45 protein-coding genes, 5 tRNA genes and 4 pseudogenes are annotated in these 49,723 nt (G+C 71.2%); 35 read left to right on the forward strand and 19 right to left on the reverse strand.

Translation table 11 applies throughout. The features are described from left to right. The 3 genes and pseudogenes from EAO76_RS32445 to EAO76_RS32455 all read left to right on the forward strand — a co-directional run. Positions 1 to 654: pseudogene (locus EAO76_RS32445) on the forward strand (acyl-CoA carboxylase subunit beta); the annotation flags it as partial. A gap of 34 nt (positions 655 to 688) precedes the next feature. After that, a pseudogene (locus EAO76_RS32450) lies at positions 689 to 1,018 on the forward strand (carboxyl transferase domain-containing protein); the annotation flags it as partial. A 67-nt stretch (positions 1,019 to 1,085) separates the two neighbouring features. Next, complete coding sequence (locus tag EAO76_RS32455) at positions 1,086 to 1,289, forward strand: acyl-CoA carboxylase subunit epsilon (RefSeq protein ID WP_148839502.1); 204 nt, start codon at positions 1,086 to 1,088, stop codon at positions 1,287 to 1,289. A gap of 180 nt (positions 1,290 to 1,469) precedes the next feature. On the opposite strand, the gene EAO76_RS32460 is transcribed toward EAO76_RS32455, so the two are convergent. From EAO76_RS32460 to EAO76_RS32495, 8 genes and pseudogenes are all read right to left on the reverse strand, one after another. Next, positions 1,470 to 2,051, reverse strand: coding sequence for an ATP/GTP-binding protein (locus tag EAO76_RS32460; protein ID WP_014048542.1), 582 nt, complete (start codon positions 2,049 to 2,051; stop codon positions 1,470 to 1,472). Next, positions 2,032 to 2,646: a DUF742 domain-containing protein gene (locus tag EAO76_RS32465; protein ID WP_148839504.1), complete on the reverse strand. Its 615-nt coding sequence runs from the start codon at positions 2,644 to 2,646 to the stop codon at positions 2,032 to 2,034. The genes EAO76_RS32460 and EAO76_RS32465 overlap by 20 nt, the downstream gene beginning before the upstream one ends. An 89-nt stretch (positions 2,647 to 2,735) precedes the next feature. Then, complete coding sequence (locus tag EAO76_RS32470) at positions 2,736 to 3,149, reverse strand: roadblock/LC7 domain-containing protein (protein ID WP_006127847.1); 414 nt, start codon at positions 3,147 to 3,149, stop codon at positions 2,736 to 2,738. 10 nt (positions 3,150 to 3,159) lie between these two features. Next, complete coding sequence (locus tag EAO76_RS32475) at positions 3,160 to 6,399, reverse strand: nitrate- and nitrite sensing domain-containing protein (protein ID WP_148839505.1); 3,240 nt, start codon at positions 6,397 to 6,399, stop codon at positions 3,160 to 3,162. 347 nt (positions 6,400 to 6,746) lie between these two features. Continuing rightward, on the reverse strand, positions 6,747 to 7,328 hold the full coding sequence (locus EAO76_RS32480; RefSeq protein ID WP_072487286.1) for an ATP/GTP-binding protein: 582 nt from the start codon (positions 7,326 to 7,328) through the stop codon (positions 6,747 to 6,749). Further along, on the reverse strand, positions 7,309 to 7,716 hold the full coding sequence (locus EAO76_RS32485) for a DUF742 domain-containing protein (protein ID WP_148839506.1): 408 nt from the start codon (positions 7,714 to 7,716) through the stop codon (positions 7,309 to 7,311). Before EAO76_RS32485 ends, EAO76_RS32480 begins: the two co-directional genes overlap by 20 nt. Positions 7,717 to 7,846: 130 nt before the next feature. Continuing rightward, the gene (locus EAO76_RS32490) at positions 7,847 to 8,260 is read right to left on the reverse strand and encodes a roadblock/LC7 domain-containing protein (RefSeq protein WP_006127850.1); all 414 of its coding nucleotides are present in this window, start codon (positions 8,258 to 8,260) and stop codon (positions 7,847 to 7,849) included. Between the two features lie 9 nt (positions 8,261 to 8,269). Then, positions 8,270 to 12,140: pseudogene (locus EAO76_RS32495) on the reverse strand (nitrate- and nitrite sensing domain-containing protein). A 579-nt stretch (positions 12,141 to 12,719) separates the two neighbouring features. On the opposite strand from EAO76_RS32495, the gene EAO76_RS32500 reads away from it, so the two are divergent. From EAO76_RS32500 to EAO76_RS32540, 9 genes are all read left to right on the forward strand, one after another. After that, positions 12,720 to 12,908: a hypothetical protein gene (locus EAO76_RS32500; RefSeq protein WP_148839508.1), complete on the forward strand. Its 189-nt coding sequence runs from the start codon at positions 12,720 to 12,722 to the stop codon at positions 12,906 to 12,908. 260 nt (positions 12,909 to 13,168) lie between these two features. After that, a complete protein-coding gene (locus tag EAO76_RS32505; RefSeq protein ID WP_148839510.1) occupies positions 13,169 to 13,945 on the forward strand; it encodes a fumarylacetoacetate hydrolase family protein in 777 nt (258 codons plus the stop codon). Further along, complete coding sequence (gltX, locus tag EAO76_RS32510; RefSeq protein WP_148839512.1) at positions 13,938 to 15,410, forward strand: glutamate--tRNA ligase; 1,473 nt, start codon at positions 13,938 to 13,940, stop codon at positions 15,408 to 15,410. Before EAO76_RS32505 ends, gltX begins: the two co-directional genes overlap by 8 nt. 118 nt (positions 15,411 to 15,528) lie before the next feature. Beyond that, positions 15,529 to 16,248 carry an HAD family hydrolase gene (locus tag EAO76_RS32515; protein WP_148839514.1) on the forward strand — a complete coding sequence of 240 codons (720 nt, stop codon included), beginning with the start codon at positions 15,529 to 15,531 and terminating at the stop codon, positions 16,246 to 16,248. Between the two features lie 87 nt (positions 16,249 to 16,335). After that, a tRNA-Gln gene (locus EAO76_RS32520) sits at positions 16,336 to 16,407 on the forward strand. A gap of 25 nt (positions 16,408 to 16,432) precedes the next feature. Beyond that, positions 16,433 to 16,505: transfer RNA gene (locus EAO76_RS32525), tRNA-Glu, on the forward strand. 60 nt (positions 16,506 to 16,565) lie between these two features. Further along, positions 16,566 to 16,638, forward strand: a tRNA-Glu gene (locus tag EAO76_RS32530). A gap of 12 nt (positions 16,639 to 16,650) precedes the next feature. After that, positions 16,651 to 16,722, forward strand: a tRNA-Gln gene (locus EAO76_RS32535). Positions 16,723 to 16,747: 25 nt separating this feature from the next. After that, a tRNA-Glu gene (locus tag EAO76_RS32540) sits at positions 16,748 to 16,820 on the forward strand. Positions 16,821 to 16,876: 56 nt separating this feature from the next. On the opposite strand, the gene EAO76_RS32545 is transcribed toward EAO76_RS32540, so the two are convergent. Continuing rightward, positions 16,877 to 17,518 carry a MerR family transcriptional regulator gene (locus tag EAO76_RS32545; protein WP_148839516.1) on the reverse strand — a complete coding sequence of 214 codons (642 nt, stop codon included), beginning with the start codon at positions 17,516 to 17,518 and terminating at the stop codon, positions 16,877 to 16,879. A 92-nt stretch (positions 17,519 to 17,610) separates the two neighbouring features. Here EAO76_RS32545 and EAO76_RS32550 point away from each other — a divergent pair, with 92 nt between their 5' ends. Continuing rightward, on the forward strand, positions 17,611 to 18,108 hold the full coding sequence (locus EAO76_RS32550) for a DUF4188 domain-containing protein (RefSeq protein WP_148840435.1): 498 nt from the start codon (positions 17,611 to 17,613) through the stop codon (positions 18,106 to 18,108). 54 nt (positions 18,109 to 18,162) lie between these two features. Here EAO76_RS32550 and ndgR read toward each other — a convergent pair whose 3' ends face one another. Next, the gene (ndgR, locus tag EAO76_RS32555; RefSeq protein WP_030928691.1) at positions 18,163 to 18,879 is read right to left on the reverse strand and encodes an IclR family transcriptional regulator NdgR; all 717 of its coding nucleotides are present in this window, start codon (positions 18,877 to 18,879) and stop codon (positions 18,163 to 18,165) included. Between the two features lie 174 nt (positions 18,880 to 19,053). On the opposite strand from ndgR, the gene leuC reads away from it, so the two are divergent. The 4 genes from leuC (at position 19,054) to EAO76_RS32575 (ending at position 22,221) form a co-directional block, all read left to right on the forward strand. Further along, positions 19,054 to 20,478 carry a 3-isopropylmalate dehydratase large subunit gene (gene leuC, locus EAO76_RS32560; protein WP_148839518.1) on the forward strand — a complete coding sequence of 475 codons (1,425 nt, stop codon included), beginning with the start codon at positions 19,054 to 19,056 and terminating at the stop codon, positions 20,476 to 20,478. 5 nt (positions 20,479 to 20,483) lie between these two features. Continuing rightward, complete coding sequence (gene leuD, locus EAO76_RS32565) at positions 20,484 to 21,077, forward strand: 3-isopropylmalate dehydratase small subunit (protein ID WP_148839520.1); 594 nt, start codon at positions 20,484 to 20,486, stop codon at positions 21,075 to 21,077. Positions 21,078 to 21,181: 104 nt separating this feature from the next. Beyond that, on the forward strand, positions 21,182 to 21,409 hold the full coding sequence (locus tag EAO76_RS32570; RefSeq protein ID WP_148839522.1) for a hypothetical protein: 228 nt from the start codon (positions 21,182 to 21,184) through the stop codon (positions 21,407 to 21,409). Positions 21,410 to 21,552: 143 nt separating this feature from the next. Then, positions 21,553 to 22,221, forward strand: a complete 669-nt coding sequence (locus EAO76_RS32575) for an HU family DNA-binding protein (RefSeq protein ID WP_148839524.1) — start codon at positions 21,553 to 21,555, stop codon at positions 22,219 to 22,221. 93 nt (positions 22,222 to 22,314) lie between these two features. Here the strand turns inward: EAO76_RS32575 and EAO76_RS32580 are convergent, their stop codons facing one another. Together EAO76_RS32580 and cofC are read right to left on the reverse strand one after the other, a co-directional pair. Next, complete coding sequence (locus EAO76_RS32580; RefSeq protein WP_148839526.1) at positions 22,315 to 22,518, reverse strand: hypothetical protein; 204 nt, start codon at positions 22,516 to 22,518, stop codon at positions 22,315 to 22,317. 111 nt (positions 22,519 to 22,629) lie between these two features. Continuing rightward, complete coding sequence (gene cofC, locus EAO76_RS32585) at positions 22,630 to 23,313, reverse strand: 2-phospho-L-lactate guanylyltransferase (RefSeq protein WP_148839528.1); 684 nt, start codon at positions 23,311 to 23,313, stop codon at positions 22,630 to 22,632. Between the two features lie 167 nt (positions 23,314 to 23,480). Between cofC and EAO76_RS32590 the strand changes: the two genes are divergently transcribed. The 3 genes from EAO76_RS32590 (at position 23,481) to EAO76_RS32600 (ending at position 26,552) form a co-directional block, all read left to right on the forward strand. Continuing rightward, the gene (locus EAO76_RS32590; RefSeq protein ID WP_148839530.1) at positions 23,481 to 24,233 is read left to right on the forward strand and encodes a 1-acyl-sn-glycerol-3-phosphate acyltransferase; all 753 of its coding nucleotides are present in this window, start codon (positions 23,481 to 23,483) and stop codon (positions 24,231 to 24,233) included. Further along, complete coding sequence (locus EAO76_RS32595) at positions 24,230 to 25,240, forward strand: NAD(P)H-dependent glycerol-3-phosphate dehydrogenase (protein WP_148839532.1); 1,011 nt, start codon at positions 24,230 to 24,232, stop codon at positions 25,238 to 25,240. The genes EAO76_RS32590 and EAO76_RS32595 overlap by 4 nt, the downstream gene beginning before the upstream one ends. Positions 25,241 to 25,394: 154 nt before the next feature. After that, complete coding sequence (locus EAO76_RS32600; RefSeq protein WP_148839533.1) at positions 25,395 to 26,552, forward strand: D-alanine--D-alanine ligase family protein; 1,158 nt, start codon at positions 25,395 to 25,397, stop codon at positions 26,550 to 26,552. 49 nt (positions 26,553 to 26,601) lie between these two features. On the opposite strand, the gene EAO76_RS32605 is transcribed toward EAO76_RS32600, so the two are convergent. After that, positions 26,602 to 27,084, reverse strand: coding sequence for a DUF3515 domain-containing protein (locus tag EAO76_RS32605; RefSeq protein ID WP_376042464.1), 483 nt, complete (start codon positions 27,082 to 27,084; stop codon positions 26,602 to 26,604). 20 nt (positions 27,085 to 27,104) lie between these two features. Continuing rightward, a complete protein-coding gene (locus EAO76_RS32610) occupies positions 27,105 to 27,338 on the reverse strand; it encodes an Lrp/AsnC family transcriptional regulator (protein WP_148839534.1) in 234 nt (77 codons plus the stop codon). A gap of 323 nt (positions 27,339 to 27,661) precedes the next feature. On the opposite strand from EAO76_RS32610, the gene EAO76_RS32615 reads away from it, so the two are divergent. Both EAO76_RS32615 and thiD read left to right on the forward strand, forming a co-directional pair. Further along, positions 27,662 to 28,633: a thiamine-phosphate kinase gene (locus EAO76_RS32615; RefSeq protein ID WP_148839535.1), complete on the forward strand. Its 972-nt coding sequence runs from the start codon at positions 27,662 to 27,664 to the stop codon at positions 28,631 to 28,633. A 10-nt stretch (positions 28,634 to 28,643) separates the two neighbouring features. Continuing rightward, positions 28,644 to 29,450, forward strand: a complete 807-nt coding sequence (thiD, locus tag EAO76_RS32620) for a bifunctional hydroxymethylpyrimidine kinase/phosphomethylpyrimidine kinase (protein WP_148839537.1) — start codon at positions 28,644 to 28,646, stop codon at positions 29,448 to 29,450. 123 nt (positions 29,451 to 29,573) lie between these two features. Here the strand turns inward: thiD and rpmB are convergent, their stop codons facing one another. Next, positions 29,574 to 29,759, reverse strand: a complete 186-nt coding sequence (rpmB, locus tag EAO76_RS32625) for a 50S ribosomal protein L28 (RefSeq protein ID WP_030928661.1) — start codon at positions 29,757 to 29,759, stop codon at positions 29,574 to 29,576. A gap of 257 nt (positions 29,760 to 30,016) precedes the next feature. Here rpmB and EAO76_RS32630 point away from each other — a divergent pair, with 257 nt between their 5' ends. From EAO76_RS32630 to mutM, 9 genes are all read left to right on the forward strand, one after another. Continuing rightward, complete coding sequence (locus EAO76_RS32630) at positions 30,017 to 31,639, forward strand: DAK2 domain-containing protein (RefSeq protein ID WP_148839539.1); 1,623 nt, start codon at positions 30,017 to 30,019, stop codon at positions 31,637 to 31,639. A 51-nt stretch (positions 31,640 to 31,690) separates the two neighbouring features. Continuing rightward, a complete protein-coding gene (gene recG, locus EAO76_RS32635) occupies positions 31,691 to 33,958 on the forward strand; it encodes an ATP-dependent DNA helicase RecG (RefSeq protein ID WP_148839540.1) in 2,268 nt (755 codons plus the stop codon). Between the two features lie 116 nt (positions 33,959 to 34,074). Next, positions 34,075 to 34,659, forward strand: coding sequence for a 16S rRNA (guanine(966)-N(2))-methyltransferase RsmD (gene rsmD / locus EAO76_RS32640; protein ID WP_148839542.1), 585 nt, complete (start codon positions 34,075 to 34,077; stop codon positions 34,657 to 34,659). Between the two features lie 26 nt (positions 34,660 to 34,685). Further along, on the forward strand, positions 34,686 to 35,168 hold the full coding sequence (gene coaD, locus EAO76_RS32645) for a pantetheine-phosphate adenylyltransferase (protein ID WP_187438913.1): 483 nt from the start codon (positions 34,686 to 34,688) through the stop codon (positions 35,166 to 35,168). Between the two features lie 95 nt (positions 35,169 to 35,263). Then, on the forward strand, positions 35,264 to 36,358 hold the full coding sequence (locus EAO76_RS32650) for a cell division initiation protein (RefSeq protein WP_148839545.1): 1,095 nt from the start codon (positions 35,264 to 35,266) through the stop codon (positions 36,356 to 36,358). Between the two features lie 185 nt (positions 36,359 to 36,543). Then, on the forward strand, positions 36,544 to 37,206 hold the full coding sequence (locus EAO76_RS32655; protein WP_148840437.1) for a DUF177 domain-containing protein: 663 nt from the start codon (positions 36,544 to 36,546) through the stop codon (positions 37,204 to 37,206). A gap of 2 nt (positions 37,207 to 37,208) precedes the next feature. Then, positions 37,209 to 37,382, forward strand: a complete 174-nt coding sequence (gene rpmF, locus EAO76_RS32660) for a 50S ribosomal protein L32 (RefSeq protein WP_003965982.1) — start codon at positions 37,209 to 37,211, stop codon at positions 37,380 to 37,382. A gap of 19 nt (positions 37,383 to 37,401) precedes the next feature. Then, entirely contained in the window at positions 37,402 to 38,226 is an 825-nt protein-coding gene (gene rnc, locus EAO76_RS32665; RefSeq protein ID WP_148839547.1) for a ribonuclease III, read from the forward strand. A 133-nt stretch (positions 38,227 to 38,359) separates the two neighbouring features. Beyond that, on the forward strand, positions 38,360 to 39,217 hold the full coding sequence (gene mutM, locus EAO76_RS32670; protein ID WP_148839549.1) for a bifunctional DNA-formamidopyrimidine glycosylase/DNA-(apurinic or apyrimidinic site) lyase: 858 nt from the start codon (positions 38,360 to 38,362) through the stop codon (positions 39,215 to 39,217). A gap of 6 nt (positions 39,218 to 39,223) precedes the next feature. Here mutM and EAO76_RS32675 read toward each other — a convergent pair whose 3' ends face one another. After that, positions 39,224 to 39,619, reverse strand: coding sequence for a helix-turn-helix domain-containing protein (locus tag EAO76_RS32675; RefSeq protein WP_148839551.1), 396 nt, complete (start codon positions 39,617 to 39,619; stop codon positions 39,224 to 39,226). Between the two features lie 124 nt (positions 39,620 to 39,743). Further along, positions 39,744 to 40,667, reverse strand: coding sequence for a CAP domain-containing protein (locus EAO76_RS32680; protein WP_148840438.1), 924 nt, complete (start codon positions 40,665 to 40,667; stop codon positions 39,744 to 39,746). Positions 40,668 to 40,812: 145 nt separating this feature from the next. Between EAO76_RS32680 and EAO76_RS32685 the strand changes: the two genes are divergently transcribed. The 4 genes from EAO76_RS32685 to EAO76_RS32705 all read left to right on the forward strand — a co-directional run bounded on the left by EAO76_RS32685 (position 40,813) and on the right by EAO76_RS32705 (position 47,399). Continuing rightward, positions 40,813 to 41,094, forward strand: a complete 282-nt coding sequence (locus EAO76_RS32685) for an acylphosphatase (protein ID WP_148839552.1) — start codon at positions 40,813 to 40,815, stop codon at positions 41,092 to 41,094. A 440-nt stretch (positions 41,095 to 41,534) separates the two neighbouring features. Next, positions 41,535 to 41,747 (forward strand): hypothetical protein, encoded by a 213-nt coding sequence (locus EAO76_RS32695; RefSeq protein WP_148839554.1) that lies wholly within the window; start codon positions 41,535 to 41,537, stop codon positions 41,745 to 41,747. A 359-nt stretch (positions 41,748 to 42,106) separates the two neighbouring features. Then, entirely contained in the window at positions 42,107 to 45,775 is a 3,669-nt protein-coding gene (locus EAO76_RS32700; RefSeq protein WP_148839556.1) for an AAA family ATPase, read from the forward strand. A 205-nt stretch (positions 45,776 to 45,980) separates the two neighbouring features. Continuing rightward, positions 45,981 to 47,399, forward strand: a complete 1,419-nt coding sequence (locus EAO76_RS32705) for a sugar porter family MFS transporter (RefSeq protein WP_148839558.1) — start codon at positions 45,981 to 45,983, stop codon at positions 47,397 to 47,399. Positions 47,400 to 47,530: 131 nt separating this feature from the next. Here EAO76_RS32705 and EAO76_RS32710 read toward each other — a convergent pair whose 3' ends face one another. Continuing rightward, complete coding sequence (locus EAO76_RS32710) at positions 47,531 to 48,496, reverse strand: LLM class flavin-dependent oxidoreductase (protein WP_148839560.1); 966 nt, start codon at positions 48,494 to 48,496, stop codon at positions 47,531 to 47,533. A gap of 58 nt (positions 48,497 to 48,554) precedes the next feature. Next, positions 48,555 to 49,723, reverse strand: a pseudogene (locus EAO76_RS32715) (purine-cytosine permease family protein); the annotation flags it as partial.

Genomic DNA, 49,723 nt, shown 5'->3' on the forward strand with positions numbered 1-49,723 from the left:
CCGCCCACCGTCCCCAGCGACGACCCCGCCGACCGACGAGGCGACACCCTCCTCGACCTGGTCCCGGCCGACGGCAACCGCCCCTACGACATGCACAAGGTCATCGAGGAACTCGTCGACGACGGCGACTACCTCGAGGTCCACGAGCGCTGGGCCCGCAACATCGTCTGCGCCCTGGCCCGGATGGACGGCCAGGTCGTCGGGATCGTGGCCAACCAGCCGCAGTCCCTGGCCGGTGTCCTGGACATCGAGGCGTCCGAGAAGGCCGCCCGCTTCGTCCAGATGTGTGACGCGTTCAATCTGCCGATCGTGACCCTGCTCGACGTGCCCGGCTTTCTGCCCGGCGTCGACCAGGAGCACGGCGGGATCATCCGGCACGGGGCGAAGCTGCTGTACGCGTACTGCAACGCGACCGTGCCGAGGATCTCGCTGATCCTGCGCAAGGCGTACGGAGGTGCGTACATCGTCATGGACAGCCAGTCCATCGGTGCGGACCTGACGTACGCCTGGCCGACCAACGAGATCGCGGTGATGGGCGCGGAGGGTGCGGCGAACGTCATCTTCCGTCGGCAGATCGCCGACGCCGAGGACCCGGAGGCCATGCGCCGGCGCATGGTCAAGGAGTACAAGGCCGAGCTGATGCACCCGTACTACGCGGCCGAACGTACATCGTCATGGACAGCCAGTCTACATCGTCATGGACAGCCAGTCCATCGGTGCGGACCTGACGTACGCCTGGCCGACCAACGAGATCGCGGTGATGGGCGCGGAGGGTGCGGCGAACGTCATCTTCCGTCGGCAGATCGCCGACGCCGAGGACCCGGAGGCCATGCGCCGGCGCATGGTCAAGGAGTACAAGGCCGAGCTGATGCACCCGTACTACGCGGCCGAACGCGGACTGGTCGACGACGTCATCGACCCCGCCGAGACCCGCGAGGTCCTGATCGCCTCGCTCGCCATGCTCCGCAACAAGCACGCCGACCTGCCGTCCCGCAAGCACGGCAACCCCCCGCAGTAGTCCGCAAGAGCACGCAGCACCGCTGCCGAGCCCGCGAAGACCTGCCGAGAAGACGGAGAAACAACCCATGAGCACTGCTGCCGAGTCCGTGCTGCGAGTCGAGAAGGGTCTCGCCGACCCCGAGGAGCTGGCCGCGATAACCGCGGTCCTGCTCGCCCGCGCAGCCGCCCAGCCCGCCGCGGCCCCCGCCCACCGGGGTCGCAGCACCGCCGGATGGCGCCGCCTGGAGCGCACGCCGGGCTTCCGCGCCCCGCACTCCTGGCAGGGCTGACAGGACGCTTCCACGCGTGAGGCCCCGCACTCCTCCGGGAGTGCGGGGCCTCACGCGTGCACGCGGTCCCCGGGACGTTCCGTGAAGTGCCCCCGAAACGGTTCCGTCCCCGGTCCGGGGCGGGCACGGGAGCGGGCCCGCCCCGGACCGGGGACGGCTTCGGGAGGTCCTGCCGACCGGCTAGCGGAGTCGTGCCATGAGGGCGTGCTCCACGAGCGTGATCAGCGCACTCTTGGCGTCCGCGCGGTGCCGCGCGTCCGTCGTCAGGATCGGCGTGTCGGGGCCGATCTGGAGTGCTTCGCGGACCTCGTCGGGGGTGTAGGGCTGGTGTCCGTCGAAGCCGTTGAGGGCGATGACGAAGGGGAGCCCGCTGTTCTCGAAGTAGTCGACGGCGGGGAAGCAGTCGGCGAGACGGCGGGTGTCGACGAGGACGACGGCGCCGATGGCGCCGCGGACCAGGTCGTCCCACATGAACCAGAAGCGGTCCTGTCCGGGCGTACCGAAGAGGTACAGGATCAGGTCCTGGTCCAGGGTGATGCGACCGAAGTCCATCGCCACCGTGGTGGTGGTCTTGTCCCCGGTGTGCGTCAGGTCGTCGATGCCCGCGGACGCGGACGTCATCACGGCTTCGGTGCGCAGCGGGTTGATCTCCGAGACGGCACCGACGAACGTGGTCTTACCCACGCCGAAGCCCCCTGCCACCACGATCTTCGCCGAGGTAGTGGAGCGGGCTGCTCCGCCGCTAGAGCTTGCGAAGTCCACTGAGCACCCTTTCGAGCAGTGTCACATCTGGCTGGCCGCCGGCGGACTCGTTGCCGCCGGGCTGATGGATAGCGACGAGTCCGGCCTCGGCCAGGTCGGCTACGAGGATCCGGGCAACGCCGAGCGGGATCGAGAGCAGTGCCGAAATCTCGGCGACCGACTTGATCTCGAAGCACAGCCGGCAGATCCGCTGGTGCTCGGGCAACTGCCCTTGCAGCCGGGACGGATCAGCCGTGGTACTGACCAACGCCTCAATGGCGAGTTGGTAGCGCGGTCGGGTCCGGCCGCCTGTCATGGCGTACGGACGGACCAGAGGATTGTGCGCGGCGGGCGTGGCCGGTTCGGGTGCCTGCCGCGGCTGCACGGGCTGAATACGGGGGGCCTGGGGCGCGTCGTAGCGGTGGGGGCGCTGCGAGGGCCACCCGGGGGCCTGCTGGGTTCCCTGCGGCGGCTGCTGGGGCTGCTGCGGCTGCCGGTAGGGCTGCTGGGCGCCCTGTCCGCTGGGTGCGGAGGGGAAGTTGAACCGGTTGTCCCCGTGCTCACCCGATACGTTCCGGCCACCGTCGTACTGACGTCCGCCTGGGGGTGTTGTCACGATTCCTCCTCCGCCTGCCGGTCCCGATCCCAGTGGGTCCGCGCCACCGCACTTTATGGTGCGGTGGCGCGAAACGCACTGTCTGTCTATTAGTTAAGAAGACTTCCTTGAAGTTCGGCGCGGAGGTCCGGGGTCAGGACGCTGCCCGCACGGTCGACGAGAAGGGCCATTTCGTACCCGACCAGGCCGATGTCGGCGTCCGGGTGGGCGAGGACGGCCAGCGAGGAACCGTCCGAGATGGACATGATGAAGAGAAATCCCCGCTCCATCTCCACGACCGTCTGATTCACGGCGCCGCCCTCGAAGATGCGGGAGGCGCCCGCGGTCAGCGAGGTCAGGCCGGAGGCGACGGCCGCCAGCTGGTCGGCGCGGTCGCGGGGGAATCCCTCGGACATGGCCAGCAGGAGTCCGTCGGCGGAGACCACCACCGTGTGGGACACCCCGGGGGTGTTGTCCACGAAGTTGGTGATCAACCAGTTCAGATTCTGCGCCGCCTGGCTCATCGGGCTCACACTAACGCTCCTGGTCGTAGGTATTACTGTCGTCCGAACCCGCGCTGCGTCCCCGGAGTACGCCCCGCCGCAGGTTGCTCAACCTGCCGCGGACGTCCTCGGGGGCGCGGGAAACCTGAGGGCCGCCCTGCTGGGTCTGCTCAGCCGTGCCCTCGACCAGATTGGCCTTGGGCACCCGCCGGGGGAGACCGGACGGGGTGACCCCGCCCGCCTTCGGATCCCGGAGCTTCTCGGCCCGCTCCCAGCGCTCGTCGTTCGCGGAGCGCCAGTCGTCGGCACCGTCACCGTTCTGCTGCGCGGGCGACGGCTGCGGCGGCAGTTCCTCCTGCTGTCGCGGCTGCCGCTGCGCGGCGGGCCGGCCGTTGCCGCGGCCGGTGGGCTGCCAGTGCTGCTGACCGCCCCGGCGCGGCAGACCGGCGTCGGTCAGCTCGTGGCCGGAGTTCGGGGTGGGCCCCGGACGGTCGAAGCCTACGCTCTGCGGCGGCTCGGCGGGGAGGCTCGGCGCAGATTCCGTTTCCACCTGGGCCGACGGGTCGTACGGGCCCTGGTGGGCACCCTGGTTCGACCAGTCCTCCTGGTGGGGCGGAGGAGCGAACTGCTCCCCGTGGGGCGGCTGGGTGGTTTCGCCGACGGCATATGCGGCTTCCGCATGACCGTCGGGCAGGCCCTGACCGGGCGGCTCGGCGAAGCCCGCGTCACCGCGGTAGGGGTCGTAGCCGCCCTCGTACGGAGCCTGGCCGTACTGGTCCTGCTGCTGGGCCCGGCCGTACTGATCCTGTTGCGGGGCCTGCTGCTCGTACCGCTCCTGCTCGTACCGCTGCTCCGGCTCGTACTGCTCCTGCCGGGACTCCTGGGCGTAGCCGTTCGCCGGGTACTGGCCCTCGGCGTACTGCCCCTGCGGGAACTGCGGGTGCTCGCCGGCCGTCTGCGCCCCCAGCGCCGCCCGGCGCTCCTCGCGCATCAGGGAACGGCCCACCGGGTCCAGCTGCGCCGCTCCCGCCGGGTGCTGCTCGTAGCGCGAGTCGTCGAAGCCGAGCTCCGCCGCCGTGCGCATCCCGGCCTGGGGCTGCTGCTCGAAGCCCTGCTGCTCCGGAATGATCGAGGAGACCGTGAAGTCGTCCGACGCGGGGTCCGGCTCGCCACCGCCGCCGTGGGTGATGGCGTCCGGCAGCATGACCAGCGACGTGGTCCCGGCCTGTTCGCCCGAGGGACGCAGCTGGACCCGGATGCCGTGCCGGTCGGCGAGCCGACCGACCACGAACAGACCCATCCGCTGGGACACCGCGGCGTCCACGGTCGGCGGGTTGGCCAGTTTGTGGTTGATGTCGGCGAAGTCCTCGCCGGTGAGACCGATGCCCTTGTCGTGGATCTCGATCATCACGCGGCCGTCGGGCAGCCGGGTGGCGGTGACCCGCACCTTGGTCTGCGGCGAGGAGAAGGTGGTGGCGTTCTCCAGCAGCTCGGCCAGCAGGTGCACGAGGTCGGTGACGGACTGGCCGTGGATCTCGGTCTCCGGTACCCCGGAGAGCTCGATGCGCTCGTACGACTCCACCTCGGACGAGGCGGCCCGCAACACGTCGACCAGCGGGACCGGCTGGTTCCAGCGGCGCCCCGGCTCCTCGCCGGCGAGGACGAGGAGGTTCTCGCCGTTGCGGCGCATGCGGGTGGCCAGGTGGTCCAGACGGAAGAGGTTCTCCAGCTGGTCCGGGTCGGCCTCGTTGTTCTCCAGGTCGGTGATGAGGGTCAGCTGGCCCTCGATCAGCGACTGGTTGCGGCGCGAGAGGTTGGTGAAGATCGCGTTGACGTTGCCCCGCAGCATGGCCTGCTCGGCGGCGAGCCGGACGGCCTCGCGGTGCACCTGGTCGAAGGCGCGGGCGACCTCGCCGATCTCGTCGTGGCTGTCGATCGGGATCGGCTGCACGCGGGTGTCCACCCGGCCCGGATCGGCCCGGGAGAGCTGGTCGACCAGGGCCGGCAGCCGCTGCTCGGCGATGCCGAAGGCGGCGGTGCGCAGCCGGCGCATCGAGCGGCTCATCTGCCGGGCCATGAGGCCGGCCAGGACGAAGGCGGCCAGCAGGGAGACGAGCACGACGGCGGCGTTCACGAAGGCGTCGGTCCTGGCGTCGGAGGAGATCTCCGCCGCCTCGGTCACGGCCTTGTCGACGAGCTCGTTCTCGACCGTGGCGTAGCCGTCGAACTTGGCCGTGGCGGCGGCCATCCAGGTCTCCGGCGTGATGCCCTTCTCGGCCAGCTTCTCGGGCGACTTGCCCTGGGAGATCTGCTCGGCCATGCCGTCGAAGACGGAACCGTCGATGCTGGGCGGGGCCACGAACGGCACACCGGTGGCGTCGGCCTGTTCCTTGGCCTTCTTCAGCTTCGCGTTGCCCTCGTCGGCCTTGGCGGCCAGCACCTGCTTCAGCTGGGAGGCGTCCTCCTCCTTGGCACCGGAGGTGAACTCGCCCAGGGCGACGTCCTCCAGGTAGTTGTACGAACCGAAGGCCTTGACCTGGGCGTCGAACGTGGCGCTCTTCTGGCTCGGCCGCACCAGAAGGTGCATGCCGATGGAGCGCTGAAGCGATTCTGCAGCCTTGGCGAGCTCCAGCGCGTAGACCGAACGGCCGTAGCTGGTGATGTTGCCGGTGCCCAGCCCCAGCTCGTTGCTGAACTCCATCAGCGAGTGCTGGACCTTGACGTAGCCCTCCTCCGTCTTCACCGGGTCCATGGCCTCGGCGAAGGCGGCCTTGCGCAGCTCGGGAAGGGTGGGCTCCTCCAGTCGGAAGAGCCTCAGCCGTCGCTCCAGGCCCTCCGTCCTCGGCATGCCCTTGACGGCCTCGTCGAACTTGACGGCAGCGTTGTCCGTGGTGGCCCGGGCCTCCGAGACGACGGCGGCGTCGCGCTTGTTCGACAGCAGCGGCTGGGCGGAGAGGTCCCGCTCGTCGAGCAGCGCCTGACCGTACTCGGCGGCGGCGCGCACGACCAGCGCGGTCTTCTCGGCGTCCTCGGCCTCGCGCCAGGTGTCGATCGAGCCCTTCACCTGGAAACCGCCCATGACCAGGCCGACCAGGACCGGAATCAGGAGAATGGCGTTCAGCCGGGTGGGCACACGCCAGTTGCGGGGCGCCAGACGGCTGGTGCTGCCGCCGGACACCGCCGCATCGGCGGACGGCGTCGCGGCGGGCGTCGGCGGAGTGAAATTGCCCCGCTCCTGCTGCGCCGTGGCGCCCTCGTTGCTTCGCCTCACTCGACCAACAACCTCTCGGCGTCGGCACCTACGCTGTGCCGTGTTTCGTTCAGGGTCGTACTACTCCGGAGTTCGACGAATTCCAGCACGGGGACCGGTCGCGTTCCAAACAGTCGGAACCTGTCATTCCGAGTGGCACAGACCTCGGATAAAACGGACATAAACAACGAGCCCCGTCAAAAGGCGGGGCTCATGTGAGCGCAGCGACACCACTCGGATGCGTCCGGTGTCGAACGCGGAGCAATTCTCTGTCGAAACGTTATGAATACGGGGGCGGATCGTGTCAAAGGACACAGTCCACCCCCGTTTGACTACGGCAACTGCCGTACGGAAATACCGACTTGCGCCTACTTGAGTCGTGCCATGAGGGCGTGCTCCACGAGCGTGATCAGACCGCTCTTGGCGTCCGCGCGGTGCCGGGCGTCCGTCGTGATGATCGGCGTGTCGGGGCCGATCTGGAGTGCTTCGCGGACCTCGTCGGGGGTGTAGGGCTGGTGTCCGTCGAAGCCGTTGAGGGCGATGACGAAGGGGAGCCCGCTGTTCTCGAAGTAGTCGACGGCGGGGAAGCAGTCGGCGAGACGGCGGGTGTCGACGAGGACGACGGCGCCGATGGCGCCGCGGACCAGGTCGTCCCACATGAACCAGAAGCGGTCCTGTCCGGGCGTACCGAAGAGGTACAGGATCAGGTCCTGGTCCAGGGTGATGCGACCGAAGTCCATCGCGACGGTCGTCGTCGTCTTGCCACCGGTGTGCGTCAGGTCGTCGATGCCCGCGGACGCGGACGTCATCACGGCCTCGGTGCGCAACGGGTTGATCTCCGAGACGGCACCGACGAACGTGGTCTTGCCCACGCCGAAGCCCCCGGCCACCACGATCTTCGCCGAGGTGGTGGCGCGGGCCGCACCGCCGCTAGAGCTTGCGAAGTCCACTGAGCACCCTTTCGAGCAGTGTCACGTCCGGCGCGCCGCCGGCCTCTCCGTTGCCCGGCTGGTGAATGGCCACCATGCCGGCTTCCGCCAGGTCCGCGACGAGGATCCGGGCCACCCCGAGCGGCATCGACAGCAGGGCCGAGACCTCGGCCACCGACTTGACCTCACGGCAGAGGTGGCAGATCCGCTGGTGCTCGGGGAGCAGCGTCCCCAGGTGCGCGGGGTCGGCCGTGGTGGATACCAGCGCCTCTATGGCGAGCTGGTAACGCGGCCGGGTCCGGCCACCGGTCATGGCGTACGGGCGGACCAGTGGCTGGTCGCCTTCACCGTCGTACGACGCATGGTTCAGCGCGCCGTACGGGTCGGGTGAGGCGGGTGGCGGGGTCATGAATCCTCCGGGCGTGACAGCAGTTCGTCTTGCCGTCTGAAGGGGCCGGTGGGGGGCTCTAAGCGGCCGGACGGGCGAGGGATGAGGGCATGGACTGGGTCGATCGAATCTGTCATCGGTCCGTGGCCGCCTAATGGAGCAGGCTGCCCTGGAGCTCGGCGCGGAGGTCGGGGGTGAGGACGGTGCCCGCGCGGTCGACCAGCAGGGCCATCTCGTACCCGACCAGGCCGATGTCGGCGTCCGGGTGGGCGAGGACGGCCAGCGAGGAACCGTCCGAGATGGACATGAGGAAGAGGAAGCCGCGCTCCATCTCCACCACGGTCTGACTGACGGCGCCGCCCTCGAAGATGCGGGAGGCGCCCGCGGTCAGCGAGGTCAGGCCGGAGGCGACGGCCGCCAGCTGGTCGGCGCGGTCGCGGGGGAATCCTTCGGACATGGCCAGCAGGAGTCCGTCGGCGGAGACCACCACCGTGTGGGACACCCCGGGGGTGTTGTCCACGAAGTTGGTGATCAGCCAGTTCAGATTCTGCGCGGCCTGACTCATCGGGCTCAACTAACGCTCCTGCTGGTGAGTGGGGCCGAGTGGGAAACTGCCGGTCGACTGGTTGTTGTTGTTGGCCTGTCGACCCTGCTGGATGCCCCGGCGGAGATTGGTCAACCGCCCGCGCACGTCGTCGGGCGCGCGTGAGACCTGGGGGCCGGACTGGTGGTTCTGCTGCTGGGCGGTACCCGGCACCAGGTTGGCGCGGGGCACACGGCGCGGAAGTCCGGAGGTGGTGACTCCGCCTGCCGCGGGCTTCTTGACCCGCTCCGCCTGCCGCACGAGTTCGTCGTTCGGCGAGGGACGCCAGGTGGTCGTGGCCCCGGTGTCCTCCGCGCCGGAGCGCGGCGCCTCGGGAGCGGACCGCTCCGGGGCCGGCCGCTGCGGGAGGGACGCGGACGCCTGCGGTTCGGGGGCCTGCTGCGGCTCGGGAGCCTGCTGCGGGCTGTGGAACCAGTTGGTCTCCAGGGTGTCGTACAGCGGTGTACGACCGTCCCCGGGATCGGCCGCCGGAGGCAGCGCCTCGGCCTGCGGCTGCGGCGGCAGGACCGGACGGTACTGCGTGTCGTCCGCGGACGGGCGCGGGGCGCCGAAGTCCGACTCGCCCTCGGGACCGCGCCGCAGCGGGGCGTCCAGGCCCTGCGGCTGGGCGGGCTGGGGCTGTCCGTAGCCGGGGCGGGCGAACTGTCCGGTGCTCGCCGGGTCCTGCGGGGTCTGGGCCGCGAAGTCGGGGCGGGCGAACTGCCCGGTACCGGTCGGGTCCTGCGGGGCCGGGGCGGAGAAGTCCGGACGGGCGAAYTGYSCGGTGCTCGCCGGGTCCTGCGGGGTCTGGGCCGCGAAGTCSGGGCGGGCGAACTGCCCGGTRCCSGTCGGGTCCTGCGGGGCCGGGGCGGAGAAGTCCGGACGGGCGAACTCGGCGGTGGAGCCGGGGCCCTCCCGGTCGTCCATGGTCGGCCGCGAGGGCAGCGGCGGGCTCATCGGCCGCTGGAACTGGCCGGTGGACTCGGGCTCCTCGTGGCCGCGCGGGGCGTCCGGCCGGCCGAGACGCGGCGCGGACGACTCCTCGGCACCCCAACTGGTGGTCTGCGGGCGCTGCGGGGCGGGGTTGCCGCCGGGCAGCTCGGCACGCGGACCGCCGGCCGGTCCGGGTGGCTTCCAGCGCCCCGGTGGCCAGGACGAGCCCGGTCTCCGGCTGCCCCCGGCCGGCGGTCCGCGTGCCGAGCTGCCCGGCGGCAACCCCGCCCCGCAGCGCCCGCAGACCACCAGTTGGGGTGCCGAGGAGTCGTCCGCGCCGCGTCTCGGCCGGCCGGACGCGGGCGGGGGCGTTGCGGTCCTGGCCCGGACCCTGGCGGTTCTGGCCGAACAGGTCGGGACGGCCCGACTCCGCGAGACCCGCGCCGTCGCCCTGGCCGCGGCCACCGGCCCTGGCGCCGCCGAAGGCACCGGCGAGGCCGCCGCCCTGACGCTGCGGCGGTTCCTGCCGGAAGACGTCCTGCGGACCGGTGCCGGGGGCCTGCCGCCCCTGCTGGCGGCCGCCGCCGACATCGCGAGAGGGCAGTGCGGCACGCGGCGTGGAGCCCGAACCGACCTGGCCGCGCGAGGCACCGGGCCCCGAGGGGGCACCGCCGATGCCGGGACGCGAACCGGCGTTCGCCCCCGGGGCGCCGCCGCCGAGCAGACCGGCGGGAGCGCCGGACTGCTGCCCGGGGCCCTGCTTGGGAAGCGGCTGCTTGCCGCCGTGCGCGACGTCGACCGGCAGCATGACCAGCGCGGTCGTCCCACCGGAGTCGGAGGGCCGCAGCTGGATCCGGATGCCGTGACGCAGGGACAGCCGGCCGACCACGAACAGACCCATGCGGCGGGAGACCGAGACGTCCACGGTGGGCGGCGAGGCGAGCCGCTCGTTGATCGCGGCGAGGTCCTCGGGGGAGAGGCCGATGCCGGTGTCGTGGATCTCGACGAGCACCCGCCCGTCGGGCAGCGCGTGACCGGTGACCCGGACCTTCGTCTGCGGGGAGGAGAACGAAGTGGCGTTCTCCAGCAGCTCGGCGAGCAGGTGCACGAGGTCGTTGACGACGCGGCCGGCGACCTCGGTCGCGGGCACCGCCGCCAGTTCGATGCGCTCGTACTGCTCCACCTCGGAGGCGGCGGCACGGAGCACGTCGACCAGCGGGACGGGACGGGTCCACCGGCGGCCCGGCTCCTCGCCCGCGAGGACGAGGAGGTTCTCGCCGTTCCGGCGCATGCGGGTCGCGAGGTGGTCGAGCTTGAACAGCGAGGAGAGCTGGTCCGGGTCGGCCTCGCGCGACTCCAGTTCGGAGATGAGCGAGAGCTGACGCTGGATGAGGCCCTGGCTGCGGCGCGAGAGGTTGGTGAACATCGCGTTGACGTTGCCCCGGAGCAGGGCCTGCTCGGCGGCGAGGCGGACGGCCTCGCGGTGCACGTCGTCGAAGGCCGCGGCCACCTTGCCGATCTCGTCCCGGGAGTGCACACCGACCGACTCGACCGAGGTGTCCACGTCCTGCGGGTCGGCCTCGGAGAGCTGCTTGACGAGCTCGGGCAGCCGGTCCTGGGCGACGCGGGTGGCCGTGTCCTGGAGCCGCCGCAGCGAGCGGATCATCGACCGGGCGACGACGAAGGCGCCGACCAGCGAGACGCCGAGCACGAGCAGGATGAGCGCACCGCTGATGATCGCTTCGCGCTTCGACTCGTCGCGGAGCTCGCGGGCCTTGCCCTCCATGTCGCTGAGGAGGGTCTCCTCGATGGTCTTCATCGCCTGGATCTTGGTCGAGCTCTGGTCGTACCAGTCCAGGTAGGAGCGCCGTGCCGTGCCGTCCATGCCGGTGGAGCTGGTCAGCACCTTCCGGGCGTAGGCGTTGGCGGCCTTGATCTCCGGGTTGCCCTCGTCCAGCGTGGAGGTCAGTTCCTCGGCGTTGTTGCCGGTCGCGCCGTACACCGCCTTGAAGGAACGGAGCGCCGCGGCCTCCTTGCCCTGCGCGGACTCACCGAACTGCCGGTCGTTCGGGTCGAGGTGCGGCTGCTTGTCGTTGCCGCCGGGCAGCGCCGCGGCGATGATCGCCCGCTGGACGGAGGCGTACTCCTTGGCGGAGGAGAAGGCCGCCAGCGCCCGGGTCCGCTTGATCATCTCGGAGTTGCTGGTCGCCTGCGCCATGTCCTGCGAGAGGCTCAGCAGCGAGGAGATCAGCTGGCTGTACTTGTCGACGGTCGAGAGGCTCGGGGCGCCCTTGACGTAGGCCGTCTTGCGGATCTCCCGGATCTCGGCCAGCTGGCCCGCGATCTGGTTGACGCTGGCGTAGATGCCCTCCAGGGCGTCGTCACCGGAGGGGTCGCCGATCGAGGTCGTCGCGTCGAGGAAGGCGGTCTTGGCCCGGTCGGTCTTCTTGCGGGGGTCGGTGACCTTGAAGTCGTCGGCCTTCACGCCGTTGGCCAGCGGACCGGCCGAACGGTCGCGCTCCTCCTGGAGCGCCTGGGCGAGCGAGGTCGCCTGCTTGGTCATCCTGGTCAGCAGCTGCATGTGGTCCAGCTGCTGGATGTCGTTCATCGAGTCGTTGATCCGCAGACCGCCGAGCGTGGTCGCGGCGACCACGGGGAGGGCGAGCAGGGAGACCAGACGGGTGCTGATGCGCCAGTTGCGGAGGGCCATGCGCGAGCCGCTGCCGGTGGCAGCCTGGGACTTGGTCGAGGGGGCGGCGTCGGCACCGCCCTCGGCCGTGGCACCGGGGTTCCGGGCGTGGTCGGCGCTGTCACCGGCTGCGGCCGGTCCGGGGTTCTGGGCGTGCTGGGGCGAGGAACCGCGGTCGGTCCCGCCGTGCGGCTCCTGCTCCGCCGCAGCGCTGCCATCCCTCTTGAAACGTCCCTGCACTAGCGTCGCAACCTCTGGACCAGGCGTTCCGTCGCACGAGGCGGTGGAACGGTGTCGGCGTCGTGGAGCGTCGTACCCGCCCCATGGTGGTCATGAGTGGCCGGCGTCCTTCCCCTTTCCGCCGTCACTCGGCGCTGTGTTGCGCCCCCTGCGCGCCGGTTTGAAACCTGCGGCGGTGCGTGGAATTCCAGCACAGTGCCGGATCTCCAACAAGGGCCCCCTGCCCGCCCGGGACCTGGGTGACACATTGTGATGAATGAGTAACGAGCAGTGGAGCGTGATCATGGATGAATGTATTGATTACGGACAGAACGGCGAGTGGTGACAGGTGTCCCAGTCGGCATGATCAGGAGCGGAATAGATCATTCAGTGATGTAATGTCCGTTTCGAGCGTGGCGATTTGACGCCCGAAATAGGGCATTTTTCGGAGCGGCCGTGAGCAAACTCACATGATGATCGCCGTCTCTTCCGGGCTCCCGGAGGGAATTGGATGTTTAGCCTGACGCTTTACAGGGATGGCAAATCCGACAACCGGCGCCCCTCCGGGCGGCGCCCGTACCGACAGGGTCCGAACGGCAGATGAAGAAGACGACGATGTTCCGCAACATTGCCAACCCCCGCCGCACCACGCTGGCGCACCTCAAGGACGCCGAGGGCCTGGGAACGCCGGAACTGCGGGAGCACGCCGTCGACCTGCCGAACCAGACGGCCAACCCCCGCCGCACCATCCTCATGGAGGCCCCGGCCCCCGTCGCGGCCCCGGAATAGACCGGACGGGCCGACCCGGCACGGGCGCGCGGGGCCCCTCCCCGGGTGGACCCGCGCCCGCGCCGTCCGGTCCTCCCCGCGCCGCCCCGTACCCGCGGCACCGTCCCGTACCGGCCCCCGCGCGTCCGCGCCGGGGCTCCTCGCGGCCTGCGCCCGTACGCGCCGGGCGGCGCCCGCCACCGGGCGGACTCCGCCGGGCGAGGCGATAGCCTGAAGTGTCAGTCTTCAGCCAGCCAGCAAGTGAGGGGCGACAGCATCCCGTGCGCATCGCCAGGTTCTCCATCGACGGCAATGTCGCCTTCGGCGCCGTGGAGGGCGACGGGCCCGACGGTCTCGTCCTCGACATCATCAAGGGCATCCCGTACGCCGAATTCGAGCTCTCCGGCACCAAGGTCCCGCTGAGCAAGGTCCGCCTCCTGCCGCCCGTGCTCCCCAACAAGGTCGTGGCCATCGGCCGCAACTACGCGGAGCACGCCAAGGAGCTGGGCAACGAGGTACCGGACGTCCCCGTCGCCTTTTTCAAGCCCACCACCTCGGTGATCGGCTCCGGCGACGCCATCGAGTACCCCTCCTTCTCCCAGGAGCTCCACCACGAGGCCGAACTGGCCGTGGTCATCGGCCGCATGTGCCGGGAAGTGCCGCGCGAGCGCGTGAAGGACGTCATCTTCGGCTACACCTGCGCCAACGACGTCACCGCCCGCGACGCCCAGAAGCGGGAGAAGCAGTGGGCACGGGCCAAGGGCTTCGACACGTCCTGCCCGCTCGGCCCCTGGGTGGAGACCGACCTCGACCCCGGTGACCTGACCATTCAGGCGACGGTCAACGGCGAGCAACGCCAACTGGGCCGCACGAGCGAGATGATCCGCTCGATCGAGGACCTGGTCGTCCACATCACGGAAGCCATGACGCTGCTCCCGGGCGACGTGATCCTCACCGGCACTCCCGCAGGGGTCGGACCCCTCCACGTCGGCGACGAGGTCGCCGTCACCATCGAAGGCATCGGCACTCTCACCAACAAGGTGATCAAGCGTGGCTAACGCACCTGTACGCGTCCGTTTCTGTCCCTCGCCGACCGGCAACCCCCACGTGGGCCTGGTCCGCACCGCCCTGTTCAACTGGGCCTTCGCCCGGCACCACGGCGGCACCCTGGTCTTCCGCATCGAGGACACGGACGCCGCCCGTGACTCCGAGGAGTCCTACGAGCAGCTCCTGGACTCCATGCGCTGGCTCGGCTTCGACTGGGACGAGGGCCCCGAGATCGGCGGCCCGCACGCCCCGTACCGCCAGTCGCAGCGCATGGACATCTACAAGGACGTCGCCGACAAGCTCCTGGCCGGCGGGTACGCGTACCACTGCTACTGCACCACCGAGGAGCTGGACACCCGCCGCGACGCCGCCCGCGCCGCCGGGAAGCCCTCCGGCTACGACGGCCACTGCCGCGAGCTGAGCGCCGAGCAGATCGCCGCGTACGAGGCCGAGGGCCGCACCTCCATCGTCCGCTTCCGGATGCCCGACGAGTCGATCACCTTCACCGACCTGGTCCGCGGCGAGCTGACCTTCCAGCCGGAGAACGTCCCGGACTACGGCATCGTCCGCGCCAACGGCGCCCCGCTGTACACGCTGGTCAACCCGGTCGACGACGCGCTGATGGAGATCACGCACGTCCTGCGCGGCGAGGACCTGCTCTCCTCCACCCCGCGCCAGATCGCCCTCTACAAGGCGCTCATCGAGCTGGGCATCGCCAAGGACACCCCCGCCTTCGGTCACCTGCCGTACGTCATGGGCGAGGGCAACAAGAAGCTCTCCAAGCGCGACCCGCAGGCCTCGCTCAACCTCTACCGCGAGCGCGGCTTCGTGCCCGAGGGGCTGCTCAACTACCTCTCCCTGCTGGGCTGGTCCATCGCCGAGGACCGGGACATCTTCTCCGTCGACGAGATGGTGGCCGCGTTCGACATCAAGGACGTCAACGCCAACCCGGCGCGCTTCGACCTGAAGAAGTGCGAGCACGTCAACGCCGAGCACATCCGCCGGATGGACGTGAAGGCGTTCACCGAGGCCTGCGGCCCCTGGCTGAAGGCCCCGTTCGCCCCGTGGGCCCCGGAGTCCTTCGACGCGGCGCAGTTCGCGGAGATCGCCCCGCACGCGCAGACCCGCGTCACGGTCCTCTCGGACATCACGGCCAACGTCGACTTCCTCTTCCTCGACGAGCCGGCGACGGACGAGGCGTCCTGGAACAAGGCGATGAAGGAGGGCTCCGACGCCCTGCTCACCACGGCCCGCGCCGAGCTGGCCGACGCCGAGTGGAACGCCGAGGCCCTGAAGAACGCCGTCCTCACGGCGGGCGAGGAGCACGGCCTCAAGCTCGGCAAGGCCCAGGCGCCGGTCCGCGTCGCGGTCACCGGCCGCACGATCGGCCTGCCGCTCTTCGAGTCCCTGGAGATCCTGGGCCGCGAGAAGACCCTGGCCCGCGTCGACGCGGCCCTGGCGAAGCTCGCCGCGTAACCCGGGAGCACCGGAACGCGCCCGCGGGAGGGGGGCGGACGGCCATCACGGCCGTCCGCCCCCTCCCGCCGTTTCCGCGCCCTCCTCGTCCGGGGGACGGGCCCATACGCTGGGCCGCATGACGATCCGCGCGGTCCTCTGGGACATCGACGACACGATCTTCGACCACACCGGCGCCGACCGCGCCGGAATGCGCGAGCACCTCGAACAGGAGGGCCTGCCCGAGGGACACGAGTCCGTCGGGCGGGCCCTCGCCGTATGGCGGGAGCTCACCGAGGCGCACTGGGCGCGGTTCGCGGCCGGGGAGACCGACTTCCAGGGGCAGCGCCGGGACCGGGTGCGGGAGTTCCTCTCGCGGCCGCTGACGGACGAGGAGGCCGACGACTGGTTCGGGCGGCATGCGATCCATTACGAGGCCGCCTGGCGGCTCTTCCCCGACGTGCTGCCCGTCCTGGACGAACTGGCGGGCGGGTTCCGGCACGCGATCCTGTCGAACTCCAGCATCCGCAACCAGGACCGGAAGCTGCGCACGCTCGGGGTGCGGGACCGGTTCGAGGCCGTGGTGTGCGCCGTGGAGCTGGGCGTCTCCAAGCCCGAGGCCGGCGCCTTCCATGCCGCGTGCGAGGCGATGGCCCTGGAGCCGGGGGAGGTCGCGTACGTGGGGGACGAGCCCGACATCGACGCCGCGGGGGCGGTCGCCGCCGGGCTGAAGGGGATCTGGCTGGACCGCAAGGAGCGGGGCGGACGACCCGAACTCCTCCGCATCGAGGGGCTCGACCAGCTGCCCGGGTTGCTGCTCGCCGATACCCGTTTTGGAGCGCCGGACACCTTCGGGTAATGTTCTTCCTGCGCCGCCCGAGAGGAACGGAAGAACCGAACGGGAAGCGCACGCCGAACAAAATCCCTTCCAGGGGTTGAGTTTTGGTGGGCTATGGTGTAATTGGCAACACTACGGTTTCTGGTACCGTCATTCTAGGTTCGAGTCCTGGTAGCCCAGCGCAGAAATGCAACAGCAGTAACAAGCCCCCGTTGTGTAGCGGCCTAGCACGCTGCCCTCTCACGGCAGTAGCGCCGGTTCGAATCCGGTCGGGGGTACAGATCCTTCCCGCGAGATCATCTGGGTCGCTCCCAAGATCTCGATGCAGGATCGCTAGGGCCCCCGTTGTGTAGCGGCCTAGCACGCTGCCCTCTCACGGCAGTAGCGCCGGTTCGAATCCGGTCGGGGGTACTTGTAACACCATGGGCTATGGTGTAATTGGCAACACTACGGTTTCTGGTACCGTCATTCTAGGTTCGAGTCCTGGTAGCCCAGCGCAGAAATGCAACAGCAATATCAAGCCCCCGTTGTGTAGCGGCCTAGCACGCTGCCCTCTCACGGCAGTAGCGCCGGTTCGAATCCGGTCGGGGGTACAACAGCAGGAAATGGAAGGGCCCTTCACTCCGGTGAAGGGCCCTTCCGCTCGTTCTCAGAGCCCGTACCGCCGTACCGACTCCTCCTCCTGAGCCATCCGGTGCAGGGACATCAGCAGCGGCTCGTAGAGCACCGCCGACGCGACGGCCGCCTCCACCTGCTCCTCCTCGGTGGGATACGTCTCCATCATGTCCAGGTTCTGGACGGCGACTTGATGCATCAGCCGGGCCTGCTCGGCCAGGTACTCGACGTCGCAGGGATAGCCGAGGCGGATCAGCGTGGCCACCGAGGACACCAGCGAGCGGTGGGTGGGGGACAAGGAGCCGATCTCCTGCGCCGTCGCCCAGTCGAGCCGCTCCAGGAGCCGCTCGACGACCTCCCGGGCGGCCGCCGTCTCCGGCGCCTCCTCGTCGGGCTCCGGGCCGTGCGGGAGCGCCCAGAGCGCGGCGCCCAGCCGGATCGTCCGCCCCAGGGACTCGTCCTCCACGTGGGAGAGGACCTCACGGACCGTGGCCACGGGCAGGCGTCCGACCTGGATCAGGGCCCGCACCAGGCGCAGCCGGCGCAGATGGTTCCCGTCGTACTCGGCCTGCGTGGCGCTGACCCGGTGGCCGGGGCGCAGCAGCCCCTCGCGCAGGTAGTACTTGATCGTCGCGGGTTTGACGCCGCTCTTCTCGCTCAGTTCCGAGAGCCGCATGTGTCGTGCCTTCCCTTGCGCCACCTCTTGGGCAGTGCCACTATCCAACCATTGGATAGCGGCACTCTCCAATGAAGAGAGGGGTGGATGACGTGTTCGGCAAAACGATTCCGGGACGGACGACCGCGGCGGCCGAGGGGGAGGTGGTCGTGCTGCTCATCGGGATGCGCATCAACCACTTCCGGGGCGTGCACCACTGGCTGCCGGTCTTCGTCGCGATGCTGCGCATGCTGCGGGAGTTGGGCAGGGACAAGGAGCGCGGCCTGCTCGGGCGCACGCTGCTGTCGGGCTCGCCGCGGTCGTACTGGGTCGTCCAGTACTGGGAGTCGAAGGAGAAGCTCTACGCGTACGCGAGCGCTCCCGACATGTTCCACCGCAGGGCCTGGGCGATCATGAACCGCAAGGAGAAGAAGTCCCGGCAGCACGTGGGGCTGTGGCACGAGACGTACATAGTGCCCGAGGGCGGGTACGAGGCGATCTACGCGGACATGCCGGTCCACGGACTGGCGGGGGCCACCGGGGTGCTGCCGATCGAGGGGCGCGGCCGCCGGGCGGCGGACCGTCTCGCGCACCGCTCGTCCGCGGGGTGAGGTTCCGACGGAGGCCGCCACGACGCTGGGGCGGCCGGGAAGTCGTCGAACGCGTCAGCCGTTGCGGCGCAGGGCCTCGCTGAGCCTGGCCGCCGAATCGATGACCGCCTGGGCGTGCATCCGGCCCGGGTGCCGGGTCAGCCGCTCGATCGGTCCCGAGACCGAGACGGCGGCGACCACCCGGTTCGACGGACCGCGCACCGGGGCCGAGACCGAGGCGACGCCCGGCTCGCGCTCACCGATCGACTGGGCCCAGCCCCTGCGCCGTACGCCCGAGAGCGCCGTCGCCGTGAAACGGGCGCCCTGGAGGCCGCGGTGCAGGCGCTCCGGCTCCTCCCAGGCCATCAGGATCTGGGCCGACGAACCGGCCTTCATGGTGAGCGTGGAGCCGACCGGCACGGTGTCCCGCAGGCCGGACAGCCGCTCCGCCGCCGCCACGCAGATCCGCATGTCGCCCTGCCGGCGGTAGAGCTGCGCGCTCTCGCCGGTGATGTCGCGCAGGTGGGTGAGCACCGGTCCCGCCGTGGCCAGCAGACGGTCCTCACCGGCCGCGGCCGCGAGCTCCGCCAGCCGGGGGCCGAGAATGAAACGGCCCTGCATGTCCCTCGCCACCATGCGGTGGTGTTCCAGTGCCACGGCCAGTCGATGGGCCGTGGGTCGTGCGAGCCCGGTCGCCGCGACCAGCCCGGCGAGGGTGGCCGGACCGGACTCCAGGGCGCTCAATACGAGAGCCGCCTTGTCGAGAACGCCGACGCCGCTAGAGTTGTCCATACGACGATACTCCCGTCTCACTCTGTGAAACGCAAGTTCAATTTCCGGCGGAAGTTGCGAACCTGTACGAGCGGCCGCACGACGGCCCGTCTGCCACCGTCCCGCAGGGGGTCGGGACGACGGCGCACCGAATCTCTAGTTGGGCCGGCGAAGACGCCGGCCGGAGGGAAAGCGATGGGTAGGACACTCGCGGAGAAGGTCTGGGACGACCATGTCGTCCGGCGCGCCGAAGGCGAGCCCGACCTCCTCTTCATCGATCTGCACCTGCTGCACGAGGTGACCAGCCCGCAGGCCTTCGACGGCCTCCGGCAGGCCGGACGCCCGGTGCGGCGCCTCGATCTCACCATCGCCACCGAGGACCACAACACCCCGACCCTCGACATCGACAAGCCGATCGCCGACCCGGTCTCCCGCGCCCAGCTGGAGACCCTGCGCAAGAACTGCGCGGAGTTCGGCGTGAGGCTGCACCCGCTGGGCGACGTGGAGCAGGGCGTCGTGCACGTGGTCGGCCCGCAGCTGGGGCTGACCCAGCCGGGCACCACGGTGGTCTGCGGCGACTCCCACACCTCCACGCACGGCGCCTTCGGCGCGCTGGCGTTCGGCATCGGCACCAGCCAGGTCGAGCACGTCCTGGCCACCCAGACCCTGCCGATGGCCCGCCCGAAGACCATGGCGATCACCGTCGACGGCGAACTGCCCGACGGCGTCACGGCCAAGGACCTGATCCTCGCGATCATCGCCCGCATCGGCACCGGCGGAGGCCAGGGCTACATCCTCGAATACCGCGGCCCGGCCATCGAGAAGCTCTCGATGGAGGCCCGGATGACCATCTGCAACATGTCGATCGAGGCCGGTGCCCGGGCGGGCATGATCGCCCCGGACGAGACCACCTTCGACTACCTGAGGGGCCGCGACCACGCCCCGCGGGGCGAGGACTGGGACGCCGCCGTCGCGTACTGGAAGACGCTGCGCACCGACGACGACGCGGTCTTCGACGCCGAGGTCGTCATCGACGCCGCCGAGCTGGCGCCGTTCGTCACCTGGGGCACCAACCCCGGCCAGGGCGCGCCGCTGTCGGCGAACGTCCCCGATCCCGCTTCGTACGAGGACGCCTCGGAGCGGAACGCCGCCGAAAAGGCCCTGGAGTACATGGGGTTGACCGCGGGGCAGCCGCTGCGCGAGATCAATGTGGACACCGTCTTCGTAGGCTCCTGCACCAACGGCCGGATCGAGGACCTGCGCAACGCGGCCGCGATCCTGGAGGGCCGCAGGGTCGCGGACGGCGTGCGGATGCTGGTCGTCCCCGGCTCGGTCCGGGTCGCCCTGCAGGCCGTCGAGGAGGGCCTGGACAAGGTCTTCACCGCCGCCGGCGCCGAATGGCGGCACGCGGGTTGCTCGATGTGCCTCGGCATGAACCCCGACCAGCTGGCCCCCGGCGAGCGCTCCGCCTCCACCTCGAACCGCAACTTCGAGGGCCGGCAGGGCAAGGGCGGCCGTACGCACCTGGTCTCCCCGCAGGTCGCCGCCGCCACCGCCGTGCTGGGCCACCTGGCCTCGCCCGCCGACCTGTCCGACGCCCGTACGCCCGCCGGAGTCTGAGAATCATGGAAGCTTTCACCACGCACACCGGCCGGGCCGTCCCGCTGCGCCGCAGCAACGTCGACACCGACCAGATCATCCCCGCCCACTGGCTGAAGAAGGTCACCCGCGACGGCTTCGAGGACGGGCTGTTCGAGGCCTGGCGCAAGGACGAGGACTTCGTCCTCAACCGCCCGGAGCGCAAAGGCGCCACGGTCCTGGTGGCCGGCCCGGACTTCGGCACCGGCTCGTCCCGCGAGCACGCCGTGTGGGCCCTGCAGAACTACGGCTTCAAGGCCGTGATTTCCTCCCGCTTCGCCGACATCTTCCGCGGCAACTCGCTGAAGAACGGCCTGTTGACCGTCGTGCTCGACCAGAAGACCGTCGACGCGCTCTGGGAGCTGACCGAGGCCGACCCGACGGTCGAGATCACCGTCGACCTGGAGGGGCGCCAGGTGCGCGCCGAGGGGATCACCGCCGACTTCGAGCTCGACGAGAACGCCCGCTGGCGACTGCTGAACGGGCTGGATGACATCGGTCTCACCCTTCAGAACGAAGCGGACATCGCGACTTACGAGGCAGCCAGGCCGGCCTTCAAGCCACGTACAATTAACGCCTGAGCAGCGCGTTTCCAGGACTGCGCCCCCTGCCTTCTGGTAGGGGGCGCAGTCGCTTGTTGAGACCCCGTCGGGCGACAACTCGCCCCAGATGGCACAATCGGTGCATGGAACGCGACAGCCAACTCGAGCTTTACGGCCAAGTCGCCGACCGATTGAAGGAAGCGCACACAAGAGTGCGCGCACTGCAAGTCCCGGAGGGCGTAAGGATGGCGCTGTCCCGGAAGCTGTTGGTCATCACGGCCGCGGCTAAGCACGATCTCCCGGACGCGGCAAGGCGTCTGGACCGGTTGATGAAGGACCTCGACGAGGGCCGATTCCCCGAAGGTGAGTGACTCTGCGGAACGACGCAGCGGTCGACTTCGTTGCGGCACTAGGGTGATTAGCCCGTTTCGTGTTTGATTTGCGGTATATATCTGCCTAACGTGCGAAAACGCTTGAACACTTTCGTTCTGGCAATGTCTCCGAAGGGGAAGACGTGAACAAGGCGCAGCTCGTAGAAGCGATTGCCGACAAGGTCGGCGGCCGTCAGCAGGCCGCCGACGCCGTCGACGCGGTGCTCGACGCGATCGTCCGTGCGGTTGTCGCGGGGGACCGTGTCTCGGTCACGGGCTTCGGCTCGTTCGAGAAGGTCGACCGCCCCGCCCGGTACGCCCGCAACCCGCAGACGGGTGAGCGCGTGCGGGTCAAGAAGACCTCGGTTCCCCGCTTCCGCGCGGGACAGGGCTTCAAGGACCTGGTGAGCGGCTCGAAGAAGCTCCCCAAGGGCGGCGAGGTGGCCGTGAAGAAGGCGCCCAAGGGCAGCCTCTCGGGTGGTGCTTCCACCCGTACGACGACCAAGGCCGCGGCCAAGAAGGCCGCCGCCAAGAAGGCCACGGCGAAGAAGGCCACCGCCAAGAAGACCGTGACCGCCGCGAAGAAGACCACGGCGGCGAAGAAGACCACCGCGAAGAAGACCACCGCGGCGGCCAAGAAGGCCACGGCCGCGAAGAAGACCACCGCCGCGGCGGCGAAGAAGACGGCGACGAAGAAGACCACCGCCGCCAAGACCGCCCCCGCCAAGAAGGCCACGGCGAAGAAGGCGCCCGCGAAGAAGACCACGGCGCGCAAGACCACGGCCAAGAAGACCACCGCACGGAAGAAGTGAGACCGAGCAGCACAGACCGCTCACACGCACCGGGCCGGGCTCCCCTCGGGGGAGCCCGGCCCGCGGGCTGTCGTGGGCGCGTGCGCGCGGCCGTCAGAACGTCTGCAGGGTCACCAGGGTGATCCGCAGGTCCGCGCCCTCGCCGCGGCCCTCGATCCGCACCCGCTGCCCGGGCCGCAGCAGCAGCAGCCCGCCGGCGTCGAAGGCCCGGGCGTCGAACTCCACCGGGGTGCCGTCGTCGAGCAGCACGCTGCCGGTGCGGGTCTCGGGGTCGTACGTGTACGAGGTCGCCTGCATGGACGGCAGCCTAGCGGCCCGGCACGGGGCGACCGGGTCCGGTACGGGGGCGGCGCGGCCCGGTACGGGTAGCGGGGCGGGCGCCCGGGGCGCGTCCCCGGAAGGGCGGCGCTACCGACGCGGTGCGGCCCGGGGGATTCCCGCGCCCAGGTGTTCCGCGGCGTGTTCCGCCGTGTGCGGGCCGACGCCCAGGGCCAGCGCGGCCCGCAGGTCCGCGCCGGTGTCCACGTCCTGGCGGACCGAATCGATACCGGTCAGGTCGGCCTCCACCGCCCCGGAGTCCAGATGCCGGACCCGGGAGGGGCCGCCGAAAGCCGGGCGCAATTCCGCCCCGGGCGCGGCCGACAGAAATGTTGTGCCGATTCCCGCCGCATCCGTCACAAATGTGCGCGGGAATTCGGCGGAGTAATTGAGTACCCGGGCCAATTCCCCGGGACGCAGTGCCGGGAGATCGGCGTTGAGCGCGGCGAGGGCGGCCCGGGGCCGCCGGGCCCGTACGGTGCGCGCGCCGTGCGCCAGCGCGGCGTTGAGCCCGCGGTCGGGCTCGTCGGGCACGACGCGCGCGCCGAGCGCGGCGAGCGCGGCCCCGGCCTCCGCGTCGTCCGTGACCACCACCACATCCAGCACCGCCGGGCAGGACAGGACGGCGGCCACGGTGTCCCGGGCGAAGGCGAGGGCGAGCCGCGGACGCAGCGCGTCCCCCGTCGCGGGCGCCAGCCTGCTCTTGGCCCGGGCCAAGGGTTTCAACGGGACGACCAGGGACCAGGGACCGGTCGGGTCGGTGTTCGTGGCGATCTCCCCCTCGGTGCGCTTCGCGGCCTATTCTCGCCTGCCTGCGCGAGAACCCGGAGGGACGGTCCCGAAACCGGGGCGTACGGTGTTCTCGACAGAGCAGGGGCCTGGGGCGAGACTTGACCGTCGGTAGCCAGGCAGAGTTCAGGTCCTTAGAGGAAGGTGTCCGAGTGTCCCGCCGCAGAATCGGCTTCTGGTACCGCCTGGCGGCGGTCATCGCAAAACCGCCGCTGGTGGTTCTGTTCAAGCGTGACTGGCGGGGAATGGAGCACATTCCGGCCGACGGCGGATTCATCACGGCGGTCAACCACAACTCTTACCTGGACCCGCTCTCCTACGCCCATTTCCAGTACAACACCGGGCGGGTGCCCCGGCTCCTGGCCAAGGCGGCCCTCTTCAAGACGCCCTTCGTCGGAATGATGCTGCGCGGCACCGGACAGATTCCCGTGTACCGCGAGACGACCAACGCGCTGGACGCCTTCCGGGCCGCCGTCGACGCCATCGAGCGCGGCGAATGCGTCGCCTTCTACCCGGAGGGCACCCTCACCCGCGACCCCGACATGTGGCCGATGGCCGGCAAGACCGGCGCGGCCCGCGTCGCGCTGCTGACGAAGGTCCCGGTCATCCCGGTCGCCCAGTGGGGCGCCAACCTGGCGATGCCGCCGTACGCCAAGACGGACAAGTTCCGGTTCTTCCCCCGCAAGACCCTCCAGGTGCAGGCGGGACCGCCCGTCGACCTCTCCCGGTTCTACGACCTGCAGCCGACGCCCGAGGTGCTGCGCGAGGCTACCGAGGTCATCATGGCCGCGGTGACCGAGCAGCTGGAGATCGTGCGGGGCGAGAAGGCCCCGGCACAGCCGTACGACCACCGCAGGGCCCGCGCGGAACAGCGGCGCAAGGCCGAGGGAAAGGGAACCAAGTGACGCACCCCGCGAAGGCGGCCGTCTTCGGAACGGGCTCATGGGGCACGGCCTTCGGCGTGGTCCTCGCCGACGCCGGCTGCGAGGTCACCCTCTGGGGCCGCCGCGCCGAGATCGCCGAGGCCGTCAACACCACCCGCACCAACCCGGACTACCTGCCGGGCATCGAACTCCCCGGGTCGGTCCGGGCCACCACCGACGCCGCCGAGGCGCTGGACGGCGCCGACTTCGCCGTGCTCGTGGTGCCTTCGCAGACGCTGCGCGCCAACCTCGCCGACTGGGCCCCGCACCTGGGCTCCGACACCGTCCTCGTCTCGATGATGAAGGGCGTCGAACTCGGCACGGCGAAGCGGATGAGCGAGGTCATCGAGGACGTCACCAAGGTCTCCGCGGACCGGATCGCCGTCATCACCGGACCCAACCTGGCCAAGGAGATCGCCGAACGCCGCCCCGCGGCGGCCGTCGTCGCCTGCCAGGACGAGTCCGTGGCCCGGCGCCTCCAGGCCGCCTGCCACACCCCGTACTTCCGCCCGTACACCAACACCGACGTGGTCGGCTGCGAACTCGGCGGCGCGGTCAAGAACGTCATCGGCCTCGCGGTCGGCATCGCCGACGGCATGGGCCTCGGCGACAACGCCAAGGGCTCGCTCATCACCCGGGGCCTCGCCGAGACGACCCGCCTCGGTCTCGCCATGGGCGCCGACCCGTTGACCTTCTCCGGACTCGCGGGCCTGGGCGACCTGGTGGCGACCTGCTCCTCGCCGCTGTCGCGCAACCACACCTTCGGCACCAACCTCGGCCGCGGCATGACGCTCCAGGAGACCATCGCCGTCACCAGGCAGACCGCCGAGGGCGTCAAGTCCTGCGAGTCGGTGCTCGATCTGGCACGCCGGCACGGCGTCGACATGCCCATCACCGAGACGGTCGTCGGCATCGTCCACGAGGGCAAGCCGCCGATGGTCGCGCTGGCCGAGCTGATGTCGCGCAGCGCGAAGCCCGAGCGGCGCTGAGATCCCGTCGGGCGGCCCCCTCGACCGGGGGCGGTCGCCCGACGGGCTCCGGAACGGGCCGCGGAGGGCCACGGCGGTGAACGTCCGCGGTCACCGCCGTGGCGGACCCGGCCGCGCTGACGCAGGGGATACCAGCAGGTACGCTCAACCCGATATGAGCAGCGAGAACCTCCCCCAGAGCCCGGAGCGGCAGCTCCGCAAGCCGCGCGTGGCCGTCGTGTTCGGCGGCCGCAGCTCCGAACACGGCATCTCGGTCGTCACGGCCGGCGCCGTCCTGAACGCCATCGACCGGACCAAGTACGACGTCCTGCCGATCGGCATCACGACCGACGGCCGCTGGGCGCTCACCGCCGACGAACCCGAACGCATGGCCATCACGGACCGGAAGATGCCGGAAGTGGCCCAACTGGCCGAGTCCGCAGAGGGTGCCGTGGTGCTCTCCGTCGACCCCGGCAGCCGTGAAGTGGTGTACAGCGAGCCCGGCTCGGTACCCAAGGCACTCGGCGAGGTGGACGTCGTCCTCCCCGTGCTGCACGGCCCGTACGGCGAGGACGGCACCCTCCAGGGACTCCTGGAACTGTCCGGCGTCCCCTACGTCGGCGCCGGGGTCCTCGCCTCGGCGGTCGGCCAGGACAAGGAGTACATGAAGCGGGTCTTCATCTCCTTCGGCCTGCCGGTCGGCCCCTACCTCGTGGTGCGCCCCCGGGAATGGGACAAGGACCCCGCCGGGGCCCGCGCGCGCATCGTGGACTTCGCCGGCGAGCACGGCTGGCCGCTCTTCATCAAGCCCGCCCGGGCCGGCTCCTCCATCGGCATCACCAAGGTCGACGACCCGTCCGGGCTCGACGGGGCGATCGAGGAGGCCCGCCGCCACGACCCCAAGTTCCTGGTCGAGTCGCTGCTGCGGGGCCGCGAGATCGAGTGCGGGGTGCTGGAGTTCGAGGACGGTCCGCGCGCCAGCGTGCCCGCCGAGATCCCGCCGGTGACCGCGCACGACTTCTACGACTTCGAGGCCAAGTACATCGACTCGGCCTCCGGGATCGTGCCCGCCCCGCTCACCGAGGAGCAGACCGCCGAGGTCCAGCGCCTCGCGATCGAGGCCTTCGACGCCGTGTCCTGCGAGGGACTGGTCCGTGCCGACTTCTTCCTCACCGAGGACGGCACCTTCGTGATCAACGAGGTCAACACCCTGCCCGGCTTCACTCCGATCTCCATGTACCCGCGGATGTGGCAGGAGAGCGGTGTGAGCTACCAGGAGCTGGTGGACCGGCTGATCCAGGCCGCGCTGAGGCGGTCGACCGGCCTGCGCTGAGCGCCGGACCGTGCCACAGGGCGTGCGCCCCGCGACGGCGGCGCACGCCCTACAGGCCGGGAACCGTCTTCTCGACGGCCGGGCCGAACGCGGCCAGCGGACTCGCGTCGTGCGCGTACTCGGCGGACAGGCTCACCTCGACGTACGCCTTGCGATAGGTCGTCGTGAAACGCGGCCCGGCGTCCTGCGACTGCTCCAGCAGCCAGTTCACGCCGTTCGCCTCGGTCCCCTTGGCCATGGGGTCGTCCATCTTCGCGGGCCGGGGGACACCGCAGCGCAGTACGATCGCTCCGTCCCCCCACTCGGCGGTCAGTTCGGATTTCGGCCCGGTGTCCCCGCGGTCGTGCCCGGCGACGGTCTCCGGCAGTTCCCCGTGCAGCGCGCGGCAGTAGGCTGCGGCTTCCGGGGGAGGGGAGGGCACCGTGACCGACACCGCCGCGCCCGAGGAGGAACAGCCCGCCGCGGCCAGCAGCAGAGCGGCGACGGACGGACCGAGGAACACGGGGTGGCGGAGCCGGCGCGATGATGTCACCGGCCCAGCGTAGACGGGGACTACAGATGAACGACCGGGCAGGTCAGGGTTCGGGTGATGCCTTCCACCTGCTGGACCTTGGCGACCACCATGCGGCCCAGTTCGTCGACCGTGTCGGCCTGCGCGCGGACAATCACGTCGTAGGGGCCTGTCACGTCCTCCGCCTGGATCACTCCCGGAATTGCGGAGATGGTCTCGGCGACGGTCGACGCCTTGCCCACCTCGGTCTGAATGAGGATGTACGCCTGTACCACGGAACCTCCAGGGCGGCGACGAGGATCATGTGGGGGAAAGGGACGCCACGTTATCGCGTTGCCGCGTGCCGCGGGGAGACCTGCGGGTGGTTGACGCCCACCGCGTGGCGTGCGCAGGACACGGATTGACGTATCTCTTGACAGTACCGACAGCAGTGACGGCCCGCGACCGAGACCACGGCGGGCCGGAAGGGGGAACAGGCATGCCGGTGACGAGCGGTGCAGACTGCTCCCCGCCATGCCGGCCGGTCCGCGATCGGGACCACCGGCCGCCGAAGCAGCCCGGACGACGGTCCGGCGCGATAGATGAGAGGTGAGACTCGGTGAAGGGAACCGTGGGCGAGTTGGGGGAGTTCGGGCTCATCAGGGAGCTCACCGCCCGGCTCACCACCACTCCGGCGGTACGGCTCGGCCCCGGCGACGACGCCGCGGTCGTGACCGCCCCCGACCGCAGGGTCGTGGCCAGTACGGACATCCTGCTGGAGGGGCAGCACTTCCGCCGCGACTGGTCGACGGCGTACGACGTCGGCCGCAAGGCGGCCGCCCAGAACCTCGCCGACATCGCCGCCATGGGGGCGGTGCCCACCGCGCTGCTGCTCGGCCTGGTCGTCCCCGCCGAACTCCCGGTCACCTGGGCCGGCGAGCTGATGGACGGCCTGCGTGACGAATGCCAGGTCGCGGGCGCCGCGGTGGTCGGCGGCGACGTGGTGCGCGGCGAGACGATCACCGTCTCGATCACCGCGCTCGGCGACCTGCGCAACCACGAACCGGTCACCCGGGCCGGCGCCCAGCCCGGCGACGTCGTCGCCGTCACCGGCTGGCTCGGCTGGTCCGCCGCCGGATACGCCGTGCTCTCCCGGGGCTTCCGCTCGCCCCGCGCCTTCGTCGAGGCCCACCGCCGCCCCGAACCCCCCTACCACGCGGGCCCCGCGGCCGCCGGGCTCGGCGCCACCGCGATGACGGACGTGAGCGACGGGCTCGTCGCCGACCTCGGGCACATCGCCGAGGCCAGCAAGGTCCGCATCGACCTGCGCTCCGGCCTCATCGACATCCCCTCGCAGATGTCCGACATCGGGCAGGCCGTCGGCGTCGACCCGCTCCAGTGGGTGCTGACCGGGGGAGAGGACCACGCGATCGTCGCCACCTTCCCGCCGGACGTGAAGCTGCCCGCCCGCTGGAAGGTCATCGGCGAGGTGCTCAACCCCTCCGCGCTGCCCCAGGTGACGGTCGACGGGGCGCCCTGGACCAGCAGGAGCGGCTGGGACCATTTCGGGGGCATAGAGGACGCCCAGTAGATTTCGGCGCATGTCCATATCTGCTGCCGTACCCGCCCGAGTGCTCACCGTCGCCGGATCCGACTCCGGCGGCGGTGCGGGCATCCAGGCCGACCTGAAGACGATGCTGGCGCTCGGGACGCACGGGATGAGCGTGCTCACCGCCGTCACCGCCCAGAACTCGCTGGGGGTGCGGGGCGCCTGGGAACTGCCCGCCGAGGCCGTGCGCGCCCAGTACCGCAGTGTGGTGGACGACATCGGCGTGCAGGCGGTCAAGACCGGCATGCTGTCCTCGGCCGTCCTCGTGGAGACCGTGGCCGAACTCCTCGCCGGCACCGACGCCCCGGTCGTCGTCGACCCGGTCGGCGTCTCCAAGCACGGCGACCCGCTGCTGGCGGCCGAGGCACTCGACTCCGTACGCACGAAACTGCTGCCGACCGCCACGGTCGCCACCCCGAACCTGGACGAGGTCGCGCAACTCACCGGCATCGGCGTCCGGGACGAGGCGGACATGCGCACCGCCGCCGCCGCGCTGCTGGACTTCGGGCCGCGCTGGGTCGTCGTCAAGGGCGGCCACCTGCCCGGCGACCCCGTCGACCTGCTCACGGACGGCACCGAGGAACACTGGCTGCGCGCCCCGAGACACGACAACCGGCACACCCACGGCACCGGCTGCACCCTCGCCTCCGCGATCGCCTGCGGGCTGGCCCTGGGCCAGGACGTGCCCACGGCGGTACGGGGCGCGAAGGCGTACGTCACCGGCGCGATCGAGGCGGGCTTCCCGCTGGGCGCGGGCATCGGCCCCGTCGATCACGGCTGGCGGACCCGCATCGGGTGATCCGCGCCGGGGAAGCCGCAAGTCCTGTCGTGCGCCCGGGAGTCCCGGCGCACAGCAAGAAGCCGGTCCACCTGGGTGGACCGGCTTCTTGGGCAACCGGAAGGCTGCGCTACGACGGGAACGTCAGCGCGCGACCTTGCCGGCCTTGATGCACGAGGTGCAGACGTTGAGCCGCTTCGGCGTCCGACCGACCACGGCACGCACGCGCTGGATGTTGGGGTTCCAGCGACGGGACGTACGGCGGTGCGAGTGCGAAATGTTGTTGCCGAAGCCCGGCCCCTTGCCGCAGACGTCGCAGTTGGCAGCCACGGGTCACTCCAAAGACTTCAGATGCACTTACAGTGAATTCCGGCGCGCCGGAATCAGTTGACTGAAGTGGCGGTGCCGGGGGAATGTCCCGACTTTCGTCGGGCAACCGAAGCAGCATACAACGACCGCGTCGGTAGAACGAAACTACCATGGGTTCCACCGCCCCCGTCCCGCCCCTGTCCCCGACGGACCCCGCGCACGGGACTACTCTGCGGTGCAGCCGGCCGCCCACGGCCGATTCCGAGGAGGACCGACAGGTGCCGCAGACCGACGACGACATGGACGCCGTCGCGGTGCGCGCCTGGTGCTCACTGGCCCTGGAGGCACTGGGCCGGGAGCGCGCGGCGATCGACGCGATCAACGTCTACCCCGTCGCCGACGGGGACACCGGAACCAACCTCTACCTGACCGTGGAGTCCGCGAACCAGGCCGTCGAAGCCGTCTTCGCCGCCCACGAGACCGGCCCGACCAGCCCCCTCACCGCCGACGCGGTACGGGCCATGGCACACGGCGCCCTGATCGGCGCCCGCGGGAACTCCGGCACGATCCTGGCCCAGTTGCTGCGCGGAACGGCGCAGGTACTGGCCGTCGGGCACGACGCGGACCACCTGCGCCGGGCGCTCGCCACCGCGGCCGACGCCGCCCGGCAGGCCGTCGCCCACCCCGTCGAGGGCACCGTGCTGACGGTGGCCGCCGAGGCCGCGGCGGCCGCCGCGCGCACCGCCGCCGACGCCACCACCGCCGAGGTCGCGCAGGCGGCGTACGAGGGGGCGCGGGCGGCCCTGGCCGCCACCCCCGGACAGCTCGCCGTGCTCGGCCGGGCGGGCGTCGTGGACGCCGGCGGGCGGGGACTGGTGACGGTGCTCGGGGCACTCGTCGAGGCGGTCTGCGGACGGGCGCCCGCCGCCGGACCCGTGCTTCCCGCCCCCGTCCTTCCGGTGCCGGACGACTGCGTGGCGGCCGGCCCCGCGGACGGGCCCGCCTTCGAGGTCATCTACCTGTTGGAGGCCACCGACGAGGCGGTGGACCGGCTGCGGGCCCGGCTCGACCCGCTCGGCGACTCGCTCGTGGTGGTCGGCGGCGACGGGCTGTGGAACGTCCATGTGCACGTCGACGACGCGGGCGCCGCCGTGGAGGCCGGCGTCGAGGCGGGACGCCCGTACCGGATCAGGATCACCCACTTCGGCGCGGACCGGGTCCATCCCCACGTCGAGCCCGTGCAGCGCGCCGTCGTCGTGGTGGTCCCCGGCGACGGGCTGCGCGGCCTGTGCGAGGAGGCCGGGGCCACGACGGTCCTGGCCCGCCCCGGCGAACCGCCCGCCAGCGGCGAACTGGTCGACGCGATCCGCCGGGCGCACGCCCGCGAGGTGGTCCTGCTGCCCAACGACGCGGAACTGCGCCACACCGCCGCCGCGGCCGCCGAACAGGCCCGCGCCGAAGGCGTCCGGGTCGCCCTGGTCCCGACCCGGGCCGCCGTCCAGGGCCTCGCCGCCCTCGCCGTCCACGAACCGGGCCGCAGCTTCGACGAGGACGTGGTGGCGATGACCGCCGCCGCGGGCGCCACCCGCTACGCCGAACTGGCCGTCGCCGAACGGCAGTCCTGGACCATGGCGGGCATCTGCCAGGCCGGGGACGTCCTGGGACTGATCGACGGCGACGTCGCGGTCATCGGCGGGGACGTCCCGCACACCGCCCGGACCGTGCTGGACCGGATGCTCGCGGCGGGCGGCGAACTGGTCACCCTGGTCCTGGGCGAGGACGTCCCCGACGGCCTCGCCGACGAACTGGAGGAGCACGTGCGCGAGGGCCACCTCGCGGTGGACACGGTGGTCTACCGGGGCGGCCCCCGGAGCGCCCCGCTGCTCATCGGGGTGGAGTAGACCCGGCCCCGGGCCGTGCCCGGCGGCCGACTGTCAGTGGCGTGGTGTGCAATGGATCGCGTGTCCGCGTTCGACGAACCCCTCAAGAAGCTGCTCGGCGGAGCCACCGCGAAGGTGATGGCCGACCACCTCGACCTGCACACGGTCGGCGACCTGCTCCACCACTACCCCCGGCGCTACGAGGAGCGCGGTCGGCTCACGGCGCTGACCGATCTCCCGCTGGACGAGCACGTGACGGTGGTCGCCCAGGTCGCCGAGGCCCGCGTCCTGACGTTCAACAACGGCCGGGGCAGACGCCTGGAGGTGACCCTCACCGACGGCAGCGGCCGCCTCCAGCTGGTCTTCTTCGGCCACGGCGTCCACAAGCCGCACAAGGAGCTGCTGCCCGGCCGCCGGGCGATGTTCGCCGGCAAGGTCTCCGTCTTCAACCGGAAGATGCAGCTGGCCCACCCCACGTACCAGCTGCTGGACACCGGGCCCGGTGAAGGGGCCGGGGACGGGGACAGGGAGGCGGTGGACGCCTTCGCCGGGCGGCTGCTGCCGATCTACCCGGCCTGCAAGCAGCTGGACTCGTGGCGGATCGCCAAGGCCGTCGACACGGTCCTGCCCAGCGCGCGGGAGGCCGTCGACCCGCTGCCGGCCGCGCTGCGCGAGGGCCGCGGCTTCGCCCCGCTCCCGGAGGCGCTGCTGAAGGTCCACCGCCCGCAGACCAAGGCGGACATCGCCCTGGCCAGGGACCGGCTCAAGTGGGACGAGGCATTCGTCCTCCAGGTCGCGCTGGCCCGCCGCAGGTACGCCGACACCCAGCTCCCGGCCGTGGCCCGCAGGCCCGCGCCCGGCGGACTGCTCGACGCCTTCGACGCCAAGCTGCCCTTCACCCTCACCGACGGGCAGCAGAAGGTCTCCGGGGAGATCTTCGACGACCTCGCGACCGAACACCCGATGCACCGGCTGCTCCAGGGGGAAGTCGGATCGGGGAAGACCATGGTCGCGCTGCGGGCGATGCTCGGCGTCGTGGACGCGGGCGGACAGGCCGCCATGCTCGCGCCCACCGAGGTGCTCGCCCAGCAGCACCACAGATCCATCACCGAGATGATGGGGGAGCTGGCCGAGAATTGGGGACTGTGGCGCGAAGCGCCTCATCAGGAGGGGCGGCGGTCGGGCGACGGGCGGGCGCTCGGCGGCTCCGAGCAAGGGACGAAGGTGGTGCTGCTCACCGGGTCGATGGGCGTCGCCGCCCGCCGGCAGGCGCTCCTGGACCTCGTCACCGGCGAGGCCGGGATCGTGATCGGCACCCACGCCCTGATCGAGGACAAGGTGAAGTTCCACGACCTGGGCCTGGTCGTCGTCGACGAGCAGCACCGCTTCGGCGTGGAGCAGCGCGACGCCCTGCGCTCCAAGGGGAAGCAGCCGCCGCACCTGCTGGTGATGACCGCCACCCCCATTCCCCGCACGGTCGCCATGACCGTCTTCGGGGACCTGGAGACCTCCGTGCTGGACCAGCTCCCGGCCGGCCGCTCGCCGATCGCCAGCCATGTCGTGCCCGCCAAGGACAAGCCGCACTTCCTCGCCCGCGCCTGGGAACGGGTGCGGGAGGAGGTGGAGAACGGGCACCAGGCGTACGTGGTCTGCCCCCGCATCGGCGACGACGAGGACGAGCCGGGCGGCAAGGGGGGCAAGGCGCCCGAGGGCGACGGCGAGAAGCGCCCGCCGCTCGCCGTCCTGGCGATCGCCGAACAGCTCTCCGAGGGGCCCCTCGCCGGTCTGCGCATCGAGGTGCTGCACGGCAGGATGCCGCCCGAGGACAAGGACGACGTGATGCGCCGCTTCGCCGCGGGCGAGGTCGACGTCCTCGTCGCCACCACTGTCATCGAGGTCGGGGTCAACGTCCCCAATGCCACCGCCATGGTGATCATGGACGCCGACCGGTTCGGCGTCTCCCAGCTGCACCAGCTGCGCGGCCGGGTGGGCCGCGGCTCCGCCCCCGGTCTCTGCCTCCTGGTCAGCGAGGCGCACGAGGCCAGTCCGGCCCGCGCCCGGCTGTCCGCCGTCGCCGCCACCCTCGACGGCTTCGAGCTCTCCCGGATCGACCTCGAACAGCGCCGCGAGGGCGACGTCCTGGGCCAGGCCCAGTCCGGGGTCCGTTCCTCGCTGCGGATGCTCACCGTCATCGACGACGAGGAGGTCATCGCCGCCGCCCGCGAGGAGGCCGTCGCGGTCGTCGCCGCCGACCCGGGGCTGGAGCACCTGCCCGGGCTGCGGACCGCGCTGGACGCCCTGCTCGACAAGGAACGCGAGCAGTACCTCGACAAGGGCTGACCGGCACCGCCGGGGACGCCCGGGTGCGCGGGCCCGATCCGGCCCGACGCCATATCGTGGGTGGCACCACACCGCGGCATCCTGCGGGCCACCCACGAACCGAGGACCAGACACCCATGACCCGCGTGATCGCCGGCTCGGCCGGCGGCCGCCGCCTGGCCGTTCCGCCCGGCACCGGCACCCGTCCCACCTCCGACCGCGCGAGAGAGGGCCTCTTCTCCACCTGGGAGGCCCTCCTCGGCAGCCTGGCGGGAGTCAGGATCGCCGATCTGTACGCGGGCTCCGGCGCCGTCGGCCTGGAGGCGCTCTCCCGGGGCGCGGCGCACGCCCTGCTCGTCGAGGCGGATCCCAAGGCCGTCCGCACCGTCCGGGACAACGTCCGCACCCTCGGCCTGCCCGGTGCCGAGGTCCGTACCGGCCGGGCCGAGCAGGTCGCCGCGGGCCCGGCGCCCGCCGAGCCGTACGACGTGGTGTTCCTCGACCCGCCGTACGCCGTCACGGACGACGATCTTGGCGAGATACTGCTCACACTCCGTGCTCAGGGGTGGCTCACGGACGATGCGCTCGTCACCGTGGAACGCAGCACCAGGGGCGGAGAATTCGGCTGGCCCGAGGGTTTCGAAGCGTTGCGGGCCCGTCGCTACGGCGAAGGAACGCTTTGGTACGGTCGCGCCGCCTCTACGTGCGAAGACGCACGATGACCGGACCGGAGAGCGAGGGAATCAAGTTGCGCCGCGCCGTCTGTCCGGGGTCATTCGACCCCATCACCAATGGACACCTCGACATCATTGGCCGCGCCTCGAAGCTGTACGACGTCGTACACGTCGCGGTGATGATCAACCAGTCCAAGAAGGGCCTGTTCACGGTCGACGAGCGGATCGACCTGATCCGCAGCGTCACCTCGGAGTTCGGCAACGTCCAGGTCGAGTCCTTCCACGGCCTCCTGGTCGACTTCTGCAAGCAGCGCGACATCCCGGCGATCGTCAAGGGGCTGCGGGCCGTCAGCGACTTCGACTACGAGCTCCAGATGGCCCAGATGAACAACGGCCTCTCGGGCGTCGAGACCCTCTTCGTGCCCACCAACCCCACCTACAGCTTCCTGTCGTCCTCCCTGGTCAAGGAGGTCGCCACCTGGGGCGGCGACGTCTCCCACCTGCTTCCCCCGGTGGTCCACGAGGCCCTCACCGAGCGCCTCGCCCAGGGGCGTTGAGCTGACGGTTCGTCAGCAGGTGTCGGGCGGGCGCCGGCTGGCCGTACAGTCGTCCCGTCCGTCTCCAATCGGCTGTAGAGAGTGGCGAGCACACGGTGGACGTGCAGAAGAAGCTCGACGAGATCGTCGAGGCGGTCGGGAGTGCCCGGTCGATGCCCATGTCGGCTTCGTGCGTGGTCAACCGCGCCGAACTGCTCGCGATGCTGGAGGAGGTGCGCCAGGCCCTGCCGGGCTCGCTCGCCCAGGCCCAGGAGCTCATCGGCGGCCAGGAGCAGCTGGCCGAGCAGGCCCGCCGCGAGGCGGAGCGGATCATCGAGGCCGCGCACGCCGAACGCACCTCGCTGATCACCGGGACCGAGATCGCCAGGCAGGCTCAGGGCGAGGCCGACCGCATCCTCGACGAGGCCCGCCGGGAGGCCGCCGAGGTCCGCTCCGAGGCGGACGAGTACGTCGACAGCAAGCTCGCCAACTTCGAGGTCGTCCTCACCAAGACCATCGGCTCCGTCGACCGGGGCCGCGAGAAGCTCCTCGGCCGCGGCCACCCCTTCGACGAGCAGGGCCGCGAGGACCCGGACTTCGCCGAGGCCCCCGAGCGCAGCACCGACCCGGACATACTGCGGAGCCGGGCCGACGAATACGTGGACACCAAGCTCGGCGCCTTCGAGGCCGTGCTCGCCAAGACCCTGGAGGCGGTCGGCCGCGGCCGGCAGAAGCTGCACGGCCGGATCCCCACCGACGACCTCGGCGCGCACGTGGCGGCCCAGGACGCGGCGGGCAACCAGACGCGCGTGAGCGACGAGGACCACTGGGCCGGCCTCGCCGAACTCGCCACCCCCGAGCCGCAGCCGGTGCACCAGCAGGCCCAGTCGCACTTCCCGGCACAGGCGCAGGCACCGCAGATGCCCGCGCAGCAGCCCGGCTACGCGGAGACGTACGCGTACCAGGACCAGTCGCAGCAGGACGTCTACGGCTACCAGCAGCAGCCGGACCCGTACGCCGCCTACCAGCAGCAGGGCTACGGCCAGGCGCAGGCCCAGGTGCCGGTACAGGGGTACGGGGACTGGCAGCAGCAGCCCGCGCAGCCCCAGCAGGCGCTCCAGCAGGGCGAGAGCGCCCTCGACGAGACCAGTCTGTTCGACACCAGCATGATCGACCTGGACCAGCTCCGCAGGTACGAGCAGGAACGCTGACCGGCGGCGCCGGACCGAGGGCCCGGCGCCCGCCCGCAGGTCCGGCCCGGTCGGGTCCGGTGGCCCGATTGGGAGCTGGGCGACACGTCCAGTATCCTGGCTCCTCGGTCGCGCGTATGTCCGCGATCCCGGCTGCCCGTTTTCGACTCCGAATCCGGTCGGCCTTCCCACGACGCGTGTTGCGCATGATCTCGAAAGCAGGAAAAGCCCTGAACGGCCACCTCGACCACCGAAACCCCCTCGTGTTCGACACGCACGAGCTGGGTCGGCGGCCCGGTGCCCTCCAGCGGCTGACCCGCTCGGTGGACGCTCCCGCGGACCTCGGCATCGACGGGGTCATCGGTGTGCCGGAAGGCGCACCCGTGGAGCTGGACCTCCGGCTCGAATCGGTCATGGAAGGGGTGCTTGTCACAGGCACCGCCCGTGCGACCGCCGAGGGGGAGTGCGTAAGGTGTCTGGAGCCGCTGCGCCAAGAGGTCGCTGCGGACTTCCAGGAGATGTTCTCGTACCCTGACGCCGATGACCGGGGCCGCGCCAAGGCGGAACCGGCCGACGACGCCGAGGACGACGAGGACAGGCTCTTCATCGAGGACGGCCTGTTCGACCTCGAACCAGTGCTGCGTGATGCGGTGGTGCTCGCACTGCCGATGCAGCCGGTGTGCCGGGAGTCCTGTGCCGGCCTGTGTTCCGAATGCGGAATCAGGCTGGACGAGAACCCCGGTCACCACCACGACGCCGTCGACATTCGTTGGGCGGCATTGCAGGGACTCGCCGACACCGTTCAGGACGGCGAGAAGGACAACATGGGCGGCGCCGATGCGGGCGTCGACGAGAAGCAGGAGAAGTAGCCGTGGCTGTTCCGAAGCGGAAGATGTCGCGCAGCAACACGCGCCACCGCCGGTCGCAGTGGAAGGCTGCGGTCCCCACCCTGGTTTCGTGCGAGCGTTGCCAGGAGCCGAAGCTGCAGCACATCGCGTGCCCCAGCTGCGGCACGTACAACAAGCGCCAGGTCCTCGAGGTCTGAGCGGCTGGTGAGAGGCCCGATGTCTGAGTTGTCCAACGCCAAGAAGAAGGCAGACAACGTCAACACAGCCTCGTCCCACACGCTTCTGGAAGGGCGGCTCGGGTATCAACTCGAGACCGCCCTTCTGGTGCGTGCGCTGACCCACCGTTCGTACGCGTACGAGAACGGCGGTCTGCCCACCAACGAGCGGCTGGAGTTCCTCGGGGACTCGGTGCTCGGCCTGGTGGTCACGGACACGCTGTACCGCACCCACCCCGACCTGCCCGAAGGCCAGCTGGCCAAGTTGCGGGCCGCGGTGGTCAACTCGCGTGCGCTTGCGGAAGTGGGCCGCGGCCTCGAACTCGGCTCCTTCATCCGGCTCGGCCGCGGTGAAGAGGGCACGGGGGGCAGGGACAAGGCATCCATCCTCGCTGACACCCTCGAAGCGGTGATCGGCGCGGTCTATCTCGATCAGGGCCTCAGCGCGGCCTCGGAGCTGGTCCACCGGCTCTTCGACCCGCTGATCGACAGGTCCTCGAACCTCGGCGCCGGCCTGGACTGGAAGACCAGCCTCCAGGAGCTCACCGCGAGCGAGAGCCTCGGAGTCCCCGAGTACCTCGTCACGGAGACCGGCCCGGACCACGAGAAGACCTTTACTGCTGCTGCTCGCGTCGGTGGTGTCTCGTACGGCACCGGCACCGGCCGTAGCAAGAAGGAAGCGGAGCAGCAGGCGGCGGAGTCCGCCTGGCGCGAGATCAGCGCCGCCGCACAGGCACGGGAGGACGCGGCGAAGGCCGCTGCCGACGGAGAGGCCGCCGACACCTCTGCCGACCCGTCGCCGTCCACGGACGCCACTCCGGCCTGACCCGGAAGCCCCTCGGCGCCCCGTGCGCCGGGGGGCTCTTCCTGCCCGGAAACGTACGCTTTCCCCAGGGACTCCTTTCCCCCGGGCCCCTTCCTCCACCATCCCGTCAGGCCGTCCAACCAGGAGCGCCACCGTGCCCGAGCTGCCCGAGGTCGAAGTCGTACGGCGCGGTCTGGAGCGCTGGGTGACCGGCCGCGTCGTCGCCGACGTCGAGGTGCTGCACCCGCGTGCGGTCCGGCGCCACCTCGCGGGCGGCGCGGATTTCGAGGCCCGGCTCGGCGGCGCCCGCCTCGGGACGGCCATGCGCCGCGGCAAGTACCTCTGGGTTCCGCTGGACGAAGGGGCCGGTTCGCTCCTCGGCCACCTCGGCATGAGCGGCCAGCTCCTCGTGCAGCCCCAGGACGCACCCGACGAGAAGCACCTGCGCGTACGGATCCGCTTCGACGACTCCCTCGGCACCGAGCTCCGCTTCGTCGACCAGCGGACCTTCGGCGGGCTCTCGCTCCACGAGAACACCTCCGACGGGCTGCCCGACACCATCGCGCACATCGCCCGCGACCCGCTGGACCCGGCCTTCGACGACGCGGCCTTCCACACGGCCCTGCGCGCGCGCCGGACGACCGTCAAGCGCGCCCTGCTCGACCAGACGCTGATCAGCGGCGTCGGCAACATCTACGCGGACGAGGCGCTCTGGCGCACCGCGCTGCACTACGACCGGCCGACCGCCACCCTCACCCGGCCCAAGGCGGCCGAACTGCTGGGCCACGCCCGCGACGTGATGAACGCGGCACTCGACCAGGGCGGCACCAGCTTCGACAGCCTCTACGTCAACGTGAACGGCGAGTCCGGCTACTTCGACCGCTCGCTGGACGCCTACGGACGGGAGGACGAGCCCTGCCGCCGCTGCGGCACGCCGATCCGCCGCCGCCCGTGGATGAACCGCTCCAGCTACTTCTGCCCGCGCTGCCAGCGTCCGCCGCGCCGGGCCTGACGCGGCTCAGCCCTTGTCGGGGTGGGCCCCGTCGTAGTGGTCACGGGCCCGGAGCACCTCGGGCATCCGGTCCTCGACGAACTGGATCAGCCCGAGCAGCCGCTCGGCCACCTGCCGGCCCAGGGGCGTCAGTCCGTAGTCGACGCGCGGCGGATTGGTCGGTTGGGCCTCGCGGTGCACCAGACCGTCCCGCTCCAGGGCCTGCAGGGTCTGGGAGAGCATCTTCTCGCTCACCCCGTCGACGCGGCGCCGGAGCTCGTTGAAACGGAAGCCGCTCTCGTACAGCGCTCCCAGGGTCAGGGCGCCCCAGCGTCCGGTGACGTGCTCCAGCGTGCCGCGCGAGGGGCACTGCCGGGAGAACACGTCGAAGGGCGACTCGGCCGACGGGGTGTTCTGATCCATGTCGGCCAGCGTACGCCCGCACGGCGCTCACCACCGGAGTGCGCTTTCCCCCGGTGAGCGCAGGGCGAGGGCAGCGGCCGGGTCGCGCGCGGGACCGGGGGAGGGGCGGTGCGCGGGGCGACGGTCAGAAGCCGAACTCCTGGGTCCACCAGGGGCCGCCGGAGCCCTGGTGCACGCCGACGCCGAGGGTCTTGTAGTCGCAGTTGAGGATGTTCGCCCGGTGTCCCGGGCTGTCCATCCAGGCCTCCATCACAGCCTGCGCGTCGGCCTGGCCGCGGGCTATGTTCTCGGCGGCGAGGCCCTTCACACCGGCCTTCGACGCCCGGTCCCAGGGGGATCGGCCGTCGGGGTCCGTGTGGTCGAAGAAGCCCCGGGCGGCCATGTCCCGGCTGAAGTCCTGGGCGAGGGAGGCGAGCGAGGAGCTGGCGGTCAGCGGGCTGCAGCCGACCTTCGAGCGCTCCTGGTTGACCAGCGCGAGCACGGCGGCCTGCGCGGAGGAGGAGGCCGGGGCCGAGGCCATGGACCTGCGGGCGGCCGGGGTGGAGGCGGAGCTCTTCGGCGCGGCCGACGACTTCCCGGCGGCGGGTGCGGAGCTCCGTGACGCCTTGGACTCGGCGGCCCCGGCCGACCGGGACGGCTTGGCCTTGTCGTCGGACCGCTCGGACGCGTCCGGCGTCCTGGAGGGGAAGGCGGACGGAGTGGAGGACTCCGCCTTCTTCAGACTGTCGGAGCGGTCGATGCCGCGGCTGGACTGGTCGGACGCGGTGCCCCGGCCGGCCGGGGCGGAGGCGGTGCCGCCCCGGGTCAGCAGGTCCGAGTTCCCCTCCGGGCGCACCCGGTCGGAGGGCCCGCCGCCGATCGTGTAGGTGCCGCCGCCACCGGGCAGCAGACCCGAGCTCATCGCGACGGCTCCCACGGCGAGCGCCGCGGAGACGCCGACCATTCCGGTACGGATGGGGCTCGCGGAACGCTTCCTGCGGTGGCCGCGGGGCCGGGTCTCGCCGTTCCCGGGGGCGGGAACTGCGGCGGAGCGGCTGTGGCGTCCCATCTGCTGGGCCCTTCCGAGGATCTGGACGCCGCTTCCGACGTCGACGTGCTTCACCCGAACGAGTGAGGTCGTTGCGACGGGACTGTACGCCATGGCCTGTGACCGGGATGTGCTCCGGGGGCAATTGGCCGGTTAGCGTTCGGACATGAACGAAGACGTACGACTCACCGTGTGGGTGCGCGGCCGAGTGCAGCGGGTGGGGTTCCGCTGGTTCACCAGGGCGAACGCGCTGGAGATCGGCGGCCTCACCGGCTTCGCCCTCAATCTCGACGACGGCAGGGTGCAGGTCGTCGCCGAGGGGCGGCGGGAGAACTGCCACCGCCTGCTGGAGTGGCTGCGTTCGGACGACACACCCGGCCGCGTGGACGGCGTCACTGAGATATGGGACACCCCGCGCGGTGGTTACGAGGGTTTCGCGATCCGCTGACACGGGCCCGTTCCGGGGCTGCGGACGTCGCCGTGTTCGGGCCGTGTTCGACCTGTGGCGGGGGGTTGTGTGACCGGGCTCGCATCCCCGCACACATGAAATGACCTGCGGATTGACCGGGTGGTTGCCAAGTTTCGCTCGGCGTGCCAGGCTGCGGCGGTAAGGATGATCTCCACGCCCTCCAGGGCCCCGCAGGAGAGACGCGCCGCATGATCGTCGAGCCGCGCGCCCCCGGGATGCCCGTCTCCACGGGGCGTGATCGTGTTGACCGTCAAACTTTTTGGTGAGACTCTGAAATCCCCGCGCACCTCAGCTGTTCGGCAGGGCTGTTTGGCAGCAGAACAGCAGTGATGACAGATGCACTGCCGAGCACCGCGGGTGCGATTCCCTCACGACCCACACCGCATCGGTCGGTCACTCAGTGTGGAGGACCATCCATCATGGCAAAGGCGCTTCTCGGTTACGTCGGCGGTTCCGACCCGCGACTCCTCGCCGAGATGCGACGGCTCCAGCAGCGCGTCCAGGACCTCGAATCCGAGCTCGTACGGATTCAGGGCGAGAACGATGCGCTGAACGCCGCCGCCCAGCACCAAGAGTCGCTGCTCGACAGCATCGACATCGACGTACCTCAGGCGGAGCCGGCGCTGACCTGACCGATGGCCCCCAGGGGCCGGTCGGGCCGTACGTGTCAGCCGTCCGAGGCCATCACCCGGATCGTCGCCGGATCATCGGAGATCGCTGCTCTTGATCTGTCACACCCGTGACATGTCCTTGATCCGTCATGCGCAGCCGCAGCAAGGAAACCGCGCACCGGCAACACCGCGCACGCTGCAACACGAACAAGATTTGCAAGGGGCGCTTCGGCGTCCCTTCTTTCTTTTTCCGCCCGGAACTTTCTTTTCCGTTCGGACCCGCGCGGGGCCCGGCCCCGGCGTACACCCCTTCCCTTAACGTCTGATGTGCCCTGCACCTTCATCAGCGAAACCGAGAGCGAGAGGTAGAGTCCGGCGGCGTGCACCTCAAGGCCCTCACCCTGCGTGGTTTCAAGTCGTTCGCCTCCGCCACGACGCTGCGGTTCGAACCCGGCATCACGTGCGTCGTCGGCCCCAACGGGTCGGGCAAGTCCAATGTGGTGGACGCGCTCTCCTGGGTCATGGGGGAACAGGGGGCCAAGTCCCTGCGCGGCGGAAAGATGGAGGACGTGATCTTCGCCGGCACCACCGGGCGGCCGCCGCTCGGGCGGGCCGAGGTGTCGCTGACCATCGACAACTCCGACGGCGCGCTGCCCATCGAGTACGCCGAGGTGACGATCACTCGGATCATGTTCCGCAACGGCGGCAGCGAGTACCAGATCAACGGCGACACCTGCCGGCTGCTGGACATCCAGGAACTCCTCTCCGACTCGGGCATCGGCCGCGAGATGCACGTCATCGTCGGCCAGGGCCAGCTGGACTCCGTGCTCCACGCCGATCCGATGGGCCGCCGCGCGTTCATCGAGGAAGCCGCGGGCGTGCTCAAGCACCGCAAGCGGAAGGAGAAGGCGCTGCGGAAACTGGACGCGATGGGGGCCAACCTGGCCCGCGTCCAGGACCTGACCGACGAACTGCGGCGACAGCTGAAGCCGCTCGGCCGGCAGGCGGCCGTGGCGCGCCGGGCCGCCGTGATCCAGGCCGATCTGCGCGACGCCAGGCTGCGGCTGCTCGCCGACGACCTGGTACGGCTGCGCACCGCGCTGCGCAGCGAGATCGCCGACGAGGCCGCGCTCAAGCAGCGCCGGGAGGCGGCGGAGCGGGAGCTCAGGGCGGCCCTGGCGCGCGAGGCGGAGCTGGAGGACGAGGTGCGGCGGCTGGCGCCCCGGCTCCAGCGGGCCCAGCAGACCTGGTACGAACTGTCGCAGCTGGCGGAGCGGGTGCGCGGCACGATCTCGCTGGCCGACGCCCGGGTGAAGAGCGCCACCGCCCCCGCCGTGGAGGAGCGGCGCGGCCGGGACCCGGAGGACATGGAGCGGGAGGCCGCCCGGATCCGCGAGCAGGAGGCGGAGCTGGAGGCCGCGCTGACGGCGGCGGAACACGCGCTGGAGGACACCGCGGCCCACCGTGCCGAGCTGGAGCGGGACTTGGCGGCCGAGGAGCGCAGGCTCAAGGACGCGGCCCGCGCCATCGCGGACCGCCGCGAAGGGCTCGCCCGACTGAACGGCCAGGTCAACGCGGCCCGCAGCCGTGCCGGTTCGGCCCAGGCCGAGATCGACCGGCTGGCCGCCTCCCGGGACGAGGCGCGGGACCGGGCGGTCGCCGCCCAGGAGGAGTACGAACAGCTCAAGGCCGAGGTCGAGGGCCTGGACGCCGGTGACGCGGAGCTCGCCGAACGGCACGACGCCGCCAAGCGGGAGCTCGCGGAGGCCGAGGCGGCGCTCTCCGCGAGCCGGGAGGCGGCCTCCGCCGCCGAGCGGGAACGGGCGGCGGTCGCGGCCCGCCACGAGGCGCTGGCGCTCGGCCTGCGGCGCAAGGACGGCACGGGCGCGTTGCTCGGTGCGCAGGACCGGCTGTCGGGGCTGCTCGGACCGGCCGCGGAACTCCTGACGGTGGAGCCGGGGTACGAGGTCGCCGTGGCGGCGGCCCTGGGCGCGGCGGCGGACGCGGTCGCGGTGACGGACCCGGCCGCGGCGGCGGAGGCGATCCGGCTGCTGCGCAAGGAGGACGCGGGGCGGGCGGCGCTGCTGCTGGGCGGGGTGCGCGCCGGGGTTCCCGACCAGGGTGGCGCCCTTGGCACCGGTGCTTCCGACAGCGGCGCCGCCGGGCGGGTGCCCGGGCAGGCCCAGGGGGCGGACGGCCCGGCCGGGGCCCGTACGGCCGGGCAGGCGGTCGCCGTCGCCGTGGGCGGAGCGCCCGCCGTGGCCGGTCTCGTCCGCGGGCCCGCCGGACTGATGGACGCCGTCCGCGCGCTGGTGCGGGACATGGCGGTCGTCGACACGCTGGAGGACGCCGAGAAGCTCGTCTCCGTGCACCCGGAGCTGACGGCCGTGACCGCCGAGGGGGACGTCCTCTCGGCCCGTTTCGCGCACGGGGGCTCCGCCGGGGCGCCGAGCCTGCTCGAAGTACAGGCATCGGTCGACGAGGCCGCCGCCCGGCTGGAGGAACTGGCCGTCCGGTGCGCGGAGTCGGCCGAGGCGCAGCGGATCGCGGGGGAGCGCCGCAGGGCGGGCGCCGGGCTGGTCGAGGAGATCGGGGAGCGGCGCCGGGCCGCCGAGCGGGAGAAGTCCGGGGTGGCCCAGCAGCTGGGGCGGCTGGCCGGGCAGGCGCGCGGTGCGGCGGGCGAGGCCGAGCGGATGACCGCGGCGGCCGCCCGCGCCCAGGAGGCGCTGGAGCGGGCGACGGCGGAGGCCGAGGAGCTGGCCGAGCGACTGCTCGTCGCCGAGGAGACGCCGGTGGAGGAGGAGCCGGACACCTCCGTGCGCGACCGGCTCGCCGCCGACGGCGCCAACGCCCGCCAGACCGAGATGGAGGCCCGTCTCCAGGTGCGCACCCACGAGGAGCGGGTCAAGGGCCTCGCGGGCCGTGCGGACTCCCTCGACCGGGGCGCCCGCGCCGAACGGGAGGCCCGCGCCCGCGCCGAGCGGCGCCGCGCCCGGCTGCGCCATGAGGCCGAGGTCGCCTCCGCCGTCGCGTCCGGCGCCCGTCAGCTGCTCGCCCACGTCGAGGTCTCCGTCGTACGGGCCGAGCGGGAGCGGACCGCGGCCGAGGCGGCGAAGGCGGAACGGGAACGGGACCTGGCGGCCGGGCGCGAGCGGGGCCGCGACCTCAAGGCCGAGCTGGACAAGCTCACCGACTCCGTCCACCGCGGCGAGGTGCTCGGCGCCGAGAAGCGGCTGCGGATAGAGCAACTGGAGACGAAGGCGCTGGAGGAGCTGGGCGTCGAACCGGCCGGGCTGGCCGCCGAGTACGGCCCCGACCAGCTCGTACCGCCCTCGCCGGCCGCCGAGGGCGAGGAACTGCCGCAGGACCCGGAGCACCCGCGCAACCAGCCGAAGCCGTTCGTCAGGGCCGAGCAGGAGAAGCGGCTGAAGTCGGCCGAACGGGCGTATCAGCAACTCGGGAAGGTGAATCCGCTCGCCCTGGAGGAGTTCGCCGCCCTGGAGGAGCGGCACAAGTTCCTCTCCGAACAGCTGGAGGACCTGAAGAAGACCAGGGCCGACCTGATGCAGGTCGTCAAGGAGGTCGACGAGCGGGTCGAGCAGGTGTTCACGGAGGCGTACCGGGACACGGCCCGGGAGTTCGAGGGCGTGTTCTCGCGGCTCTTCCCGGGCGGTGAGGGGCGGCTCATCCTGACCGACCCGGAGAACATGCTCGCCACCGGCGTGGACGTCGAGGCCAGGCCGCCCGGCAAGAAGGTCAAGCGGCTCTCGCTGCTCTCCGGCGGCGAACGCTCGCTCACGGCCGTGGCGTTGCTGGTCTCGATCTTCAAGGCCCGGCCGAGCCCGTTCTACGTGATGGACGAGGTCGAGGCGGCGCTGGACGACACCAACCTGCAGCGGCTGATCCGGATCATGGAGGAGCTCCAGGAGAGCTCGCAGCTCATCGTGATCACGCACCAGAAGCGGACGATGGAGGTCGCCGACGCGCTGTACGGCGTCTCGATGCAGGGCGACGGCGTCTCGAAGGTGATCAGCCAGCGGCTGCGCTGAGCCCTTGCCATTCCTTCAGGACATCGATGAAGGTTTCGGGTACTTCCGGGGCTTTACGGGTGTGATCCCGGTTTCGGGTTCAAGTCCTGATGGCGGTGCGTCCGTGACATGGCGTCCGAATTCAAGTGGTGGCGGCCGGGAAGTTGTGCGCCACTTGGAGGATGTTCGCCCCACCTGACGACGCGGCCAGGCATCAGGAGTTCATGTGACCAACACATCGCAGGGACCGGCGTCCGGAGCCCGAGCGGCCCACCCGGACCACCTCGGCCATGTCATCTTCATCACCGCGGCCGCCGCGATGGGCGGTTTCCTGTTCGGTTACGACAGCTCCGTCATCAACGGCGCGGTCGAGGCGATCCGCAGCCGCTACGACATCGGCTCCGGGACGCTCGCCCAGGTCATCGCCATCGCGCTGATCGGCTGCGCGATCGGCGCGGCCACCGCGGGGCGCATCGCCGACCGCATCGGCCGCATCCGCTGCATGCAGATCGCCTCCCTGCTCTTCACCGTCAGCGCCGTCGGCTCCGCGCTCCCGTTCGCGCTCTGGGACCTGGCGATGTGGCGCATCATCGGCGGTTTCGCCATCGGCATGGCCTCGGTGATCGGACCGGCGTACATCGCCGAGGTCTCGCCGCCCGCCTACCGCGGCCGGCTCGGCTCCTTCCAGCAGGCGGCGATCGTCATCGGCATCGCCATCTCCCAGCTGGTCAACTACGGCATCCTGCAGCTCGCCGACGGCGACCAGCGCGGCCGGATCGGCGGCCTGGAGGCATGGCAGTGGATGCTCGGTGTGATGGTCGTCCCGGCCCTTCTGTACGGGCTGCTGTCGTTCGCGATCCCCGAGTCGCCGCGGTTCCTGATCTCGGTCGGCAGGAAGGACCGGGCCCGGCAGATCCTGGAGGAGGTCGAGGGCGGGAACGTCGACCTCGACGCCCGGGTGGCCGAGATCGAGACCGCCATGCACCGTGAGCACAAGTCCAGGTTCAAGGACCTGCTCGGCGGCGGCTTCGGCTTCCTGCCGATCGTCTGGGTCGGCATCGGGCTCTCGGTCTTCCAGCAACTCGTCGGCATCAACGTGGCGTTCTACTACTCGGCGACGCTCTGGCAGTCCGTCGGCGTCGACCCGACCGACTCCTTCTTCTACTCGTTCACCACCTCCATCATCAACATCGTCGGTACCGTCATCGCGATGGTCCTGGTGGACCGGGTGGGCCGCAAACCACTCGCCCTGGTGGGCTCCACCGGCATGGCCGTCGCCCTCGCCTGCGAGGCCTGGGCCTTCTCCGCCGACCTGGTCGACGGCAAACTGCCCAGCCCCCAGGGCGCCGTGGCGCTCGTCGCGGCCCATGTGTTCGTGCTCTTCTTCGCCCTGTCGTGGGGCGTCGTCGTCTGGGTCTTCCTCGGCGAGATGTTCCCCAACCGGATCCGCGCCGCCGCCCTCGGGGTCGCCGCGTCCGCGCAGTGGCTCGCCAACTGGGCGATCACGGCGAGCTTCCCGAGCCTGTCCGACTGGAACCTCTCGGGTACGTACGTCATCTACGCGTGCTTCGCCACGCTCTCGATCCCCTTCGTGCTCAAGTTCGTGAAGGAGACCAAGGGCAAGGCGCTGGAGGAGATGGGCTGATCCTCGCCGACCTCGCCGACCCCGCCGACCCCGGTGTCCCTGTCACCTCCGCCGTCCCCGCCGGCCCCCGGTGCTCCTCCGGTCCCGCCGGTCCGGGGCCGTGCGGGCGTGCGGTCGTACGGCCCCGCCGGTCAGCGGGCCACCGCCTCGCAGAACAGCCGCAGGCTCCGCCACCCCTCCTCCACCGGCATCCCGCCGCACAGCGGATGCAGCACCAGGCCCTCCGCCTCCCCGGCCCACCGGGCGCACTGCTCCGGGGTGACGATCCGGTAGACCCCCTCCTCGCGCAGCTCCGCCACCGTCGTGGCCGCGGAGCGCACGGCCGAGCGGACGTTCCCGGACTGCCAGGAGGCGTACGCGCGCGCCTCGTGCAGGAAGTGCTCGCCGTACCGCGCCCACGTCCGGTCCGGGTCCTCGGACACGTGCAGCAGGGGCGTCTCGGCGGCGGGCATCATGCAGAAGCCCTCCGTCCCGAACGCGGCGCGCCGCTCCTCGTAGTACGCCGCCAGCTCCGGCAGGTGCGCGCTCGGGAAGAACGGCAGCCCGAACCTGGCCGCCCGCCGTGCCGCCGCCCGCGAACTGCCGCCCACCAGCAGCGGCGGATGCGGCCGGGTGTACGGGCGGGGCGTGACCCGGACCGTGCGGCCCCGGTACGGGAACGGCTCGCCGGTCCACGCCCGCACCAGGGTCTCCAGCAGCTCGTCCTGGAGCCTGCCGCGCCCGGCCCAGTCGACGCCCGCCCGCTCGTACTCCTCGGGCCGGTAGCCGATTCCCGCCACCGTCACCAGCCGGCCGGCGCTCAGCAGGTCCAGGACCGCGATGTCCTCGGCCAGCCGCAGCGGGTCGTGCAGCGGTCCGATGGCCGCCGACACGGTGACCGCGATGCGGCGGGTGGCGCCGAGGACCGAGCCGGCGAAGACGAAGGGGGAGGGCAGCCAGGAGTCGGCGGCCCCGTGGTGCTCCTCGGTCTGCACGGTGTCGATGCCGTGCCCGTCGGCGTACGCGGCCATCTCCAGCGCGGCGCGGTACCGGGCCGAGAGCGACTCGGGGGTGGCACCGGGAGCGACGAGATTGAACCGGACCACTGTGTAGGTCATGACACTTGCCCCCGTCGTCGGGCGGACTCGGCGAGGGCGGACATTAGCTGACGTGCCGTCAGAAGTGTAGGGAGCGGTCGCCTCCGGTCCGGTCGGCGGGGCGCGGCAGGATCGCGTACAGGGTCGCGGAGACGGTGATCGTGACCGCCCAGCCCAACCCCTGGTGCCCGATCCAGGTGGTGGAGAGCGGTCCCGCGAACCACTCCACGCCCGTGAAGAGCAGCCCCGTCACCAGGCCCGTGCCCCACGCGGCCACGGCCGGTACGCAGAAGCCGCCGGTGTACCAGTAGGCGCCGGCCGGTGTGGTGTCCAGCAGCGCCGCCGGGTCGTACGCGCGCCCGCGCAGCAGGTCCACGGCGAAGACCCCCACCCAGGCCGAGAACGTCACCGACAGGAGCGCGAGGAAGGAGACGAAGGAGTCCAGGAAGCCCGTGGCCGACATCATCAGCAGCGAGCCCAGGAACAGGCTGATGGCGGCGTTCAGCCCGACCGCCCAGGTGCGGGGCACGGTGAACCCCAGGGTCTGCGCGGTGAACCCCGCCGAGTACAGCGACATCGCGTTGATCAGCACCATCCCGGCCACCGCGGTCAAGCAGGTACGGGACGGAGAGCCAGCCGGGCAGCAGCGGGCCGATGAACGCGACCGGGTCGGGGGCGGTCGCCAGCCCCGGCGAGGCGACCGCCATCACGGTTCCGGTCAGGACCATCGGCACGTACACGATCCCGGCGCCGCCCACGGTCGCGCCGACCATCGCCGCGCCGGAGGCGGTGCGTGGCAGGTAGCGGGCGAAGTCCGGACCGGACGGGGCCCAGCTGATGCCGCCGGCGACCAGCGTGCCCACCCCGGCGACCATCATCGAGGCCGGTCCGGCCGGCCGGCCCAGCACGTCCTGCCAGTCGGTCGCCCCGGCCAGATGGACCAGCACGAGCAGGCTGACGCCGCCGAAGAGGTACGAGGACCAGACGCAGCACAGCCGTAACGCCCCCAGGCCGAGCCCCGACACCAGATAGCTGCACCCCACGAAGGCGAGCAGGGTCAGCACGGTCAGGCTGTGGGTGCCGGTGACCCCGAGGAGCAGATTCAGCACGGCGAGCACGGCGTAGGTCCCGGTGACCGCGTTCACGGTCTCCCAGCCCCAGCGGGCGACCCAGGTCAGGGCGCCGGGCAGCAGGTTGCCGCGCTGGCCGAAGACCGCCCGGGAGAGCGCCATGCCCGGCGCCCTGACC

Source organism: Streptomyces sp. sk2.1 (assembly GCF_008120935.1).
In the GTDB taxonomy this organism is placed as follows: domain Bacteria; phylum Actinomycetota; class Actinomycetes; order Streptomycetales; family Streptomycetaceae; genus Streptomyces.

What these genes read in the sequence shown, in the direction of transcription:
- EAO76_RS32455 (WP_148839502.1), top strand. Translation starts at nt 1,086, where the DNA reads ATGAGCACTGCTGCCGAGTCCGTGCTGCGAGTCGAGAAGGGTCTCGCC.
- EAO76_RS32470 (WP_006127847.1), bottom strand. Translation starts at nt 3,149, where the DNA reads ATGAGCCAGGCGGCGCAGAATCTGAACTGGTTGATCACCAACTTCGTG.
- EAO76_RS32485 (WP_148839506.1), bottom strand. Translation starts at nt 7,716, where the DNA reads ATGACCCCGCCACCCGCCTCACCCGACCCGTACGGCGCGCTGAACCAT.
- EAO76_RS32490 (WP_006127850.1), bottom strand. Translation starts at nt 8,260, where the DNA reads ATGAGTCAGGCCGCGCAGAATCTGAACTGGCTGATCACCAACTTCGTG.
- EAO76_RS32500 (WP_148839508.1), top strand. Translation starts at nt 12,720, where the DNA reads ATGAAGAAGACGACGATGTTCCGCAACATTGCCAACCCCCGCCGCACC.
- EAO76_RS32515 (WP_148839514.1), top strand. Translation starts at nt 15,529, where the DNA reads ATGACGATCCGCGCGGTCCTCTGGGACATCGACGACACGATCTTCGAC.
- EAO76_RS32545 (WP_148839516.1), bottom strand. Translation starts at nt 17,518, where the DNA reads ATGCGGCTCTCGGAACTGAGCGAGAAGAGCGGCGTCAAACCCGCGACG.
- ndgR (WP_030928691.1), bottom strand. Translation starts at nt 18,879, where the DNA reads ATGGACAACTCTAGCGGCGTCGGCGTTCTCGACAAGGCGGCTCTCGTA.
- leuC (WP_148839518.1), top strand. Translation starts at nt 19,054, where the DNA reads ATGGGTAGGACACTCGCGGAGAAGGTCTGGGACGACCATGTCGTCCGG.
- leuD (WP_148839520.1), top strand. Translation starts at nt 20,484, where the DNA reads ATGGAAGCTTTCACCACGCACACCGGCCGGGCCGTCCCGCTGCGCCGC.
- EAO76_RS32570 (WP_148839522.1), top strand. Translation starts at nt 21,182, where the DNA reads ATGGAACGCGACAGCCAACTCGAGCTTTACGGCCAAGTCGCCGACCGA.
- EAO76_RS32580 (WP_148839526.1), bottom strand. Translation starts at nt 22,518, where the DNA reads ATGCAGGCGACCTCGTACACGTACGACCCCGAGACCCGCACCGGCAGC.
- EAO76_RS32600 (WP_148839533.1), top strand. Translation starts at nt 25,395, where the DNA reads ATGAGCAGCGAGAACCTCCCCCAGAGCCCGGAGCGGCAGCTCCGCAAG.
- thiD (WP_148839537.1), top strand. Translation starts at nt 28,644, where the DNA reads ATGTCCATATCTGCTGCCGTACCCGCCCGAGTGCTCACCGTCGCCGGA.
- recG (WP_148839540.1), top strand. Translation starts at nt 31,691, where the DNA reads ATGGATCGCGTGTCCGCGTTCGACGAACCCCTCAAGAAGCTGCTCGGC.
- rsmD (WP_148839542.1), top strand. Translation starts at nt 34,075, where the DNA reads ATGACCCGCGTGATCGCCGGCTCGGCCGGCGGCCGCCGCCTGGCCGTT.
- EAO76_RS32655 (WP_148840437.1), top strand. Translation starts at nt 36,544, where the DNA reads ATGATCTCGAAAGCAGGAAAAGCCCTGAACGGCCACCTCGACCACCGA.
- rnc (WP_148839547.1), top strand. Translation starts at nt 37,402, where the DNA reads ATGTCTGAGTTGTCCAACGCCAAGAAGAAGGCAGACAACGTCAACACA.
- EAO76_RS32675 (WP_148839551.1), bottom strand. Translation starts at nt 39,619, where the DNA reads ATGGATCAGAACACCCCGTCGGCCGAGTCGCCCTTCGACGTGTTCTCC.
- EAO76_RS32680 (WP_148840438.1), bottom strand. Translation starts at nt 40,667, where the DNA reads ATGGGACGCCACAGCCGCTCCGCCGCAGTTCCCGCCCCCGGGAACGGC.
- EAO76_RS32685 (WP_148839552.1), top strand. Translation starts at nt 40,813, where the DNA reads ATGAACGAAGACGTACGACTCACCGTGTGGGTGCGCGGCCGAGTGCAG.
- EAO76_RS32695 (WP_148839554.1), top strand. Translation starts at nt 41,535, where the DNA reads ATGGCAAAGGCGCTTCTCGGTTACGTCGGCGGTTCCGACCCGCGACTC.
- EAO76_RS32710 (WP_148839560.1), bottom strand. Translation starts at nt 48,496, where the DNA reads ATGACCTACACAGTGGTCCGGTTCAATCTCGTCGCTCCCGGTGCCACC.